We start from the raw sequence: 57,671 nt of genomic DNA on the forward strand, positions 1-57,671 counted from the left end.
TTGCGCCTTGGCGAGCGCCTAGAGATACTAACTCAGCACATTTTTCTGGGTTACGATTCCAAACGGTTACGTCAAATCCCGCTTTTACTAAATTTGTAGCCATGGCTTTCCCCATAATGCCCAAACCTAAAAAACCAACATTAGCCATAAAACTCTCTCTTATTTGCTGTTATTTCCGACAGTGTAACAAATAGAAAAAGTCATCGTCTGCAAATAATGGCGGTAGGTAAACAATGGTACTGTTGCGATTGAAGTGTTCGAATGTGAAGGTTAAGTCTTTGCTACTTGCTTTTGATCAGCCACCAGTTCCATAACCCAGTCAATAAAGCATTCGGAACTGTATTGGTTGGCGTTTTTGGTTCGAGTTAAGAAGAAGGCGTTGTTTTTACATTCAATAGGAGGTGTGAGGGCGATCAAACTACCGTCAGCGATTAAATCCTCCACATGCCAATCCCAAGCAAGGGCAATGCCTAGGCCATTTTGTGCGGCATGAACGACGGCGATTTGGTCTTCCATCTGAATTTCGTTTAATGGCTCTTGATAGTCTATTGCTGAGTGAGCTGCCCAGGTTTTCCAGTTTTCCCAGAAGTCAGGGGCGTCTTTGAGGCCTAGCAGGGGTTGCTGCCAGATACTTTCTAAATTGTGACATTCCGGACGTTTTTCCAGAAAACTGGGACTGCACACTAGTAGCATTCTTTCGTTAAACAGCAAAAAATTGTTTTTATAAGACGTTTTTAGTGAGGAGTAATAAAACGCCACATCGTATTCGTCGCTGTTCACTTCACTCATATTACGCTCATTATTAATGCTTATATTGAGCATGATATCTGGGTATTTATCACGAAAATTATCTAAATGAGGAATGAGCCAGAAGTGGCTAAAGCACGCGCCAATTTCTAAATTAAGGGGCAGAGGAGAGACTTTATCATCCATTTTTTTTGACTCTTCAGCCAAGACAGTCAGAGTTTGTCTAACGGTTTCTAAATAAATTTGTCCTTTTTTTGTCAGTTCTAGGCCTGTTTTCTTGCGAATAAATAACTTGGTGTTCAGAAAGTTTTCTAGTTGTTTTATTTGTTTGCTAACCGCTGTCGGAGAAACGCAAAGCTCATTGGCAGCGCTGGTTAAGGTACCAAGACGAGCCGATGCTTCAAACAAAATAAGGCTGCTTAAAGAGGGAATAGTTCGGTTATTTATTGGCATGCAAACAGCTATCCTAAACTTTTAGTTCAAGTTAGCCTAACAAAATAGCGTTTTACTTACAATTCAAGCTTCCTAATATGGATATAAAACACAAATATAACGAAAGGATATTATGCAAAACATCAAACACATCCACCATGCCATGTTGCCATTACCCGATGGCACTAAGCTTGCGTATCGTGCTTGGTTGCCAAGCGATGCCGATGGCAAGCCTGTTCCAGCTATTTTGGAGTTCTTGCCGTATCGTAAAAATGACGGCACGATTGTTCGAGATGAAATCACCATGGCGCAAACTGCCGAGCAGGGTTATGCCTGCATTCGAGTTGACCTTCGAGGTTGCGGTGAGTCAGAAGGGCACACCACCGACGAATACACAGAGCAAGAGTTACAAGACGGTTTCGATATTATTGCTTGGCTGGCGAAACAGCCTTGGTGTAGTGGCAGCGTAGGCATGGTAGGTATTTCTTGGGGCGGGTTTAATTCACTGCAAGTTGCCGCACTGAACCCCCCTGCATTAAAGGCCATCATCACACAGTGTTCTACCGACGACCGTTATGCCACAGATGTACACTACATGGGCGGCTGTCTGCTGAATGACAACTTGGATTGGGCATCGTTCTTTTGGGCCTATGCACAAGGCCGCGCACCAGACGCAAAATTGGTTGGTGAAGGCTGGAAAGAGCAGTGGTTGGATCGCCTGAACAAAATGCCATTCCTAGCTAAGCCTTGGCTGACTGAGCAAGTCCGCAATGATTATTGGAAGCATGGCTCAATCTGTGAGGATTACAGTGCCATTAAGATTCCTGTCTATGCGATGAGTGGTTGGGCTGATAATTATCGCGATACGGTATTCCGCTTATTAGAAAACCTTGTTGATGTGCCGCGCAAAGGTTTGGTTGGCCCTTGGGCACATAAATACCCAAATATTGCGTACCCGAACCCAAAAATGGATTATGTAAAAGAGTCGGTGCGTTGGTGGGATCGTTGGTTAAAAGGCATCGAAAATGGTATCGATGACGAGCCGGAATTAACCTATTACATGCAAGACAGTGTTCGTCCACAGACGGATTATGATATGCGTTCTGGTCAGTGGATTTCAGAGCCATCTTGGCCATCGCCTCAGACAGAGAAAAAGACCTTCTATCCATCGAATGGTCAGTTGCTGGATACACCTCAACCAACGGCTTTGGCGCAGCAGATTTGCTCGCCACAAACGGTTGGCTTAAACGGTGGTCGTTTATGTGTGGGGATCCGTCTTGCCATGGAGCAACCGGCTGATCAGCGAGCTGATGATGCGGGTTCCATGTGTTTTGATACCTTGCCTTTAAAAGACGATTTGGCGATTGCTGGTCAGGCCATGGCGAATTTGGCGATCCGCAGTGATAAGCCCACAGCAAACCTTGCTGTGCGTATTTCTGATGTTCATCCCGATGGTGCGGTCACACGAATCAGTGTGGGTGTATTAAACCTAACGCATCGCGATAGCCATGAGTTTGTTGAGCCGTTAACGCCGGGCGAACTATACAATGTAAAAGTGCCTGTGACGCACGTAGCCTATAAAGTGCCTGCAGGGCATAAATTGCGCATCTCCGTTTCGACAGCGTGTTGGCCGTTAATTTGGCCATCCCCTGATCATGCCAAAATTACACTTGAGTCTTCTTTAAGCAATATTGAAGTGCCTCATAGAACCCAGTTAGTAACAGAAGTCGAGCCGCCTGCGCTGGACACGCCTGTAGCAGTTGATGGTGAAACACTTCGCCCAACGAAGAGTGAGCGAGTGGTGCATCACGATTACAAAACAGGTCTGGTTACGTTAGAAACCTATGATGACTTCGGCCGCCAATATTACAACTCTTGTGAAAGCATGATTGATATGGCGATGAGTCAGTGGCAGACCATTCATCCAGACGATCCACTTACAGCAGAATCTAAGTTGGTTTTTGACCTGACAATGGGGCGCGAAGGCTGGTGGACTGGTTTAAAAGGCCTATATCACATGCGTTGTGATCATAGGCATTTTTACATCACCAGTACTTGGGAAGCGTTTCATGATGGGGAGCTAATTTTCAGCAAAGAGTTTGAGGAAACCATCAAACGAACAGGTGTTTAACCGATTATTTCTGTGAGGAAGTTACATGTTTAAATCATTACGACCTTTGGTCTTTTTTCCAACCTTTATCATTTTGGTCGGTGCGTTAATATTCAGTTTGGTGGACTTGGCGCTTTTTACTCAATACACCAAAATAGCCAATAACTTCGTGTTGTCACACTTTTCTTGGCTGTTTAGTTTGGGTAGTTTCTATCTGCTGGTGTTGATCGCTATTACTTATTTTTCAAAATTGGGCAATATCAGAATTGGTGGTGAAAATGCCACACCAAAGCTCAAAAAATCTCGTTGGTTTATGATTGTACTCTGTACAACTCTAGCCGTAGGTGTATTGTTTTGGACAACCGCCGAGCCTTTGTATCACTTGTACTCGCCACCAGAAAGCTGGGGCATTGAAGGCAATAGCCCGAACGCTGTGCTATTTGCTTTCTCGGCGATGTTTTTGCACTGGGGGCCAACGCCTTATGCTATTTATGCCGTTCCAGCGTTAATCTTTGCCTTGGTGTTTCATAACCTAAAACTGCCTTATTCCATCAGCAGTTCTCTGCGTCCAGTATTTGGGAAATATGTGACAGGCCGTATGGGCGATGTGATTGATGCGTTGGCATTGTATTCCTTAGTAGTCGGAATGGCGTCATCATTAGGTACAGGTGCACTTACCTTGTTGGGTGGTGCGAGCCAGTTTTTACCTATGGAGAAAAACGCTGTTACGCTAGGCATTATTATCGCCATCATTGTGATTACCTTTGTATTGTCTGCAGCTCGTGGGTTGATCAAAGGTATTGCGCGCCTTTCCATGGTTAACTTCTGGCTGTTGATTGCGTTATTTGTATTTACTTTGATCTTTGGGCCAACACTTTATATGTTGGGCATTGGTGTGGAAGGCTTAGGTGCATTTTTACAGAACTTCTTTCGTCTTAGCTTGTTTACAGGACAAGCGGCTAGTGATCCATGGCCACAATGGTGGAGTGTATTCTATTGGGCTGTTTGGTTTGCTTGGGCGCCAATCACCGCGATGTTCTTAGGTAAAATCGCCCGTGGCTACACAGTGCGTGAGTTTATCCAAGTAAACGTTATTTTTCCTAGTTTGTTTGTGCTGTTATGGATTTCTGTATTCTCGGGTACCGCTATATTTATGGACCAAAAAAGCGGTGGTGAACTATATGAAATCTTGAATAGCGGCGGCATTGAATTACTGCTTTACCATATTTTTGGTGAATTACCGCTGGGTACGTTGACCTCTTTGATCCTTGTCTTCATTGCTTTTATCTCTTATGTAACGGCGGCCGATTCGAGCACCGATGCCATTGGTGATTTGTGTGTGAAAAACTTTAATGCTGAATCTCAAGAAGGCACTGGCATGCCGATCAAAATTCTATGGGGTACCATAATAGGATTAGTGGCTTGGATCATGGTCAGCACCGTAGGCGTGGCTGGCGTGAAATCTCTGTCTAACTTAGGTGGCTTACCTGCCACTCTGATTATTCTGTGTTGTAGTTTTACCTTGGTTAAATGGATCAAGAATCCTGCATTATTAAAAGGTTAACTAGGTCACTTTATCCAGGCCACCAAATGGCTTAGCACATTCGCTAGGCCATTTTTAGTTCACGATCTTACTACCTATTCAATTGCATCATTTTAGATTTTGTGTAGAGTATAGTTTGCGCTTCATAAGCGCCCCTGGATCAGCAGACAGGGCATAACTGAGCTGGCAAATTGACGATTTTCAACATCAAGGAGCCTGCTATGTCTGCGACACAGCCAAATGACATTTCTCTACAAAACTTTAAAAAGCCATTCCACTCTTCATCTAATCGTATTTGGATCAAACAACCTCTTGCGTGCTTTACGGCGAATGAACTTGATGCGCGCGGTGGCATCGTCATCGAAGGTGAGCGGATCAAAGAAGTGCTGCCATTGGGCCAGTTGCCTTCTCTCCCAGTAGACGAGGTCGTTGACGCTAGTGAGCTGGTTGTCTTGCCTGGTTTAATTAATACCCATCATCATTTTTATCAAACCCTGACTCGCGCTTGGGGGCCAGTGGTTAGTGAGCCCTTGTTCCCGTGGCTCAAAACGTTGTATCCAGTTTGGGCGCGACTTACCCCCGAGGCGCTGTCATTGGCAACACAAGTTGCCATGGCCGAATTGCTCTTGTCAGGCTGCACGACAGCCGCCGACCATCATTATCTTTTTCCAACGGGCATGGAAGACGCGATAGATGTGCAAGTCGATGTGGTTAGGCAGCTGGGCATGCGTGCCATGTTAACCCGAGGGTCAATGAGCTTAGGAGAAAACGAAGGCGGCTTACCGCCACAGCACACGGTGCAAAACGGTGATGTCATATTGGCCGACAGCCATCGTTTAATTAAGCAATACCATGAGCGAGGCGAGGGCGCACAGATTCAAATCGCACTGGCACCGTGCTCTCCTTTTTCCGTTACTCGGGAGATAATGGCGGACAGCGCAATATTAGCGCAACAGGAAGACGTGCGTTTACATACCCATTTAGCTGAAACATTAGACGAAGAAGATTTTTGTTTAAAGACCTTTGGTTTACGCACCGTGGATTATTTGGACAGCGTGGGCTGGATGAGCGACAGAACTTGGTTAGCTCACGGCATTCATTTTAACGGGCAAGAGATCAAACGATTAGGAGCTGCGGGCGTGGGGATTTGTCATTGTCCGGTATCGAATATGCGCTTGGCCTCTGGCATTTGCCCGACGTTAGATCTTAGCGCGGCGGGTGCCCATATTGGTCTTGGTGTGGATGGCTCGGCGTCTAATGACGCTTCCAATATGATGTACGAAGCCAGACAAGCGCTGTATCTGCAGCGTCTTAAATACGGTGCTGAAAAAATCACCCCAGAGCGCGTACTCGGCTGGGCGACGAAAGGTTCTGCAGCATTATTAGGGCGTAATGACATTGGCGAAATCACCCCAGGAAAACAGGCAGATCTGGCATTTTATAAACTGGACGAACTAAGGTTCTCAGGGAGTCACGATCCAATCGCCGCGTTATTGCTGTGTGGGGCCGAAAAAGCTGAGCATGTCATGATTGGTGGTCAATGGCGAGTCAAAGAAGGGCAAATCATCGACTTAGACTTACCGACCTTAATAGAAAAACATAAAGCCTGCGCCAAACAGTTGGTTGCGGGTTAGGTGGTAGTATTGTTGATAGGAAATAGGGTTTCCACGACATCAGACTGAAAGCATTGTAATCCAGCTCTATGATAACAATACTGACCAATTTAGGGTTGGTCAGTATTGTTTCTTGTTCTCACGACAGCACCATTTACTCAAACGCAGCTATCTGTCCCAGTGATCAGTTCATCCTATTTCTATTGTTTGGTCGTTCGTTTTTTACGTTCTGACAGCCAGATTCCCGCTAGTACCATAGCCAAGGCGATCGCATGGTAAAAATGGAATGTTTCGTTCAAAAGCAGCACCGCTAAAATGGGGGCGAAAATCGGCACAAAATTGATAAATACCCCAGCTCTAGCTGGTCCTATCAACTCTACTCCACGCATAAAAAACACCTGCGAGATTAACGAAGGAAAGAACGAGATATACAGAACAATCAGCCAGCCTTTTGGAGTGGGCCAGTAGGCCGCTCCTGTGGCGATTTCATAGGCCAAAGCGGGCAGCGCAGTGATGGCACCAATACAGGACAAAACAGTAAAGAACACCATGGCGGAGACGTTGGGTTTACTGCGTAGGGCCAAGGTGTAGATGCCATAACAAACACAGGCGATCAATATAAAGCCGTCCCCCGGATTAATGGACAATTCTAGTAGCGTACTCAGGTGCCCCCGAGTGGCTACTAGAGTCACTCCTAGTAGAGTGAGAATAATGCCAATTGCCTGCAAAAGATGGACCCTTTCACGAAACAGCAACATGGCGCCGAGCAGTACCAGTACAGGGACACTGCCTTGAATGATTCCGATATTAATGGCGGTGGTTTGATAGGCTGCAATATAAAACAGGGAGTTAAAACAGGTGAAACCGAGAGTCGCCATCAGCACCATTTTTAACAAATGTGGGCGCAGCAGGTGCCATTCCTGACGCACTTGGCGACCATAGAAAAATAACATCACACCACTCACAATCAACCAGCGTAGAGACACCACGGATAATGGTGAAACCTGATCAATCGCCAGACGGCCAGCAATAGTATTGCCGCCCCAAAACAGGGTACATAAAATCAGTAAGGCATAGGCATTAGAGTGAATACGATTAGTGAAGAAGCTCAACAAAGCGTTCATTATCAATCCTTAAAGCGGTAGAGCGGATCCCAAATTATTTTGGTTTACAAGCATACTCATGCAGGCCTAGGGAAGAAAGCAGAAATTGGTAGTTAGAAGAGTTAAAAGGCACAACTGACACTGATTAAAGTGCTTGATCGACTAGCACTATAGGATAGCCCTTAGAGCACTTTTCAATGCGTGCATCGACATTATAAGCGCGTCGAATATTTTGGGAGGTTAAGCTTTGCATTGGGGAGCCAGCGCTTAGCAGTTCATTAGGTGCTAACAGGATGATTTGGTCGCAATAGCGTAGGGCAAGATTGATATCGTGACTGATCAGTAGGCCAATACTTTGCTTTTGGGTAACTTCGGATCGAACGGCCTCTAACACTCTAATTTGCCAGTTTAAATCCAAGGCGCTGGTAGGTTCGTCAAGTAAGTAGAGGCTAGGTTCGCGTACCAAGGCTTGTGCCAGTGAGATCATCTGCTTTTGTCCACCAGACAGTTTGTGCATTGGTTTCATCGCCAAAGACGTGATGCCAAGCGTCATAAATGCTTGCTCAACCTTCTCTGTAATCCTCATACTAGACTCGTTAGCAGCTAGGCTTTTTGCTGAGCTCATGACAACTTCGTAGGCCAGTAGACTGCTTGCTTGGGGTAGTGCTTGGGGCACATAGCCCAAATGTTTAAGGCGCTGGTATTGGGTCATGGATGACAGCTCAAAGTCATTGAGCTTTGCCTCGCCCTTGTATGAGTGGATACCAGCTAACGATTTAACTAACGATGACTTCCCTACGCCATTGGGGCCCAGCACGGCAACCAGTGAACCTGCTGCAATAGCAGGTAAACTAATGTCATTAAACAAGACATGCTTACCGTGAGCTAGGTGTAGATTTTGTATACTCAGTGACATCATTGCCCCCCGCGTTTTTGGTGTTGATAGATCAGGGTAACGAATACGGGGATACCGATTATTGATGTCACCATGCCAATCGGCAAGATCAACCCCGGTATGATGGCTTTGCTTGCAATAGAAGAAAGCGATAATAAGACGGCACCGGTTAATGCACTGCCAAGGAGAAACATTCGGTGGCTTTCACCGACTATCATGCGCGCAATATGGGGGGCAACCAAACCAATAAAGCCGATCTCTCCAACAAAGGCTAACGCCGCCGCTGTTAATAAACTGACTCGAAGTAGGGTCATGACCCGCAATCGTTTGACATTGATGCCCATGCTCTGAGCTTGCTCTTCGCCACTACGTAGCAGTGTCATTGACCAGCTGTTGCGCAAACTAAAAATACAACATATAAGCAGTACGAGTGCCACCAATGTGGCTTTGTTTAGGCTGGCTCGAGCTAGGCTGCCCATGGTCCAGAATACAATCTGTTGTAATGCGCCTTCATCGGCGACAAATTGTAAAATACCTACCATTGCGTTGAGACCGAACATCAGGGCAATACCAAACAGCAGTACGCTTTGCACACTGCCACCGAGTTTGCTGGCTACACTCAGGATGAGCAATGACGCGACACTGGCACAAGCAAAAGCAAATAGGGGCATTAGGAATGTCGGGCTTAATCCTAGTCCGCTAAAATCAAATACAATGGCGAGTGATGCGCCAAAGGTTGCAGCAGAGCCAACGCCAAGTGTGAATGGGCTAGCAAGCGGATTATTCAAGGCTGTCTGCATCTCTGCGCCAGCTAGACCTAATGCTGCGCCAACGAGAATCGCCATTACTGCATAGGGTAGACGTACATCCCAGATAATGACTCTTTGAGCAGCGGGTAGCGTGTCTGGCTGCCATAAGCCCTTTATTAGCTCTAGATAGGGCAGGGGGGCTGGTCCCTGAGATAAGTCCAAAATGAGGCTCGTTATACAGATAAATGCGAGTGCCACTAAGGTGATCACTCGCCAACGAATTTGTTGCTGATAGAGGCTTGCTAAGCTTGGGTTGTTGGACATTAATGGTTTCATATTTTTGCGGGACCCAATGTTACCCAGTAAGTGCCGGTTTGGTCGATTGCTTGAAATTCGTTAAAAATTCTAGCTAGCGTAGCGTCAGGGTTCAGATCTGAGAATGTGTCTGGGTATAGCCACTTAGCAATACGTTGAATCGCAGCTACATTGAGAGGGGAGTTGTAAAACCCATGCCAGATAGCGTGTGCATTACCGCTCGTTACTGCATCTAAATGTTGTAGGTTATTGCGAATCAGCGCGGACTTAAGAGAGCGTGTCGCATCGTCCTTCGGTGTGCCTGCACCTAACATTACGTAGGGTAAAGCAGCAGTATTGCCTTCGTTAGGCATGCCTTTTGAGCCAACAGCGGTTGCGATGTAAGCTTCTGGTTGATGTGTTAACAGATGTTCAAGGTTAATAACCCCCGCGGCGCCAGGCACAATGGCATCTGCAATATTATGGCCGCCTGCCGCGATGACAAAGTCCGCTATCATGCCTCGTACCATGGTTTCGCAACAAGCATTAGACACTCCTACGCGACTGTGAATGAACACTTCTTTATTGGATATATTCTTAAGTGAGGAGAGCCCTTTGGTGACCTTGTTGAGTTCGTTGGAGTAAAATTCACTAAAACGCTGGGCTGCGCTTTGTCTTTGAAAAACCTCCCCAAGAAGATCGATGCTTGTCAGAGTATTTGTTAGTGGATGCTGTCTAAAATCCACGAATATTACTTTAACTCCCGCTTTTTCTAATGTGGCGATGACATCAGAATGGCGTGCATTGGGGCCATGACCATCTAGGCTAAATATCGCTAAGTCTGCGCTAAGGGTGATGGCACTTTCAATACTAAAACTTTGCACCGAAGTGCGACCGATAATAGGAATGTCCTGAATGATCGGGAAGCGTGCTTCATATGCCTTATAGGTACCAAAGTCGATGCTTTTTAAGTCGGATAGCATCGCCGCTACATGCTGAAGTGGGTTTTCAGGAAAAATGACAGACAAGGCGTTTAGATAGCGACTATCGCCCAGAATGACGCGCTCAGGCGTTTCTTTTATGACTACCTGGCGACCTGCTAGGTCGGTAACAGTGGTTGGGTAGGCAGCGAAGGTTTGTGACGCAATGAGTACACAGCATAATGAAATTGTACTGCTAAGTAGCGCGTTGAAAGACGAAAAAATTTTCATAACAAGGCCTAAATAAAAATGAAAAAAGCCAAACATTCTGTTGAATGTCTGGCTTAAGGGGATGAATGTTAAAATTTAAGTGCAGCGCTTAAGCGTACGTCACGGCCGGAAGATGGTGCTCCAGATACACTTTCCCAGCCTGAATTAGCTGAGTAGTCAGCTGTACTGGCGTGGTTGATGTACTGTTCATCAAATAGGTTTTTGACCGCAAGCGCTAAGGTGAGGCGATCTGTACCAAGTGGTTGCCAACGAGCATACAGACCGTGAACAGTGTATCCAGGCTTGTCGACTGTCAATTCATCGCTGCCAACAGTGAGTTCTATGTCATTTAGATCACGGACAATCTCTGTCGACCAACCCGCCACGAAGTGGTCGGTGAACTGGTAATCTATATTTAGAATCAGCGTGTCACCAACAGAGTTCGCCGTTGAGCCGTAAACATAGCGAGTTACGGTTTGACCATTAGCTTCGCTTTCCGCTGTATGGAAATGCAAACCCGCATTCACACGATTCAGTTGGTAGTTTACGTCCAAGTAGAAACCATTTGTTTCGATAGTGTGATCAAGGTTTTCGTACACTTTAGACCATGGTAAAGGTGTACCAATGAGGTCTTTTATTTCAGAGTGGTAAACCCCTGCACCGATCATCCAAACATTATGTTGGTAGTTGAGGCCCAGTTCTGTATTGCTGGCATTTTCTGCTTCTAAACTTGAAGTATTACTGGAGCTAGACAATTTGAACGAATCTTTAACTTCAGGGCCACGCAATGCTTGTGCATAGTTTGCCGTTAAGTTTAAGCGATTCGTTAATTGATAAGTCACTCCTATGTTAGGAGAAAAGCCGCCTTCAGAAAACTCTTGCCCATCTACATCTTTAAGTTCGTATAGGTCATATCGCATACCAGTGGAAAGCGTTAAGGAGTCAGTAACTAAGAGATTGTCTTGAAGATAGATAGCTTTAACGCTGCCAGTTTCTTCAAATTTATAAGGGGCTGTGTCTACATCGTTTTGGAAGCTTTTGTCATCACGGTAATTTATGCCATAGATAAGCTCATGATCACCCACAAAACTGGTGTTTTCTAACGTTAAGCCAACCGTTTCTACGTATCCATCGTAGGCTGTGCCACGGTATTCTCGTTCTTGCTCATTTTTTGTTCGGTATACCACGGCACGTGTGTTAATGAGATCACTGTTAAGGTCAAAGTGGTTTAGGTTAAAGGTCGTCGTCTGACGGTTGCCTTCTGTTGGTTCTGGTACGTTTTTAGGACCTACCTTCCATTCTGGTTTGTAAGGCATTTTACCGTTTTCTTCAACCCGTTCATGACTGATGGAGATGTCGGTAGAAGGGGACAGCACTGCTGTAACTTTAGCGAAGCCAAGTTGCTCTTCTGATTCCGTGCCACCTATTTTATCGCCGTTACCGTCTTTTATGTTGCTGCGGTCTGCGTCGGTAAAATGAACCAGTGCACCTAATTTCTTAGACTGTGTTTGTCCGTAGAGAGTCGCGCTGTTACGAATGCTCTCGCCATTACTGCTATAGGTCGATTTGAGCATAACGCCAAGGGTTTCATCCTCTGTAAGAAGATCGCTTGGGTCTTTTGTTTCAAAGCGTACTGAACCGCCTAATGCACCTGGGCCTGCCGTTGCGCCTGCAGCACCAGCTTCCACTTCGACGCGTTTTAACAGTTCGGGCTCAACAGAAATACGCCCCGCATGGTGAAATACTGCACCAGCTTGCTCTGCGCCATCAATTGTTACATTCAAGGAGTCTTCACCTATATTTCGCACATAGAGCTTTTGTCCCATTGCTACAGGGCCGCCGGCTGATACTTCGCTTTCTCCTCGGAACAACTCCTCAAGGTCTGTTGCCTGACGTTGCTCGATTTCTTTATCGGTTACGGCTTGGTCAAGTTCATTGATGGCACGGCCTTCAATTTTAAGCGCTTGTAAAACCGCTCCGTCATTTGCCCACACAGAGTTAGAAAAGATCGCGTGAGTAATGGCAAGGGCCAGTAAGGTTTTCTGTAGCATAGGTGAGGCTAAAGTACGCACAACAACTCCTTTAAATGAGAATGATTTATATTCAGTTGTTGCATTATGTGTATTGCGCAAAAAATGTGAACAAGTTTTACAACTGTTACATTTCAAAAAAGCACTGGTGTATCTATTCAGCCGTTGAGTGTGCGTTATCGTGAGATAAAGGCAGAGATATAAGTAGGGTTAAACCTTGAATAGTGTTCTGATCGTTATAACGATTGAAAGCCTTGATAGTACCGTCTAGCGCTAGAATTTGGCGCTTTGCTAACGCGAGGCCTAATCCATAGCCGCTCTTTTTAGAACTGATAGCACGGCTCTCTCTGGTTCGTTTGTCTTGCTTTTGAATCCTGAAGAAGGGTTTGAAAATGTCTTCGAGGTATTCTTCTGGAACACCTGGCCCCTGATCATCGACATAGATACAGGCTCGGTTATCAAGTGTACTAACGCGAACTTTAACCGCTTGTTTTGTTGACGTATGAGCTAAGGCATTGCGTATCGTATTCTCAAGCGCAGCGGCTAGTGCTTGTTGAGCACTTTGAACGAATATACTTGGCTTCGCTATTTCAAGTTGTAGCGGATGTTCTGGGTGCTCGAAGTGAGCATCTTCGATAATAATTTGGAGTAGGTCGACAATATCTAACGGCTCTAGTGCGAGCTTTGGTGACTCAGTGTTAAACCATGCAAGTGTTAACGCATCATCGATTAGTTCCTGCATGTTAGATGACTCGTAACGCAGACGTGCTAAAGCTTGCTGTTTATCGAGATCTTGTTCAACACAATCAACCGCAATGTTTAGGCGAGTTAGTGGTGTGCGCAATTCGTGAGATAGATCGGCTAATAGCTGCCTCTGGTCGACGATGAGTGTGCTGATTCGTCCGGCCATGGCGTCAAATATTGCAGTAAGGTGTGTTAATTCATCGTTTTGTTTATCTGGTGTATTGCCTGCACGAGCGTTGAAATCGCCTTCACTAAAGGCTTGAGTTGCGTGTTCAAGCCTGCGTAATGGTCGCATGACCTGTCGGTACAGAACAAAAGTGATTAAACACAAAATCAAGCAAGGTAATGCTATTTGAAGTAACAAATCAATGATTAGCAGGTTGCTGCCAGGGCGCATACGCTGAGGTAGTTGAATTAAGAAATGTGTTTTACCATCAGAAAAGAGAATGTCCATGGTCGGGTTTTCTCTGAAGTAGAGATGAATTTTCCAATCAAGGCTCCGGCCTAACGTAAATTCGCTTTTATAACGATCAGAGAAATCGGTATCAGCCAAAGTCTCTAATGCAGGACGAGTGATAGCAATCCAAGTATTTTCCTTTTGTTCGAGATTTTTTATCCAAACGGCAAGAGCGGCGTCCCCTTTGGTGGTCATAATACGTTCAGCTTCTTTGGCATAGCTTCGAAGCTCTGTACGATATGTCTGATCGATATAACTCATGCTGTCTTCAGTGTGACTGGCAACCAGATCTATTAACCAAAAAAGAGCAACGGTTCCTATAGAAATAACGCCAAGAAGCTTCCAAAGTAAGCGCTTTTTCATCGGTAGCTGTAACCTTTTCCATGGATCGTGCGTAAACTCTCGGTTTGCATTCCTGCAGATATAAGCTTTTTTCGAATGCGGCTTAGATGCATATCTAGACTGCGATCATAGCGGCTGAAGGCTTTACCCAGGGCGACAAGAGATAGATATGACTTTGACAGTACTTCACCTTGATTTTCAACGAGCATCCAAAGCATACGGAATTGGATTGGGCTCAGTTCGATCAACTGATCTTGGTAGTGAACGCTTTGTTCAAGGCGGTTGAGTTTAAGTTTTCCATTTTGTAGTTGTAACGGGTTTTCTTGGTTGTTTATTTGATTTGATCGTCTTAAGAGTGCATCAACGCGTAAACTCATCTCTGTAAAATTAAATGGTTTCGGTAGGTAATCATCGGCTCCGATACTGAGTCCTTTTATGCGATCTTCCTCAGCGCCAAGGGCAGTCAGCATCATAACGGGCGTTTGGCGCTCTTGCCTTAGTAGGTTCAATACTTTGAGCCCATCCATACGCGGCAGCATGACATCCAGTAATACAAGATCAAAGGACTTCTTTAAAGCGGTTAGTAGACCTTGTTCGCCGTCATAGCAAAGCTCGGTAATAAAGCCTTTTGCCTGAAGTAACTTTGATATTTGTTGACCAAGAGTTTCATCGTCTTCAACGATCAGAATGCTAAAGGCGTTCATGATAAGAATCCAAGTAATGAGAATTATTATCGTTAATATATCCGTATTGCAACGAAATGTCACCGCTTTCTATATTGGCTTTGAAGTATTAGTGGGTTATAGAAAAGGGTAATGGGTATGGAAACGGCACTAGATAAGCACCATTTTCTGCATTGAGTGAAAAGCTAAAGGGGATTAGTTTTTCTTGAGAGCGGTTGTGTTTAAACTTTGGTCTACACTGTAGATTGTCCAGCGTTCGTTAGCGAATTGCTGTTTTGCAAAAACCTCTGCCACAACACGACGGTTTAGTTGGCGTCCTGTTGCTGTTTCGTTATCTGCTATTGGGCGAGTTGCGCCATAGCCAATGCCTTTTACTCGATCTGCTTTTATTCTAAAGCTGTCTACCAGTACGTCAGCAATTGCGGTGGCACGTCGTTGGGATAAGACTCGGTTAAGTTCTGCAGATCCTTTGCTGTCCGTATGTCCTTCGATTACCACGTTGCTGTTTGGGTTATCCTGCAGAAACTTGGCCAGCTCTTTTAGTTCTGAGTAAAAGCGCGGTTTAATCTCGGCTTTACCGGAATCAAAAAGAACGTTTAGTTCGATAGATAAGAGTTTAGTGCTTTCGTAAGGGCAACCGTAGTTGTCTACAGCTACCCCTTCAGGAGTGTCTGGGCAGAGGTCTCTAGCATCAATAACACCATCCTTGTCGGAATCCGCTAGGCGAGCTTGTATGTTAGAAGCGTACAAGCTTTCTGCAGCGGTAAGTTGATCAAAAGCAAATAATGCTGCGATCAGACTGATGGAGTTCAAAAAAGTCCTCATTATTCTTTAACTGTCCTTAATAGACATCTGTGATTTATTTAGCTTATGGACAAAAGCTTAACATCGCCATTGGTTTTTTGTAGCTTTGTTTAAAAAAGTCACAGGTTTGTAATTTTATGTAATTACCAGCTACCAATGTTTTCCATAGAAGCCCAAGGTTCTTGTATTTCAAGCGAGCCATCTTTTTGTAATAGCTCGATTGAGATGTTGTTCGGGTCTTTAATGAAGGCCATGTGACCGTCGCGAGGTGGACGTAGGATACTAACGCCTAAGGATTGTAGTTTTTCACATACTTGATAAATATTATCGACTTCAAATGCAAGGTGACCGAATTGATCGCCGCCAGTGTATTCGCGGTCACTCCAGTTGTGCGTTAGCTCAACTTCTGGTGCGCCTTCCTCTGTTGCGTAGTAGATAAGTGAAAATTGGCCTTTTTCACTGTCCATACGTCGCGTCTGAATTAGACCTAAACCTTCGGTATAGAATGTATGACTTTCTTCTGGTTTGTCTGTTCTTATCATTGCGTGAAGATATTTTATAGACATGATTAAATTCCTAACGATACTAATAATATGAGAAATATTATTGCAGGATTAAAAGGGTAATTCAAAGTGCTCAGGAGAAGAGCCTTTTTATATGCTTATTCTTCCCAAACCCAACGGATAGGATCGCCAAAGTCATCATAGATTATTTTCTTCTTAGGACGCTTTTTAGCGGCAGGGGTGGTTGGTGATTTGGTGTGCTTTCTTTGTTGAATTGCAGCGACAACGTGATTTAATGGCGTCCGATCTTGTTTAGGCTCGTTAAAGCCTATGTGGCTCGTGTTATACTTGCCATCAACTAAACCGGATTCACCCATATTTACTTGTTGGATCGTTCCGTTTCGCTTGATAAATTGATCTACCAGAGATTCAAGCTCTTCTCGCGTGTCTCTTTTGGTGGTTTTTGGTTTTATCATAGTGTTTTGGTTGGGGGATATCCTATAAGTAAATCTATGGGTTAAAAAATGATCGCAATCATCCATATTAAACGTAAGAGGTAGCTGGTGTCTATTAGCAACTTAATTGTGCATGAGATTCAAAAACATGAAGGCGAGCGTAAGGCGATTCTTATTGCGCGTCCCAATGAAAACCCAGTGGATGGGCAAGCTGAGGCGTTGTCTGCTCAGGTGACGAATCTATTCAATCGTTCTGGAATGAATACAGGTCGCTTTGTAAACCCTCAAGGCAGTGAGGAGGGTGCGCAATTACCAGCTTTATTGTTTAAGCATTTTAAAAACGATACCTTTGTCGACTTTTCGGGATTTACCAAGGATTGCGCTGCCGAATATTTGAAATATTTAGAGCCAGTAGAAGAGGCGGAGGGTGGTTTGTTGTGGTTTAACCATTACGAGCTACATGATACGCACTTTTTGTATATCGTCATGTTAAAACGCAAAAAGGGTATTGGTCTTGGTGCGGATTTGAGCTTGTCGCAAATTGAGCAGATCGAGATGGAAAAGCTTCATATGTCGCTGCGTATTAATTTGACGGCATGGCAAGCGGGCGATGAAGGGCGCTACATTTCTTTCCGTTTTGGTCGGGCGCCTAAATTTGAGAGTGAATATTTTACTCAGTTTATTGGTTGTGATGAACCGAAAGTCGCTGCAAAAGAAACTCGTAAGCTAGTGGATTTGACCTCTGCGTTTTGTCAGTCGGAAGGTTTTCCATCTAAGCAGGCGAACGAATTCAAAAAAGTGGTTTCTGAGCATTGTCAGGCGAAAGCGCAAGATCGCGAGCCGTTGGCGATTAAGGAGATTGCTTCTCAAGTTGAGTCCCGATTTTCTGTTGAGCAAGCGAATAAGTTCTTAGAAATTGCCGATTCTGATAGTTTTAAGATGGAGAAAGAAATCTTCGTCGAAAAAGCAGCTCTGAAAAAACTGACACGCTTGTCTGGTAGCTCTCGTGCTTTGACGATTAGTTTTGATAGTGAGTTGCTGAGTGAGTCTGTGGTGTTTGATGCAGACTCCGGCACGCTGACTATAAAAGAGTTGCCGAAGAGCCTGCTAAAACAATTACAGTCTATGTCTAACTAAATGGTTTAGACAAAATAAGCTGTTTGAGATGAAGGGGTGGAAGGTTTGTTAAATCCCTAGCAAGCCTTCTAGTTCTTTCATCGTATGGAAGCATTCTGTTGCGCCAGCGGCCGTTTGCATGTTCGCATCAAGGGTTTCACTAAAGGCAAGTACTCGCATTCCTGCCGCTCGTCCAGCTGTAATTCCTGCAATAGAATCTTCTATTACCAAACAATCTTCTGGCGCTACATTGAGTGCTTTTGCTGCTTTTAAGTAAAGGTCCGGTGCAGGTTTGCCATTTTCTACGTCCTCGACACAGAAGCGTGTAGAAAAACGTTCTGCTAGTTGAATTTTGTTTAGTTTAAAATCCATTTCTTTACGTCGAGCATTGGTTGCCATGGCGATTGGCATGGTAATTTTGTTGAGTAAGTCTCGCACGCCTTTTATCGGGTCTAGGTCTGCTTCGATGACAGCATGAAAGCGCTGCCTATAATCTTCATCAAAGTTTGCTGGGAGAGGCCTTCCTAATAACTTCTCGGCATTAATTAGGTTTTCTTGGTTAGTGAATCCGGTAAATTTTGCGTGCAATGTCTCGTCATCAAGTTCAAGGCCGCATTCACTTAGCATGGATTTCAGAATAGTGTTGGAAATGGTTTCTGTATCGACAATAACGCCATCGCAATCAAAGATTATCGCTTTGTAAGAGTAAGTCATAAAAGAAGGTGTTTTGTTGTGAATGAGTATTGATGATAGCGAATTTAGAGGAGGTTAAGGAAGGGAGGGGGTTTATTATTTTTCTCCCCTTTAAAAGATCTATTTACGATACACTAACAGCCAATTATTATGGGCTTATTTCCGGTATTAGTTGCTTGCTTGACCAAGTTGCTGAGGGCGAGAGCTGACTTTTTTAATTGCTGTTACAGCATTCTTGAAAAAAGCAACAACAGCTTTAACACGACGAGCACGTCTTTGACGGCGAGCGTGGTCTTCGACAGAGGTATCAGCATAGCCCCATTTTGCTAGTAATGCTTCGTATTGCTCTTGAGAGTCCATGGTATTCTCCTGATTTGTTAATAGAAAATGTTGTTTTATTACAACAATGATAATATTAGTTAAGCTTGATTAAATGAACAAACGATCCTTTTTCACTCGTTAGGTTAGATTTTTTCATCATTTTAATTTGCTAAGGAAATTTCCTTGTACCAATCGTTAGAACAGTTTTCCAAGAGTTGGATTTTTAAGCGTAATGACCCAAAAGTTGAGCCTGAAGATTTGCTGCAAATTTGTTTGTTAAGTGAGCAAAGAGCCGCGCAAATTTGGCGAGATTATATTAGTGATGAACAGATTCATCCCGATCACTTATCTGACAAAGACTGGCCAAAGAAAGACAGTGCAAAAGTGCCTGATGGCAAGCTTTACTGGGAAAAAGCGTGGGATAGTGAAGAGGCATCTTTACCTGATGAGGTTCTTACGCATTTCTCTGCTTGGGGTGAGGATACGACTGTATTTTTTTGCTGCCATAATGAGTTGGTTTTTGAACTGCCTTGGGGTGTTTTTAAACGAACGTGGAAGGCATTTCTTTTTTTAGATAATGGGCCTATTTTAGTGGGCAAAAAGAAAAAACAAGCCGCGCAGTTTCATACTAATGGCTGGGGTAACTTGTTGTTTCGAGGCGTCTAATTAAATTAGGCTCTAGCGTTCTTTGAAATTCTTTTTCTGTAATTTACTTTCATAATGAGAGGTTGTTGCCCCGTTTTCTACTGATCATGCAATGCTCATTGAAGGCTTGGTAATAATTTAATAGATGTTTGCTGTGTTTCTCGTGTCCTAGTGTGTCGAGAAGCATGGCGGTGACTTCTGCGGTCGCAAACTGCATTTGATGGCTAGAGTGTCTAACCAGGAATGAGCGCTGGGCTTCACTGTTAATTTCAAAGTGAGGAATCTCTTTAAGCCATTCACTTTGATGAAACATTTTACTTGCTTGCTTCCATGTCCCATCCAAAATGATAAATGTGTGCTTTTTATTGTTTTGGTGACTGGGAGGGATAAGACTTCTTAGCGGTCTGTTTTGGGCTTGTGCTGTTTCTGTGTTTGGAAACAATACAGTGCAGTTTCCTTGGCAGCTTTTCAGTCGCTTTAGTAGTTGCTCCGATGGTTCTGTTCGACTCCATAAGTAAGCTTGCGTGTCTTCTGGAAACAGGTCTGCTATGAGTCTGCCGCTATTGGTTGGTTTGTGAATTTCGTCACGATGAAAAAGTAGAATGAAATCAATTGGCGATGCCATGCTTTTTCTGAGGTGGCAAAAGCAAGCGAACTCAGCCATTAAACAGTAGGCACATCGGACAGCCTTAGAACCTCTGGCGATGAATGGTCTCATGGAGTCTGTTTTGCATTCTTCACGCAGTATGTCGATAGAATGTTTAGAGGGTGTGTTAGTCATGGTGAAAATGGCTCTCGTTTTGGCTGAGTCATTATCGATTATTTGCCTCTTATGTCCAGTTTGAAAAAACAGTTGTATTCATTATTATGTGGGCTGTGTGGTTTGCTCCTTAAGCTTTTTTATCAAAAACCTTACAGAAAATATGCAAATACAAAGGAATGATCTGAAAGAGCGTTATTGCTTCTGTTCGTTGTCACCAAGTCACGATATGGTGTCAGATATTATTTTTTTACTATGAGTTGTCTATGAGTCGTTATATCTCTCCGGTTTTATACATTCTGCTTATGTTAGTTGGGTGTGTTGCGTTTATATCAATCGCCGGTGTTAGAGTAGGGATTTTTGAGCCAATAACAGGCTTTTCAATGTTGCGCACGAGCGTATTTGCTTCTTTGGTGTTATCCCTGTTAGCTGCGGCTTCGTTGGGTATATGCAGAAAAGAAAAAAATGTTGGTGTTCAGCGTTTCTTTTTTTTAGTTCTCATAGTTTCTTTGTTGTATAGCATCATGTGGATCGTTTTCTATTGTCAGCGCGCTGAACTGCCTGATATCAACGATATAACCACAGATACCCAGACGCCCCCCAGTTTTCTAAATGTTAATTTCATTCGAAAGTCGAAAGAAAATGATTTAAGTTACAACACCGAATGGGCACCCATTCAGCAAAAATATTATCCCAATGTTCAGCCTCTGTTTTCTGGAAAAGATCAAGCCACCGTGTTTGCTGCCGTTACCGATTTAGTAGAAGAGCGTGATTGGGACGTTATTGCTACGTATTCTGGTGCGGGGATTATTGAAGCCACAGCGCGTACGCCGATTTTTGGCTTTCGTGATGATGTTGTAATTCGAATTACTGAGGTAGATAATAAAATTCGAATTGATATGCGTTCATGTTCTAGAGTGGGTACTGGAGATTACGGTGTAAACGCTCAGCGAATTGTGTCTTTTATGAATGATCTATCTGTCTCATTGAATCATTCTCCTATTCCTAATGTTTATTTTGGTCGTTAAATTTCTGCTCGTCATCGATAGAGAGAAAAGCTAGACTCGATTAGTATCTTTCTTAGAGGAAATATAAAGGTGAGTCTTCGTCAGCAGCAAAAAGCCAATACTCGATCTAAAATTAAAACCATCGCTAAACAAGCTTTTTTAACACAAGGTATTGAAGCAACCAGTACTCGCTACCTAAGTGACAAAGCTGGCATTGCAGTTGGAACTTTGTTTGTTCACTTTCCCGATAAGCTTTCTCTAGTAAAAGATATCTTTTTTGATGAAATGGATGTGGCGCTTCGCGCTGCTGTTGCTTCTCAAAAAGCCAGCTCTTCCCCCATTGACTATCTCCTGCAGATGGCCCAAGTCTTATTTGACTTTTACGATGAATACGCAGAATTTACTCGACAAGTATTGTTAGATAGCTTGGCGAAGGGTGGGTTTCATACCAATCAAATGACTGTTATTTCAGAAGGTATTGTAAAGCGCTTCAAGCAGGTTGGTGTAGACGATAAAACAGCCGGTATTTTTGCTGAAAATATGATTGCTAACTATTGGTTTGTTTTGCTAACAGGGGTGCCAAAGGGCGTTTTGGGGGCGGTTGCAATCGACCATTTGAAGCGAATGAATCTGCCGTTTGAAATGTCTTATCGTAATGCGTTAAAAGCCAAGGGTTAATGCTTTTAGCTAAGCTCGTTGGCTTTTCGGTAGGGTCCTTGGTAGTCGAATAATCGTTCAGTGACCTGCCAATGTTGCTTTTGCTTTTTCGCGATGACGAAATCAGGCGCAGGAAGATATGGTAAAAAACGCTCTACTTCTTCCAGTTTATCAAATTCTATAGATTGACTGCCATTGGCGATTCTTCGTGCAAATAGGTCGTTAAATGCTTGTCGGGACTTCTTGAAATTAAAACGGAATGTCTCCGCCAGTGTTAAGCCGTCTTCATCGTGATAGGTGATCTTAATGGTTTTTTCTTTGCTGTTTATTTCCGGCGTAATTGCTGAGCAGCGTAAGACTTTGTTGTTTTTTAGATTGAGTGCGCTTCTTAATAAATCGTCTGGATCAATGAGTTTTTCGGCACAATGTTGGCATTGTCGTGCAGCGATGTCATTTTCTTCATTGCAATGAGGGCAGCGTTTAAAGCGAAAGCGATACGTGCATTGCTCTTCTCCGTGTTCGGTTTCCACTAGACCATGGCAGCGGCGTCCAAAATGCTCAAGGATATTGCCTTCGGCGTCTTTTCTTCCCCAGAATGTATTGGCAAAGTCGCATGCAGGGCAATGAATTTGCACTGCCACTGAATCTTGAGTTGGGCGCTTTTCGCCAATCTCAGGTTGAAATATATTGTAGCCATTATTGGTATAATCCAAGACTAAGCAGTCTTTTTTTCCTGGGCTTAAGCGCAAACCGCGGCCGACAATTTGTTGGAACAAACTGATTGATTGCGTTGGCCGTAATATGGCGATTACGTCCACATGGGGTGCATCAAATCCGGTGGTTAATACGGAAACGTTAACCAAGTATTTGATCTCTTTATTTTTAAATGCAGTGATTAATGAATCGCGTTGTTTGAGCTTGGTTTTACCTGTTATTAGCGCGGTTTTATCCGCCGGTAAGTAACTGGCGATTTCTCTGGCATGATCAATGGTGGCAGCAAAAATCATCACTCCTTGGCGATCTTGGCTAAGTTGTAATATTTGCTCGGTAACGGCTTCAGTGACTCTTGGGTGTTTATGAATCAGCTCGTTTAAAGCGATGTCGTCGGTGTTTTGCTCGCCGTCCAAACTCTCTGTTAATAGGCTGAAATCATAATGAGCAATCGCTGCATCGTAATGTATAGGAGGCGTCAAATAGCCTTTTTTCACCATGTGTTGGAGTGGCAGCTCAAAAATACATTTCTTGAATAATGAGTTGGTGCAGCTTCGTGTGTAGCCATGGTAATGATTCTGGTAGATCCAACCACTGCCTAAACGATAGGGTGTGGCGGTCAAACCGAGGATTTTTACCTTCGGGTTTAGTGCTCGAAAATGTTCGATGGTTTTATTGTATTGGCCACTTTCTTCCATGCCGACGCGATGGCATTCATCAATGATGATTAAGCTTGCGGGTTCGTTAAAATTATCAAGGTTTGCCGATAGCGATTGTATGCTGGCGAAAGTGGTTTTTTCTGTGCTGGTTTTCTGACTTAGCCCAGCAGAGAAAATTCCCGCCGATGCACCGGTTGCCAAGAACTTCGCGTGGTTTTGTTCAACCAGTTCTTTCACGTGTGCCAGGCAAATAACTCGACCTTTGGCTAATCGACTAAGCTCTGCTATTACTAAGCTTTTTCCTGCACCTGTTGGAAGTACAATGACGGCTGGGTCGTCGCTATTACGAAAGTGTCCCAAAGACGCCTCAACGGCTTGAATTTGGTAGTCTCGTAATTGAAAGGTTTGGGTCATTTTGTTTTAAATCTATCAGGTGAAATCTTGGTGTGTTGTGTCTTTGGCTACAGTATCATACCTGTTGTCGTAATTTTGCCTTTTTACAAGTGATCTTTTTTAAGTGACGAATCTATCTATGTCTAACAAAGTTCTGCCTGCTAAACGCCTGTATGTTGAAAATTCTATTCCCGCTTTCAGTAGGGAGGAGCCATTTGCTAATTTATTAATGGATCTACAGACCAAGGGGTGGAGTATACAGGACGACTTTTTTTCAATGGATTTTACTCAGGCGTTAATGGATGAGGCAGAAAGCATACAAAATGCGGTGATGTTGCAGGCGGGTATTGGTCGTAAGCAAGACCACCAAATTGTTTTGGATGCACGACGTGATTACATTCAGTGGATTGACCCAGACAAACCTATTCGCACCGATTTTTTAAAAATGATGGCAGACTTGCGTGTCGCACTCAACCGACGTTTGTTCTTAGGTTTGTTTGATTATGAAGCGCATTTTGCCCGATATGAAAAAGGGGCGTTTTACGAAAAACACATAGATGCCTTTAAAGGCGAGAGTAATCGTATTTTATCGACCGTTTTGTATCTGAACGAGGATTGGCAAGATGGCGATGGTGGTGAATTGATTATTTATGACGAGAATGACTCGTCTGTTGAAGTGGGGCGATTTTTTCCGAAAAAAGGGCGCTTGGCGGTGTTTTTGAGCGAATGCTTTTATCATGAAGTGGTCGTGGCGAAACGGACTCGGCACAGTATTGCTGGCTGGTTCCGTGTTAACAACACCACTGGGTCTACGCTTGATCCGGACCAGTAAATTTACTCCCTTTTAATTGTGTGGTTTTTTAGAGTTTGGCCTCGAAAAATGGTCTATAAATCTTTATAATGCGCGCCTTGTTTAATTGCTCTGGTTTTACGTTCCAGATCGCATAGGAGAATGTTATGCCTAAAGTCGTTGTGTGTGCCCTTTATAAATTTGTCGCTCTACCTCATTTTGAGTCCCTTCGTGAACCACTCCAAAAAACCTTAGAAGACAACGCGATTCGCGGTACTTTGTTGCTAGCAAGTGAAGGTATTAATGGTACGGTGGCGGGTTCTCGTGAAGGTGTCGATGCCATGTTGGCTTGGTTAGATCAGCAGCCAGGTTTGGATAACATTGTCACCAAAGAGTCTTATGACGAAGATATGCCGTTCTACCGTACAAAGGTAAAACTGAAAAAAGAAATCGTTACCATGGGCGTTGAAGGCATCGATCCTAAGCGCGTGGTCGGTACTTATGTAAAGCCGGCTGAATGGAACGCTTTAATTTCTGATCCTGATGTGGTTCTTGTTGATACCCGTAACGATTACGAAGTGCAAATTGGCACGTTCAAAAATGCGGTTAACCCAAAAACAGAGACCTTCCGTGAGTTTCCTTCCTATGTGAAAGAAAACATGGATCCAGCGAAACACAAGAAAGTTGCTATGTTCTGTACGGGTGGTATTCGTTGTGAAAAATCCACTGCTTATATGTTAGAGCAAGGCTTCGAAGAGGTGTATCACCTTGAAGGTGGTATCTTGAAGTACTTGGAAGAAGTGCCGAAAGAAGAAACCTTATGGGAAGGTGAGTGTTTTGTGTTTGATAATCGTGTGTCTGTAAATCACGATCTACAAAAAGGCGAATACGACCAATGCCATGCGTGTCGTATGCCAATTACCGAAGAAGAGAAACAAAGCGAGCATTACATACAAGGTGTGAGCTGCGTGCATTGCGTTGATAAATTCACCGATGAGCAGCGTCAACGTTTTATCGAGCGTGAGCGCCAAGTTCAGTTGGCTCGTTCTCGTGGTGAAGAGCACATCGGTGCGGAAGTGCTGGATGCAGTTGAAAAACATCGTTTGGAAAAAGCGCTAGAAAAAGAGCGTCAGCGCAAGGTTCGTGAATAAGCCTGATAATATTGTTTTGATTGAATATTTTATAAGGCCAGCATTGATGCTGGCCTTTTTTTTTGGTGTTGAAATTAGAAGGTGATAGATCTAGTATTCTTACTCACTCGGGCTGATTACCGTTTTTTAGCCCTGTCATATATTGGATTAATTTTAGAAGGATTCTTTTCATGAAGTATTCGAAGTCCCTATTCGCCATTTCCGGCGCCGCTCTACTGTTGTCAGGCTGTGCTAGTCAAGTCGTCGATAAAACGCCCGTGGTTGATACAAGTGTGCTAAAAACCAGCATACGCACCAGTGGTCCTTTGGCACCTGATGGAACTCAAACAAGGGTTCGTTATACCGCTGGGAATAAAAGTACTGAAGAAGTAAAAACAGAGTACGATTCTTGGGTAACAAGTACCATCGCAGGCGATAATCACACAGCTGAAATTACTCGCTTAGATAAAAACTTAGTTTGGCAGGTCAATTATAGTGCAGAAAACTACGCTGAGTGTCCCTTGTCTGGTTGTAGCTCTTTGAGCCCTCTAGAAAAGCTTAAAAATAAAGGCGAAGACGATGAGGAAGACTACAACCCAGCTGGAGATGACAGTTGTAAGGTCGTTGTGAAGAAATACGACTTTACTGTGACGCCCAAAGCGCGAGGTCGACAGATAAATGGATTTGTCGCTGACCAGTATGTTGCTCGATGGGATTTAGTGAGTGAAGATGATCAAGGTAATCGTGATGAACACGTGGTTACGATGGATTATTGGATGGCTGATGTGTCTACTAATCAGGCTTTGAAAGTAGCGCATGACTTTGATCAGAAATATTACGACAAAGTGATTGCTCCAACCCCTTTGGCCCGTTTGCTTGATCAAAATATGGAAGGCACGATGGCTTTTTTTAGTGCGGGCAAAGAAAATGAAATGAAAAAACTGACATCGGTTGGTGGTGAGCCAATCTCTGTGAAACTTGAGTGGTATGCAGATGTGAATACTTGCCCAGAGACAGAAGCTAAAAAGGATGACCCTAAGTTTGATGCCAAAGACCCTGTTAACTCTTTGAAAGACATGGCAGGTAGTTTCTTTTCTGATCAAGCAGAAAAAGGTGCCAAAAAATGGATGGGAATGGAAGACGGTAAGCCGATCATTTCGTATATCCGAGAAGTGAAAGCCGCTAATATGTCCGGTGAACATACCAGCCGTTTTGAGGTTCCAAAAGACTTCAAATTAACGGATCGTCAATAAATTCGACACCCCACTAGGCTGATTTAGCCAGTGGGGCATTTTGTTCTCTATAGTATTCCTATCAGCTCATTTCTTTTTAAGCTGAAAAAGCTTAAAATTCAGCAAATTATATAACCATATGCGTTGACTGTAGTATGGTTAAACAATCAAACGCTGTGCTACACAGCCTCAATAATCATCAGATTGGATTGCATGAGCTACCAAGTACTCGCACGAAAATGGCGCCCACAGACTTTCCTTGAAATGGCTGGGCAAGACCATGTACTTCAAGCGTTGGTAAATGCCTTACGCCAACAGCGTTTACATCACGCTTATTTGTTTACTGGTACACGCGGTGTCGGTAAAACCACGATCGCGCGCATTTTTGCTAAATGCTTAAACTGTGAAACCAATGGCATTTCCCCTGAGCCTTGTGGAACCTGCGATAGTTGCCGAGAAATCGCCGAAGGTCGTTTTGTTGATCTAATTGAAGTGGATGCGGCATCTCGTACCAAGGTAGAAGATACCCGTGAATTATTAGAAAACGTACAATACGCGCCAACTCGTGGACGCTTTAAAGTCTACCTGATAGACGAAGTGCACATGCTGTCGACTCATTCCTTCAATGCGTTATTAAAAACCCTTGAAGAGCCGCCAGCTCATGTCAAATTTCTGCTAGCAACGACCGATCCACAGAAGCTTCCTGTGACCATTTTGTCTCGTTGTTTGCAGTTCAACCTTAAAAATATGTCGCCACAGCGCGTGGTGGACTATTTGCAAACCGTGCTTAACACCGAGCAAGTTAATTTTGACCAGCCAGCGCTTTGGCAAATTGGACAAGCAGCCAATGGCAGTATGCGTGATGCCTTGAGTTTGACGGATCAAGCGATTGCTTTTGGCAATGGGACGATTTCGGAATCCGGTGTGACCGCGATGCTGGGCTTGGTGAACCAAGCACAAGTATTGGATTTATTAGAAAGCGTAGCGTCTAAGAACGCAGCACAAGTGTTGAATAGAATAGAGCAACTTGCCGATTATCAACCAGATTTTGCGGCGATTTGTGGCAGCTTGCTTGATGTTTTGCATCGAGTGGCGATAGAGCAACAAGTACCCGATGCATTAACAGATCAGTTAGGTGATTTAGTCCGTATTAAAAACATTGCGGCCAGTGTGAGCTCTGAAGAAATACAAATGATGTATCAGAGTCTATTGATTGGCCGTCGTGATTTACATTTAGCGCACTCAGCTCGTGCTGGCTTTGAAATGTTGATGCTAAGGTTAATCGCGTTTCGTCCCGCACCGCCTATGGTAGTGAGCCATAATGCACCACCAGTTATGTCTACGGAACCTATGGATCACGCTGCTGAACCAGAGTATTCGTCACAGCGGATGACGGAAAAAAAAACACCATCGATTGAGCCAGAGGCTGTCGTTACAGAACCATTAGAACAGGTTGTTGAGCAAGAGTCTGTTACGCCAATGACACCAGCAGAGCGCCCGCCTTGGGAAGACGCTCCAAAATCACAAATCCCTGTTGAAGATAATTCAGAAGACCTCGTTGCAACTGACAATAATGCTATTGAAAGCGTAAGTCTTCAAGGTGATGTGGTAGAGGAGCAGGTTGAAGAGCCACAAGTCGATACAATTGATCCCGTTGAGGATGTTGAGCTTAATGAAGTTGAAGCTCTTGGTTCAGCTGAATCCTTAGATTCTGTGCAGCAAGAACCAGAAGCACAATCAGAAAGCAGAGATAAGCCTAATGTTGAACCTAAGTCTTTTGTTATAGATGAAGAAAAGTTTGCAGAACACGCTGAAGACGAAAGTGACGACGAAGATGAGGATGACGAAGAAGCAGAGGAGCGAGCAATCGCTGACGTCGCCGATCCATTTAATCCCGCTGCGGACCTAGTCGATGCCTTGGGCGAGGAACCGGTTGAAGAGACTGTTGTTGAAGAAAGCAAAGAGCCAGATACTCGTTTAGCTAAAGTGCCGGATATTATCGCTCAGCCTGCGCTGGGAATGACGATGCCAAGCTTGAATCATTATAACGAATTAACCATGAAGCTCTGGTGGCTGGTGGCGCCGCGTCTGCCTTTGACAGGCTTGGTGCAAAATATTTTAATGAACTCTAGCTTGGTTGATGCAAGCGATCAAGGCATTCGCTTAGAAGTGCCGTTAGAATACGGGCACATGTTAAATCAGGTTCGTTATGAACAAATACAAGGCGCGCTGAGTGACTTTTTCACCATGCCAGTGCCTCTGATTATCGATACTGTGGAAGATACTTCAGGTGTTACCGCAGAAGAATTTGCCGCCAGCAAGCGGGCAGAAGCCTTGCAGGTGGCAATAGAACATTTAAATTCACATCCGATTGTGCAAGCTTTGTCGGCAACGATGGGCGCACAGTTGGTTTACGATACGGTTAAAGTTAAAGCTTAAATTGGAGAGAAAACGTTATGTTTAAAGGTGGAATGGGCAACATGATGCGCCAAGCGCAGCAGATGCAAGAAAATATGCAGAAGGCGCAAGAAGAAGTCGCTAACATGGAAGTAGAAGGTCAAGCTGGTGCAGGCCTTGTTAAAGTGTTGATGACAGGCCGTCACGATGTTAAGCGCGTTTCTATTGATGATTCCTTGTTTGGTGATGACAAAGAAATGCTAGAAGATCTAATCGCTGCAGCGGTAAACGATGCTGTGCGTAATATCGAAGTGTCTCAAAAAGAAAAAATGGCTGCAGCGACGGCAGGTATGTCTTTACCGCCTGGCTTTAAAATGCCTTTCTAGGAGTAAGCTTTGTTTAGTCCCTTAATTAAAGAGTTGATGGAATCATTACGTTGCTTGCCTGGCGTTGGGCCTAGATCGGCTCAAAAGATGGCGTTATATCTATTAGAACGTGATCATCAAGGGGCGGATAGGCTTGCTAGTGCATTGCGCGAGGCGCTTGATAAAGTCGGGCGTTGTTCAAGCTGCCGTACCTTGACTGAAGAGTCTGAGTGCCAGATTTGTACAGATCCAGAGCGTGATGCAAAGCATTTGTGTATTGTTGAGACGCCTGCAGACGTCGTTGCTATTGAATCTGCAGGCAGCTTCTCTGGACGGTATTTTGTTTTGTTGGGGCATTTGTCACCGATTGATGGAATTGGTCCAGAAGAATTAGGCTTAGATCGTTTAGAAACCTTGGTTCAACATAACCAGGTTGAAGAGGCGATAATCGCCACGAATTCGACGGTTGAAGGTGAGGCAACTTGCCATTATATCGCTGAAAAATTAAAAACATTGAACATCAATGTCAGTCGAATTGCTCATGGTGTCCCCATGGGTGGTGAGCTGGAATACGTTGATGGAAACACTCTGGCTTTAGCGCTAGAGGGACGGAAAAAACTCTAGTATGAATGATCAAGATGATGCTCTGAATATTATTTGGGTTGCGGACAATGAATCACTGGCGAGTTGGTGTGAGTACTGGGCAGAATTACCCGTTATCGCCGTCGATACAGAATTTATTCGTCGCACGACCTATTTTCCAATTACGGGGCTAATCCAAATTAGTGAAGGCGAGAAAGCCGTACTGATTGATCCTTTGAGCATTGATGAATGGGAACCACTTCGTGATTTGATGGTGAACCCTTCTGTGATGAAAGTTTTCCATGCTTGTTCGGAAGACTTGGATGTTTTTGATCGTTTGTTGGGAGTATTGCCCGCGCCGTTTTACGATACTCAAATTGGCGAGGCCTACGCTAGCGCTCAATGGTCATTAAGTTACGTGAAACTTATCCATGAGTACCTGAAAATTGAAGTGGCAAAAGACGAAACCCGTTCTGATTGGGTTCAACGACCTTTGACCGATGCGCAAAAGCGTTACGCAGCATTAGATGTTGTGTATCTAGCCAAAGTGTATCCAATGCAAATTGCCCGATTGGAAGAAAAAAGCATGCTTGAATGGGTCATGGAAGATTGTGAATCATTGAAGTGGCAGTATCAGATGAACTCTGATCCAGAGCAAAATTGGGACGGTGTGAAAACCGCATGGCGCTTGTCACCAGCAGGTTTGACGCTATTACGCTTGTTGTTTATTTGGCGTGATGAGCAAGCTCGTAAAGAAAATGTTCCAAAGGGACAGATACTGAAAGATCGTACATTGTGGTCTTTGGGTAAAACCTTGCCGACACACAATAAAGCCGTTTCTGAAGCAGAAGAACTAACAGGTCGTCAGCATCGTTTGTACGGTGATGTGATCTTACAGAATGTGGCTCTAGTCAATGAGCTGTCAGAAGATGAGTATCAGTTGCCTCTGGAAATTCCTTTGCCTTCACAGGCGGGAGAGCTGACGAAATCAATCAAATCGTTTGTCCGCCAAAAAGCAGAAGCATTAAATATTGCACCAGAAGCCATGATGAAGCGTAAACTGTTGGATCCTCTAGTGCGTCATTTGTTTGATGGTACTGAGATTGATTGGCAGAACCCTGCACTAACTGGCTGGCGTCGCGATATTATTGTTAACCCAGTGCTCGAAAAATTTAAAAAGTCCTAATATGGCGTAATATCGTCAAGAGAAAACTATGAAACAGCATTTAATCGTAGAAGTATTTCGTTCCAGTAAGCATGATGGGATGTACTTGTATGTCGAAAAAAGCAAAGGGCTGAAAGAAATTCCAGAAGAACTCATGTCTCGATTTGGTAAAGGCATCAGTGCGATGACCATGTTGTTAACCAAAGAAAGTAAATTAGCTCGAGCAACACCTGAAAAGGTGATTGAAGGCATTCGAGAAAAAGGCTTTTATTTGCAATTGCCACCAGCGAAAGATGACTGTTTGTTGGACTTGTACAAAACACCAACAGAAGCTGTTTACTAACTATTTGGGTCCAAAGAATGATTGCGAAGCGTTACGAGCCTTTTTGGAAAACCACGGCGCTGGAGAAAATGTCTTCAGTGGAATGGGAGTCGATTTGTGATGGTTGTGGAAAATGTTGCCTACAAAAATTACAAGACGATGAAACTGAAGAGGTTTTTTATACCAACTTATCGTGTCATCAACTGAATATTGGCTCATGCCAGTGTAAAGTGTATGAAACCCGACAGGATAAGGTGTCTACTTGCATTACATTAACACCCGATCAAATCGATGAGTTTCATTGGTTGCCTGATACCTGCAGTTACCGTGTATTGCATGAAACCAAAGAGTTGCCGAACTGGCACCCTTTGATAGTAGGTAGCAATAAAGAGATGATTCGCCAAGGTTTGACTGTGAGTCACTATGCAGTGAGTGAAGCGTCAGTAGACGAAGAAGATTGGGAAACCCATATTATTAAGTGGGTACATGGCATGCCGGAGCCTTATGACATAACCTAATGAGGCGAACGGTCGCTAAATTCAGCAAAGTAAAGTAGTTCAAGGAGTTCGCAAACGTGAAGTGGTTGAAAATAAATACTGTGTTGTTAGCGGCTGTTTTATCTTTTGTTACGCCGTTTAGTCAGGCGGATACCCAGTTCCGCGTTATCGTAGATGCTTCTGGCAGTATGCTGATCAGTGACCCTGATAAGCTAACATCAGAAGCACTGCGTCTTATTTCCAATCTAGCACCAGAAGAAGAGGCCACATTAGGTGTTTGGCTGTTTGGGGAAGAAGCGCGAGTGTTATTGCCTGAATCCACAGTAAACCAAGCCACCAAAGCCAAACTTTCAAGTTACGTGAACAGCTACGTTACCCAAGATGTTAAAACCGACTTGGAATCTATTGTTAAGATGTTATTAGAGACACCAGACAGTGGAACTCTAGAGTCGGGATTTAACCGTCACTGGGTTTTAGTGACCGATGGCATGGTCGACATCAGCCTAGATGAGGCGGTAAACAAAGCTTCTCGCGATCGAATTATTAATAAGCTAACGCCCCAGCTAGAAGACCGTGGTATTCACCTTCATACCATTTCAATGACGGGTTATACGGATAAAGAGTTGCTTGAATCTCTTTCTCTAAGAACTAACGCTTCCCATACGGAAGTAGCCATTCCAGAAGACTTGCTAGACACTTTCGATCGTATTTTCGCGCAAGCCGCCCCTTCGGATGAGCTGCCTTTAGATGGCAATCGTTTTTTAGTCGACGATGCGATCCAAGAACTTACCCTAGTTGTGTTCCACGATGGCGAGATCCAACCGCGCATCATAAAGCCTGATGGCGTATTGCAGCCATTGGAAAACGGTAATGGCACTTCAGTGGCGATATCAGAGCATTACACCTTGCTAACAATTCGAGAACCTCTCTCTGGTGAATGGACAATCAATAATGTCGATCTAGAGCGTAGTAGTGTCAGGGTTATCACAGACCTTGGTTTGTATACCTCCGATATCCCACCGGTTATGTTCCAAGGTGAGTCCATTGATTCTACAGTGGGCTTATTGCAAAAAAACACGCGTATCCAAGATGGAAAATTACTTAACTTACTAAGTGTAGAGCAAAGCCTAGTGCGACTCAGTGGCGAGCAAAAAGAATCGATTTTTTCTCGCCAATTGGTGTTGCAAGAGGGAGCGTTTAGTCAAACGCTGCAGGGAGTTGTCGAGCCAGGTCGTTATGAGCTTATCAGCGTAGCCGATGGTAAAACTTTTTCTCGACAGATGAGTCAATATTTCACCGTACACCCAGCTATTGAGTTTAAAGGGGTGAAGTCTGGTGGTGGCTTCGTATCGCTTTCAGCTTTACCAGTGAATTTGAGACTGGATATTTTACAATCCAATATCAGGCTGGAATTTACCTACAATAATGGCACCAGCAAGGTGGAAGAAATGCCTTTGGTGGGTCAAGGCTATTGGGAAATGATTGTTCCTGTTGCGCCAGATGACAATGTTAAGGTGCGTGCTGAATTACTTGGCGTAGATCATAACGGTGAGAGTTTTGAGTATTGGACACCTGTTTGGCAATTCAGCCGAAAAGGTAATGATGAGCCTGTGGTTGGTTTAGTAGGCGCAAATGACGAGGGAATAGCTCTTCTATCGGCTTCTACAGTTGACAAAAATGTCATGCCGGTTTTCCTTCCTCCAGTTATCTCTGTCGTTGATGATGCAGAAGAGCCCGCGCCACTTGCCTCCGAATCTAATTCATCAGATGACGATGCCAGCGCCAACGTTGCAGCAAAGACAGATAACGGCTTTTCGTCAAAAGAATGGGTGTTATATGCGGCTTTAAACATTGGCGGTATAGTCATTATAGTGGCCGGTATTTTATTGTATCGACGCTTAAAGAAATCTTAACCCTATCAAAGAGATGATGTAAACGATGTGTGAGTTATTGGGCATGAGTGCAAATGTGCCAACGGATATATGTTTTAGTTTTTCTGGTTTACGTGCCCGAGGAGGTCGTACCGGCCCCCATAAAGATGGCTGGGGAATGGCTATGTATCGTGATGGCTATGTTTGGGCAATCCATGATCCAAGGCCTAGTGCTGATTCAGATATGGCAGAAGTCATCAGCAATACATCACTAAAATGCGACATAGTGATTGGCCATATACGCCAAGCGAACGTCGGTGCGGTAAGTCTATTGAACACACACCCGTTTAATCGCTTGTTGTGGGAGAAAACGTGGACTTATGCTCATAATGGTCAATTAGAATCGTCTGAATCTTTGCCAATAGAGCATTATCACCCATTAGGGAGTACGGACTCAGAGCGAGCATTTTGCTGGATCGTTGAACAACTGCAAACACGTTTTGGTGATAAGGAGCCTGCTTTAACAGAAGTGTCTGAAGTTCTTTCAGGGTTGGCTTTGCACCTTAAAACCATGGGCGTGTTTAACATGATGCTCTCGGATGGTGTGCGCTTATATTGCTTCTGTACCACCAAGCTGCATTGGATCACCCGCCGAGCACCGTTTAAAAAAGCCACCTTGTCCGACGAAGACGTCATTATTGATTTTAAAGAAGTCACCACAGATAAAGACGTCGTCACCATGATCGCCACGCAACCACTAACCCACGATGAAACATGGCAACAAATGGAAGAGGGCGAGTTGTGTGTGTTTGAAGGTGGCGAAGTGGTTTGTCAGATCAAAGCGGAAGACTTGTTAGAAAAGGCTTAGTTTTACAGGTCAGGATTTATCCCGACAAAGCCCTTTTTTTGTCCTCTTTCTTCAAAAGAAATATTTACTCTGACTCAGATCGATTACTTTAATATTATAAATATATGAGCAAATTATGGTCTCAATCATTATGGACGGTCAGGATAAGACCAAACAGATAAGTGATTGGAAGATAAGCCAATCAGGTGAGAGTCTGTGGCTTACATGCAGCTTCCCATCTGGAAAAGAGTTTAAACTCCCTCTAAGTAAGTGCAAAATATCTCCTACAGAAGAAATGCAAAATAAGCTGCTTACACGAAAGGATAGCCATAGAGTTGAGCAGGTAGATCAAGCGGTTGTTTATGGAAATAAGTATGTTGTTCTACAGTACTCTGGTAAATCTAAGCGTTATTTAATGAAGTATGACGATGTTCATTTAGTTGAGCCGTCTGATGTAAGTGAGAGTGATGTTTTTCAATATTTTAAAGCCGTTTCACGAGAACGTATTGCTAAGTCAAATGGTGGATCAAATTCAGGTATTGCTGATAATATTTTGCGGCAACTGGAAAAACTCCCACTTTCAACTAAAACTGCATTATATGGATACTGCAAAGGGTATAGTCAGCCTATTCAGAGCCACCAAAACCTCATTTTTCCATTTGGTATAAATGACAGTCAGCTTAAGGCACTAGCATCAGTATTCTCTTCTCAAGTTAGTATTATTGAGGGCCCTCCTGGCACAGGGAAGACTCAAACAATATTAAACATCTTGGCAAACATACTGTTGCAGGGAAAAACGGTTGCAATACTGTCTAATAACAATGCAGCTGTTGAAAATATCTATGAAAAATTAGCCAAAAGCGGACTTGATTTCCTAGTCGCAAAGTTAGGAAGTGTAGATAAAAGGAACGATTTTTTTTCTGATCTCCCAGAACTACCAGCTTTTGATCAAAGTGATGATCTAGATTTATCACTCGTAGAGGAGAAGGTTGAAGAATTAACGCAACTGCTATATGCCCAGAATGAAGCTGCTGGATTGAAATCACAAATTGACGAGCTGAGAATAGAGTATAAGTACCTACTTAAATGTAATTCAGAGTATCAAAGTGATAGTGCAAAACCGTTTAGCAGACTGTTAAAGAAATACCGATTATCTAAATCAAAAACTCTAGATTTAATATCCTATCTGACTCTTCTCAAAGATAGTCCAATCACCCTGAGAAATCGTTTCGAATTATTACTGAACTTTCGGATTTTTCGTACGGGTCCATTTAGCAGTGTTGATAAGTTAAATGCTATGACTTCTGCTTTACAACTGAAATTCTATAGTGATGAGCTAAAAGAAAAAGAAGAAGAGTTAGCTGCTTGTGAGAAGATACTAATAAAGGGCAATTTCGAGTCGCTTTTACAAGATGTTACGACATCATCAATGTCTTATTTTAAGCAACAGATCTCGCAAAGAAAGTGGTCCAAGGAAACTTTTAGCTCAGATAATTATCGCGTTAAAATCGACGATTTTTTACGTCGATACCCTATTATAGGTAGTGGGACGCATTCTATTGTGAATTCGATTAAAGCGGGAACAGTTCTTGACTATGTAATTATCGACGAAGCGTCTCAGCAGGATATTATCCCAGGGATTTTAGCGCTTGGCTGTGCTAAAAATCTGGTTGTTGTTGGAGATAGAAAGCAGCTACCACCAATATTTAATGAAACTGAAATACCTGCACCAGATGAAAGGTACGATTGTGGTAAGTATAGTTTGCTAGATTCTTGTCTTAAAGTGTTTGGTGGTACAGCTCCTGTTACATTATTAAAAGAACATTACAGATGTCACCCCAAAATCATTCAATTTTGTAACCAGCAGTTCTATAACAATCAGCTCATACCTATGACGCAAGATAATGGTGAAGTTGCTCTACAGCTGGTTGTTACGTCCAAAGGAAATCATACTCGGGGTTATAAAAATCTTCGAGAACTGGATTCTTTACTTGAAATACAGAAGCAGGGAAAAAGCAGCCACTGGGATGAGACTTCTAATATAGGTTTTATCGCCCCTTATAATGCACAAGTTGATCTATCTCAATTGCATCTGCCTGCAAATTTTATAAAGGATACAACGCATAGATTTCAGGGCAGGGAGTGCGACAAAATTATATTTTCGACTGTATTAGATGAGAAACCCAGCAATGTAAGAAGTTTGAGTTTCGTGGATAATTCTAATTTAATCAATGTTGCGGTTTCTAGAGCAAAACACCAGTTTACTTTGGTAACAGGAGATCGTGTTTTTAGTGCATTAAATGGCCCTATTGCTGCATTGATTCGCTATATTGAGTATTACGATAATGGCACTTCCAATATTTATAGATCTCCTGTTATTTCAGCATTTGATTTGCTGTATCGTGAGTATGATATTTCCTTAGATAAACTTAGATCTCGATTGAGGCCAAACGACTCAGAATTTCTGTCTGAACAGATCGTCGCTGAATTGTTGCGCAAAATTTTATCCTCAGCACCCTATGATAGTGTGATGTTTCATATGGAGGTGGAGCTGCATAAATTAGTAGCAAGAAATTATGAAGGCCTGACTGAATACGAACGTCGTTTTATGATTAAAAGCCGATGCGACTTTGTTATTTACCACAAAGTTGGTAAGAAACCTTTTGCTGTTATAGAAGTCGATGGTGGAAGTCATGATACGTCAGAACAGCAGAGAAGAGATGTTTTAAAAAACAGCATTTTACAAAAGGCGGAGCTGACATTATTTCGATTGAAAACTGATGAAAGTCGAATTGAAGAAAAGATAGAGCAATTTATTGGCTCGGCATTAGGGCTGACACCGTCTAAAGAACCGGACTAAATTATTGAGCGAGAGTGTAATTCAATAGCATGACTAGTCTCTCTGCGTTCAGAGTGTTTTACTCTTATATCCGTTTCTCATTTTTCTCTCGCTCTCAGAACTGTTATCCTAGCGCCATTATTGGTGTAACAGAGTAGAACGAATGATTAATGATAATGATGTGATCGAAACCTTGGACGAGCTTGAAACGTTTTTACGATCGGTTGAAGTGGGTGGCTTAGGCCTTGATAACGTATCTGGTGTGGCGTTGGCGACAAATAATGCCAATGGTCGCCCATTTGTAGCAGTGCTTGATGATAATCAGCAGTTGGTGTTAGGGCGTTATGTGACCACCGAAGTCTTTGAGAATGGCAAAGACATGGTTCGATACGGTACTAAAAAGCCTCATTAATTGAGCTCTGCCAGCCCTAAGAGAATAGCGCCTTCCTAACCCTTCCCTTGAGATAGATAACGGGAAGGATATAAAAATTCCCCGCTTAGATTTTGATCCAAACGGGGGATTTTTTTAGCGGGTGTGTTTGGTCTTATTGAACCAATTCATTGTCGGTGAATTCACCTTCAAATAAGGCTGTAGACAAGTAACGCTCGCCAGAATCTGGTAATACCACGACGATTTTTTTGTCTTTAAATTCGTCTAGTTTGCTTAAGCGCTCTGCTGCAACAACAGCAGCGCCACAAGAAATACCACACAGAATGCCTTCTTCGCGCATTAGGCGTTTCGCCATGTCGATGGCGTCTTCGTTAGACACTTGTTCAACACGGTCGATGATAGAAAGGTCTAGGTTTTTCGGTACGAAGCCTGCGCCGATACCTTGGATTTTATGTGGTGACGGTGTTGGCTCTTCGCCGTTCATTGTTTGAGTGATAACCGGCGAACTCGTTGGCTCTACCGCAACACTGACAATGGCTTTGCCTTGGGTGTTTTTAATGTAACGGCTAACGCCTGTAATAGTGCCGCCAGTTCCAACACCTGCAACAAAAACATCTATCTCGCCATTGGTGTCTTGCCAAATTTCTGGGCCAGTGGTTTTTTCATGGATCTCAGGGTTGGCTGGATTATCGAATTGTTGAAGCAAAACGAAGTTCTCGTCTTGGGCAATTTCTTCAGCTTTGGCAATGGCGCCTTTCATGCCTTTTGCTGGTTCTGTTAGCACGATAGTTGCACCAAGGGCTTTCATCACTTGGCGGCGCTCTACACTCATGCTGGATGGCATTGTGATGGTAATTGGGTAACCACGAGACGCAGCAACGAAACACAAAGCGATCCCTGTGTTACCGCTAGATGGCTCTACAATGGATTTGCCTTTGGTCAAAATACCTTTCTTTTCTGCATCCCACACCATGTTGGCACCGATGCGGCATTTGACTGAAAAAGCAGGGTTGCGAGCTTCGATCTTAGCCCAAACATTTCCATTACCAATGCGGTTCAAACGTACAAGAGGCGTATTGCCAATGGTAAGAGAATTATCTTCAAATACTTGATGTGACATACCATTTCCTTTTTTTTGGGTGTGGATGAGGCTGCTGATCATGGCAGCAAATTGTTTTCACTATAACCCCTTCATTGGGATTGGTGTTAGAATTTACAACTATATAGATAGAGACCTTTGCACAGTTATTGTGCTTGCCAATATTTTCTCTGCGCCAAGCAATAAGGATACTAGTTTAGCTATTATGCCGACACATGCCGTAATGACGCGCGATCGTCATCTGATAAGTCAAAAACAAACACAGTTGAGCAAGCGTCAAAAGGAAGGTTTACCTTTTGACCGTATGCAAACGGAACTAAATACTCTCATTGAGCAGTCTGAGACCCTTTATCAAGCTCGTTTGTCTCGCTTGCCAAAGATTACTTACGATGAGAGTCTGCCGGTTGCGGCTCGCGCTGACGAGATCATCAAAGCCATACAAGAAAACCAAGTGGTGATTATTGCAGGGGAAACCGGTTCCGGTAAAACCACGCAATTGCCAAAAATGTGTCTGCAAGCTGGCCGTGGCATAGCGGGGCAAATAGGACATACGCAACCGCGACGTATTGCCGCACGTAGCGTTGCTGAGCGTATCAGTGATGAGATGCAGGTAACCTTGGGTGAGCAAGTTGGTTTTCAGGTACGTTTTAGTGACGAAAGCAACGAAGAAACCCTCATTAAGCTGATGACCGACGGTATTTTGTTGGCTGAAATTCAGCAAGATAAACGCCTGTATAAATACGACACCATCATCATAGATGAAGCCCATGAACGTAGCTTAAATATCGACTTTTTGTTGGGTTATTTAAAGCAGGTGTTAGCAGCTCGTCCCGATCTTAAGGTTATTGTAACTTCGGCTACGATCGACGTGGAGCGCTTTTCCCAGCATTTTAATAATGCGCCTATTATTGAGGTGTCTGGTCGTACCTATCCTGTAGAAGTACGTTATCAGCCTTTGCTGAGCAAGTCCGATTCGGAAGAACTAGACGAAGACCAAAGCATGGAGCAAGGCGTTTTAGACGCAGTCGAATTGTTGATCGCGGAAGAGCGTCAATCTGGCTATCGCGGTGCGGGTGACATTCTGGTGTTTTTACCGGGTGAGCGAGAAATTCGAGAAACCGCCGAGATTCTTCGTCGTGCTGAATTGCGTGGCACCGAAGTATTGCCTTTGTATGCACGATTGAGCGCCAGTGAACAGCAGCGCATTTTCAAATCCCATTCTGGTCGCCGTATTGTATTGTCGACCAACGTCGCAGAAACCTCGTTAACGGTTCCGGGTATTCGTTATGTTATTGACCCGGGTTTAGCGCGAATTAGCCGTTACAGTGTGCGCTCCAAAGTTCAGCAACTACCAATAGAAAAAATCAGCCAAGCCAGCGCCAATCAGAGAGCAGGGCGATGTGGTCGTGTGGCAGATGGTATTTGTATTCGTCTGTACGACGAGGACGATTTTAATAATCGTTCTGAGTTTACCGACCCAGAGATTTTCAGAACTAACTTGGCGTCGGTAATTTTGCAGATGGCCAACTTGAAGCTTGGCGCTGTTGAGAAGTTTCCTTTTGTTGAAATGCCTGAAAAACGCATGATCAACGATGGTTATCGTGCTTTGACGGAGCTGGGGGCGCTGAATAAAGAGCGCCTAACGCCGATTGGTCGTCAGTTGGCTAAGTTGCCAATTGACCCGAAATTAGGTCGTATCTTAATTGCGGCTGAACAACATAGCGTACTCAAAGAAGTGGCTATTATTGTTAGTGCGCTATCTGTTCCAGATCCTCGTGAGCGTCCGCAAGACAAGAAAACGCAATCCGACCAAGCTCATGCTGTCGATAAAGACGAAGATTCTGATTTTGCTGTATTTTTGAATTTGTGGGAGCGCTTTGAAGAGCAGCGTCAAGCCTTATCGCAGAATCAATTGCGTCAATATTGCCGTAAGCAGTTTTTGAATTTCATGCGCATGCGCGAGTGGCGTGATATTCATCGCCAAGTAATGATTGCCTGTAAACAGCTTGGTTTTAAAGAAGTACAGCATGAAGAACGTCATTATGAAGCGATTCATCGCTCATTGTTGGCCGGTATGTTTACTCAGGTCGCTAATAAGATGGAAGACAGCAAAGAAATGCTCGGCTGTCGTTCTCGCAAATTGGCGATTTTCCCAGGTTCCATGTTATTCAAAAAACCACCTCAATGGATTATGGCGGCGGAGCTGGTTGAGACCAGTAAACTGTATGCGCGAGTCACCGCCCGTATTGACCCTGCTTGGATTGAAGAATATGCAGCACCGTTTGTAAAACGCCAATACTTTGATCCGCATTTCGAGCGTAACCAAGGCCGTATCATGGCCCATGAGCAAGTCTCGCTTTATGGTCTGATTATTGTTGCGAAGCGTCGTATTGATTACGGTCATGTGAATCCTGAAGAAGCCCGCGAGATCTTTATCCGTTCAGGGCTAGTGGAAGGTGAGTTACGCACCAAACAGGCCTTTTATCGTAAGAACAAAGCCTTGATTGATTCGTTAGAAACCCAAGAGGCCAAGCTGCGTAAGCGTGATATTTTGGTCGACGATGAAACCGTGTTTGCTTTTTATAATGCACGATTGCCTGATCATGTACGTAATTTAAAAAGCCTAGAACATTTTGTGAAAACCTCGCCCGATGTCTTGCTGATGACGCGTGATGATTTGATCAATCAGGATGTGAGTGTGGATGATCATGCTTTTCCAGATTCTTTTGGTCTGAACGGTGTTGCGCTACCTATTGATTACAAGTTCGATCCTGGCCAAGAAGCCGATGGTGCGACATTAAAAGTCCCCGTTGGTTTGTTGCGTCAGTTGAGTTTAGAAGATTTAGGTTGGGCGGTTCCTGGTTTTATCAAAGAACGCTGTGAGGCTTTACTGCGCGCGTTGCCAAAAGCGTTACGTCGTCGTTTTGTGCCGATTCCGCAGTTTGTTGATCGCGTATACCCAAATTTGTCGAAAGACAAAGGGGATTTGCTAGAGCAGCTTAGCTTGCAGATTAAACGTGAAACCTTGATTGATATTCCACTTAATGAATGGAATGCCGACAAGCTGGATTCTCACTTAACTTTGAATCTAGAGGTGGTGGACGAGCGCGGCAAAGTACTTGGTGTGGGTAAAAATCTTGCACAACTCCAGACTCAATTTAGTGATCTTGTGGAAGAAAGCTTTGCCAAATTCGGTACAAAGCAACATGAGCAAGAAGGCTTAACCGCATGGCCAGATCAAGATATTCCAGAACGCCAAGAAATTAAGCAAGCGGGTATCAAGGTTACAGCGTTTCCTGCACTAGTGGCTCAAGGGGAAAGTGTCTCCTTGAAAATGTATGACGATAAAAACACAGCTGTCGAAACGCATCGTAAAGGTGTGATTACTTTGCTCAAACTCACCTTGAGCAAAGACATGCGCTATTTGCAGAAAAACTTACCGCACTTAAGAGAGTCCATGCTGATTTTTTCGCCATTAGGCCAAAAAGAAACACTGCTCGAAGATTTGCTTAATGCCGTTTTGGATAAAGTGTTTTTAGATGGACGAGCTTTGCCACGAACTCGACAAGAATTTGAGTCTTGTATTACAGCCCATAAACCACGTTTAATCAGCGTAGCGAATGACATGGCGGAACAGCTTTATCGTGTGTTGTCGTCTTATCAGGGGGTGGCTAAAAAGATGAAAGGTAATATTCCTCTTCCTTGGACGCGGGTTTATGGCGATATCAAGGTGCAGTTAGCTCAGCTGATTTATCCAGGATTCATTGGTAATACGCCGTTGTTTTGGCTGGGACAGTTGCCGCGTTACTTCAAAGGTATTGAAGTGCGCTTGGAACGCTTTCAAAACCATTTGAACAAAGAAAACGCCTCGGTGTCTGAGTTAGAAGCACTTTGGTTGAAATACACGCAACAGAAAAAAGCCCATGAAGATAAGGCGCTCTATGACCCAGAATTAGTTAAATATCGCTGGATGTTAGAGGAATACCGTATTTCCTTGTTTGCGCAATCTGTTGGTACGCTAGAACCTATCTCTGAAAAGCGCTTAGCAAAGCAATGGGGTGAGGTTAAAAAACTGGTTTAGTTTATTTATTGGCTTCGTTCTCTGACCAGGCTATAGGTTTATAAGGATAAGTGAAAATGTTTAAAGTAATGGGCACTTTACTTTTTGGTTCTATGTTATTGCTTGTGCAATCTTGCGCACATGTGCCAGTAGAAACTAAAGAAGATCCATGGGAAGGTTTTAATCGTTCTATGTTTATCTTTAATGATACGGTTGATGGCGCTGTTTTAAAGCCAGTAGCACAAGGTTATAAGGCAGTTACCCCTACACCCGTTCAGAAAGGGGTGAGTAACTTTTTCTCTAACTTAGGTGAAATAGGGAATATTACCAATAACCTTCTGCAAGGAAAGTGGGATGGGACAGCATCGTCCACTTTTCGTTTTCTGATTAACAGCACCGCTGGCTGGTTTGGTCTGTTTGATATTGCTAGTGAATTGGGACTGAAAAAATACGATGAAGACTTTGGGCAAACGCTAGGTTATTGGGGCGTGTCATCAGGGCCTTATCTTGTCTTGCCATTCTTTGGCCCATCTACTGTCCGTGATGGATCGGCGTTTGCTGTTGAATATACCTATGTCGACGAAACGGGTCTTTTGGATTTGAACAGTGATGAAAAGTTAGGTTTATTAGGCTTGGATGCTGTTGATACTCGTGCACGATACCTGAATGCAGAAGGCATGATCATAGGTGACCGTTATAGCTTTATTCGTGATGTGTATTTGCAAACACGTGCATATGAAGTTCACGATGGGAATGTCCCAAAAAATAAACCAGCGGCTCAAGAAATACGTTCTGAAGACGGAAGTTGGGGTGATGATACTGCAGCAGAAGATGGTTCTAGCTGGGGAGACGACTCTGTAGATGACGGTTCTAGCTGGGGAGACGACTCTGTAGATGACGGTTCAAGCTGGGGGGATGAAGGCTCAAGTTGGGGTGATGATTCTGTCGATGACGACTCAAGCTGGGGGGATGAAGACTCGAGTTGGGGCGATGATTCTGTCGATGACGACTCAAGCTGGGAAGATGATTCTAGTGGGAAGTAGTGCTAATTATTAAATAGGAAGAGTCTTTTTATGACACTTCCATGATTTTGCGCAAATAATGTGCAGATATTTTGATTCTTTGTTGGGGATAAGTGCTATATTTTTAAAACCCCCTTGTTGAGAAAGACAATGAATCACTTACTTTCTAAATACCGTAAGCCTCTTAGCACTTGGGGCTTTTACTTCTTTTCTACATTCGTTTCTATCAATGTTTATAGCTCCCCAACACTCAATATTCTAAATTGGGATGATTACCTTTCGGAAGAAACGATTGCTGGTTGGGAAAGTCTTATGGGCGCAAAGGTTCAGGTCATTACTTATGATGATGAAGATGTCCGAGATTTACTTTTAACCGATACAACACAAAATCTAATCGATCTTGCGATTGTTGACTCGCCATCCGCCACAAAATTAGCAAAATTAGGCTATGTTGTTAATCTGAAAGATGCTGCACATCGTAGTGATATTGAGCCAAATTGGCTCCAGCGTTGTGGTGACAATGGGGTGCCTTATTTATGGGGAACACTGGGCATTGCATATCGAGAGGACAAAATAGATCAGCCCATTAATGCATGGGCTGATCTATTTTCCGGAAGGGAAGACTTAGAAGGTCATATCGGCATGCTGGGTGACTATTACAGTATGACGGCACCTGCCTTGATTCATCTAAACTTATCTCCTAATACCGATAAAGAGGATGATCTTAAAGCCATGTTTGAGCTGTTGAGGAAACAAACTAACAGCGTACTAACATATGTATACGCACCATCCTATTTATTGAATTCAGCAAATAAAGACGAGCTATACGCAGCGGTTGTATACAGTGGTGATCAATTCCTGATGAATGACACTATTGGAAAAGAAGTATGGCGTTATGTGTTGCCAGACGAGCCGTCAATTGTTTGGTTAGACTGTTGGGTGATTCCTTTTAATTCAGAGAAACAGTCGCTGGCTTTGTCCTTTATTGAATATATCGGCCAAGCAAATATTGCTGCGAAAAACTCGGAAGAGGTAGGTGTAGCAACGGTAAATCGTAAGGCTCGTAGTTTTCAGAGCAAGGAGATGACAGAGGATGAACTGATTTACCCTAGAGAAGAGGGCTTTGACAAGTTGGTGTCTGTTGAGATGCTATCAGATGCCAATATAAGGCAGCGCATTCGCATACAAGAAGCTATTAAGGTCATACATGAATCTAAATAAGCGGCTTATCCTTCTACTCCTTCCCGTTATTATTTTGGGGTACGGGGTCGCCACTTATTTTATCTATCAATATCAGAAAAGTAATATTATTGAATTGGAACAAGCTAAGTTGGAGCAGCGAATGTACCAACTGCAAAGCATTTTTAAAGAGGAAGCGTCTTCTGTTGATAGTTTGATGGCGCTTTTTCTGGAAGGAGGGTATCTATCCAACTTTTTACAGTCTACTTCCTCTAGCTATCGAGACATTGCCCTTAGCCAAAGTCTGACGGTATTAACGACTCAATTACAATTGAGCAGAAATCATCGTGTTTCTTTTGCTTTGTTTAGCGGAGAAGGCGAAGAGCTATTTTATTTCGAACGCAGTTCAGACCCTTTTGCAACCATAAGTGATGAGCAGACAGAGATGTCTATTCAGATGATAAAAAACCGAGTCACAATGGATTGGCAGCTTAATTACGATACATTACCCAGTACAGTAATAAGAGGGCGTTTACTGGATAGAGTCGCATTATTGCCATTCAGGGGGCATGATGTTCAGGACAGTATTCAATTGTCCTTTTCGGTTCGTATGGATAGGTTTTCAGATTACTTAGGATCTTTAAAAGAGGCATATGAAGCCAGCATTGAATGGAGTGGCAATCCGCAGTTGTATATAAATGAGCTTGGTTACTCTATCGAACTCTCCCCAAATCAATTTCTGACGATTAAGCCTAATGTAAGTGTGCTGGTGGAGCCATTGTCACAACTGTCCATAAAATTAACGGCCATTGCATTGTTTCTGGCTATTTTTACGTTCGGTCTGCTTGTTTCTTTGATCTCTCGTTTTATTACTGCCCCGATTGGAGAGCTTGATAGAGAGCTTACTGAAGTGATGAACTTTCAAAGGGACAATATTTCACTTTCTTCCAATAGGAGTGAAATAGGGCAGCTAAGTAAAAAATTTCATATTTTGTTTGAACAGTTGCAAAGGAACTTGAAGAAAACACATGAAATGGCGATTACGGATACGTTAACCGGGTTACCCAATCGGTTCCGGTTTTATGAGTATTCTAGACATGTGTTAGCCAAGGCTGAACGAGACAAATCGTTGGTGTCTTTGATTTATATCGATTTGGATAATTTTAAATTTGTAAATGATAAGTTAGGGCATGAAGCAGGCGATGACTTGCTTTGTTTTCTTGCTCAAGACTTGCAGCGATTGATTCAGCCTATTTTGGAACAAAGAGGTGGCTGTATGGTGTCACGCTTATCCGGCGATGAATTTGCGATTGTGTTAACGCATGCCGTCGCTGAAGAGGCGGATGAACTGGCAAAATCTGTAGTGAGTTTGTTTGTGGGTGGTTATAAGTCAGATCAACATTATTTTCCTGTTTCTGCAAGTATGGGCATTGCCTCTTACCCAGAAGATGGCGACACGTTAAAAGAGCTAATAGCAAATGCCGATATGGCTATGTACAACGCCAAGCGGTCAGGGAAAAATCATTACAAGCATTACTCCGTTGATATAGCTGCGGCCGCACGACGCACAAAAACAATCGAAAACTCCTTAAAAATGATTGAGTGTGATAAAGAATTCTCCCTCGTTTATATGCCTTACACCTCTGCCGATGACCGCATAAGAGGGTTTGAAGTACTTATTCGCTGGAACTCTCCAGAGTTGGGTGTTATTCAGCCTGATGAGTTTATTCCGATCGCTGAGCAGACAGGGTCCTATTCCAAGATAGATCATTGGGTATTTGAAACCGCTTTTAAAAGCCTTCCCAAAGTACGAGAAATTTTTGGCGAAGAATGTATTTTGTCGATTAACATATCGGCTGCCGAGTTGGGCCATCATGTTGTATTAGAGCATCTTGTTGAGCTAAAAAAACAATATCAGATAGATGATAAGAGCATTGAGTTAGAGTTAACAGAAACTTTTAGTTATGTACAAACTGGCGCTGTATTTGATGTGTTGAATGGCTTGCAAAATGCTGGTTTTAGTATCGCAATTGACGACTTTGGTGCAGGCTATACACCGCTTTTGCATATGATTGATTACCCAGTAAATAAGGTAAAACTCGATAAAGTGCTGACCGAGCGAGTAACGGATTCGGAATACGCCAAGCTGTTGCCGCCACTGATACAATTGTGTCATTTGCAGGATATCGCTGTAACGGCCGAGGGAATTGAAAACCCCTTTCAGCTTCAATGTTTAAAAGAGGCAGGTTGTGACTTCTTTCAAGGGTATTGGCTATCTAAGCCAATGACCCTTGATGAATTAGAAAATTGGTATCGTATTTATCACACAAGAGAGCTTTAGTAGCCCAGTAAGGCTATTGCAATGCGATCTTATTATCTAAGGTCACTTTTAACAATTTTCCCGAGTCTGTACCGATATACAGCGCACCTTTTGAATCTTGAGCTATTGAGCGAAGGCGCTCGTCCAAATGTTGCAGGTAGCGAGTTTCCGTTGTTTCGCCATTTTTATCGATTTTAATTTTATTCAAATGTCTTAACGCTAAAGCAGTCGATAAAAAGTCACCATTCCAATTTGAAAACAACATGCCCCTATAACGAATCAAACTGCTAGGTGCAATTGAAGGGATAAATACTTTGGCTGGGTTATCTATGCCGACTTTTGTTTGGCCTTCGCCCACATTGATCGGCCCCCAATATTCCTTACCATAAGACACAATCGGCCAGCCATAGTTAGCGCCAGGACGAATGAGGTTGATTTCATCTCCGCCTCTTGGGCCGTGCTCATTAGACCAAAGTGTGTCTGTGTCCGTATCGTAAAACAGCCCTTGAGGGTTACGATGACCATAGCTCCATATCTCATTGCGAATATTGGCATGAGTTACAAATGGATTGTCAGTTGGCACAGTGCCGTCCAAGTTTAGACGAATCACGCTGCCAGCATGGTTGGTTAAGTCTTGTGCATTATCACGAACACCGCGATCACCTACAGAGAAAAAAACGTGTTCTTTGTCATCAAACGCGATACGACCACCATAATGCTTTGTTGTGCTGGTGGCTGAATCTGTGACGAACACATCTTGCCAATCGGTTAATGAGTTGTTGGTTAATTTTGCTCTTGCCAGTGTTGTATTAGCGCCATCTTTTGTAGGCTTGGCATAAGTGAAGTATAGCCATCCTTGAGTCTTGAAGGTTGGCGGAATGGCAACATCCAGTAAACCACCTTGGCCACGGCTATCTACTTCGGGCAAACCTTTCAGTGCTTGGGATTTACCACTGACTAGATTGACTTTATAAGTCTCACCTTTTTTTATGGTGACGATAGCTTCTTGATCACTGAGTATGGCAATGCCCCAAGGTATGCCATCGAATTGAGTGACTTGATCAACGTTTAATGAATCATCAAGGATGGCATCCGAGGCGCTAGTATTTAGCGCCATTAGGCTAGCTAAAAATAGAATCCAAGTTTTCATAAGGCGACCTCTTCTCGCAAATTTCACTGTCTTAGTATATACAAAATAATCAATAGAAGAGGCGGGGGCTTGCTATTTCCTTAACAATTGCGGAATGCTTGCCCAGTTTAAAGAAGTATTTAAATTAGCGCTAATTAAGGCGTTGAATACAGCATTTTGCTGCAATAATGCAAACATTATTGTGGCGTAATATGAAAAGAGGATTAGCCAAAGTAGCGCTCGTTGTCGGCCACATTTCGAGTCACAACCGCATTAGCGGCAATAATCGCGTTATGGCCGATCTTAATACCGGGAAGGATCTTGGCACCGCCCCCAATCCAGACTTTGTTTCCAATCGTAATCGGACGAGCAAAACACTCGCCAGAGGCACGCTGCTCAGCGTCTCTAGGATGATCCACCGTATAAAGGTGGACACCAGGGCCGATTAATACATCGTCACCGATATGGATCTTGGCGCTGTCTAAGAATATGCATTGGAAATTAATAAAAACACGTTCACCCAGATGAATCTGCGAACCATAGTCACATTGAAAGCCCGGCTCAATCACCACGCTGCCAAATTCGGCAAGCAAGCGTGTCACATGACGAAGGTTACCCTTGCTTGGGTGAGCATTGAACTTAGCACACGCAAGGCGAGCGGCTTCGCGTCGTAATCTAAGATCAAGATCGATCCCATTGAATGATTCACCTAGAACCATTTTTTCAAACTCTGTCCGTTCAGTCATATACCGTCTTTTTAAAAAATGTATCTCGAAAGTAAACAAAAAACGCGGCCTAAGCCGCGTTTTTAACGTTCACTATAATGACAAGCTGATTAAAGCATAGACGCCAAAGTGACTTCTAGTTTAGCCTGATCCGCTGCGAAGTTACGAATGCCTTCAGACAGTTTCTCTGTTGCCATTGCGTCTTCGTTCATTGCCCAACGGAATGCTGTTTCTGTGATTGCTGCAGGAGCAGGTTTCACATCCGTAGTTGGCACCAATTTACGCTCAAGTTTGCCTTCGTCTTTTTTCAACTCTTCAAGCAGGTTAGGGCTGATAGTTAAACGGTCACAACCAGCGAGTTGCTCGATTTCGCCGATGTTACGGAAGCTCGCGCCCATCACAACGGTTTTGTAGCCGTGTTGCTTGTAGTAATTGTAGATTTCAGTAACAGAGACTACACCTGGATCTGTTTCTGCAGTGTATTCTTGGCCAGTCGATTTTTTGTACCAATCAAGGATACGACCAACGAATGGAGAGATCAGGTAAACGCCCGCTTCAGCACAGGCTTGCGCTTGAGCGAAAGAGAAAAGCAATGTCAGGTTACAGTTAATGCCTTCTTTTTCTAGCTCTTCTGCGGCTTTAATACCTTCCCAAGTCGACGCGGCTTTGATTAGAACGCGGTCACGAGACACACCAGCTTCTTCATAAAGGGCGATCAATTTACGAGCTTTCGCTAGTGTCGCTTCTTTGTCAAAAGACAAACGCGCATCCACTTCAGTTGAAATACGGCCTGGAACATATTTTAGAATTTCAGTACCAATGATCACTGCAAGCTTGTCACCAGCGTCTAGGATTTGCTGGTCTTTATCGTTGCTTTGCGTTTTTGCCCAAGCAATCGCTTGATCAAGGAAAGGAGCGTACTCTGGAATTTGTGCAGCTTTAAGCATCAAAGATGGGTTAGTTGTCGCATCTTGTGGTAAAAAATCTTTGATTGCCGTGATATCACCGGTGTCGGCCACAATGGTCGTGAACTCTTTTAATTGAGATAACTTATTGCTCATTGCTCTTATCCTTTGCGTTGATGATTTTTGACCAATTCAATGGCCTCTAATAATACATTTACCTTTGCGTCAGCTTTGTGACCATTTTCAGATAGGTAGCGACGGAACTGTTTGCCGCCGGCTTCGCCCTGAAAAATACCCAAAATATGTCGGGTTAGGTGCATCAAGCGTTCGCCTTCTTCTAACTTGCGTTCAACATAAGGAACGAAAGCTTCTAGTGCCTCGTAGCGATCATGAACCAACGGCTGACCGCCAAATAATACTTCGTCGACTTGGCTTAAAATCCAAGGGTTGTGATAAGCCTCGCGGCCAACCATCACACCATCGACATGTGCTAATTGTTCTTGACACTCTTCTAATGTTTTTATGCCACCGTTTAGAATGATTTCAAGGTCAGGGAAGTCTTTCTTCAACTGATGTACATAATGATATTTGAGCGGCGGTACTTCACGATTTTCTTTCGGACTCAAGCCTTCCAAAATCGCATTGCGAGCGTGGACAATAAACGTCTTTACACCCGTTGTTGCCACATCACCGACAAAATCCCGTACTACGCTGTAATCTTCTTGGTCGTCTAAACCAATGCGATGTTTGATCGTCACCGGAATATCGCAGTTATCCTGCATGGCGCGCATGGCATCTTTTACCTTATCTGGGTAAGCCATCAAACACGCACCGATTAAACTGTTTTGTACTCTGTCACTTGGGCAACCCACATTAAGGTTAACCTCATCAAAGCCAGCTTGCTGCGCCATTTTTGCGCATTTACCCAATGCAATCGCGTCAGATCCACCTAATTGCAACGCAATTGGGTGCTCGCAACCATCATGACGTAAGAATCTTTCAGGATGATTACCTTGCAGTAACGCTCCAGTGGTCACCATCTCTGTATAAAGCAGCGTATTCTTGCTAAGTGTTCTAGCGAAAACTCGGTAATCGGACGTAGTCCAGTCCATCATGGGCGCAATGGAAAATCGACGATCAAGCTCAGCGCTTGAATTTACTGGGTTAGACCCATTATCTAGTGACATTCTTCTACTATCGAATTAATTCAAAAAAGCGTCGCGACATAAGAGAGCAACTCCCTGCGACTGATGCACAACATTATGTCATAAAATTACAAGATATCTAAGAGTCTGAGGGAAACATTGAGGTCTATTGGTGATAAATAAAGCGACCCGTTGTCCTTCCATCTAAAAAAGTCGTCGAAATGGTCCAAGCCATCCTCACTTTCCTAATAAAAAAGCAACAGCTTAAAACACCAGACTGGATAAACGACAACATCGACCGCATGAAAGACTGCGCCCAACGCAGCTTTGTATAGGGTTTGGGGTCAGATAAAAAAACAAACTATTTTTCATCTGACCCCAATAGATTCATCCACCTAACACCGACAGGCAACCCAAGTTACGACCAACAACTCAGCGACCAAGTGATAGAACGCCTTAAGGCAGAATTTGCCCAAGGCATGATGGGCAACATGGACGTCGCCACAAGGGCGGATGGGAGCTTGACGGATAAGCGAACGAGTTAATGTCTAACCTTACCTACCGTTTTGGTAGGTCAGGTCGGCACTTTCTAAGCCGCTTGTGTGGCGGTAAATGGGGGTCGGTGAAATGCAGACCCCCTATAAATGCTTCTAAGCCGCGTGTGCAGCAGTCAATTATCAAGGAGGAACGAATCGTTCCTCCTTGAAATCATAGGTGCAGGGCGTGATGGGCGTGGCTGCTAGGGATAGACGGTTTATTGTTTGTTGTTCTGGTTAAAAGTAAAAAAGGCTCTTAGAATCAATAGATAAAATTTTTCGGTTTCGTATTAATGTACTTTGGTTGAATATGTATACGCGTATGCGCACTATTTGAATGTTATGCTTTTGAGGAGAGTAAGTGTCGATTCTAGATGAAGTTCAAACGGAAACATGGCACATTTTGGTTTCCATTTATTCGTACCAAAGGTTGATTGAGGCTCTTTCAAGTAGCCCTACCAGATATGATTTTGCTAATAATCTTGTTGGTATTAATTCATTAGCTGAGATGATAGTCATACGAACGGCGAGGTTGGTTGATACACGAAAAGATGCACGTTCAATATCAATGGTTCTTAAAAGGTGTAGCTTTGGAATCAACAATGAAGCTGTAACAACGGCAGCAGATAATTTTAGAAGCAAGGCTGATCCCGTAGTAAAAATACGTCATGAAAAAATTGCCCATATGAAGCCTGGCACTCTGAGCCACTATCCTGTTAAGCCTTTAGCTTCGGAATTAATCTCTGCCATTGAGGCTCTTTTAGATTTTCTGGATACTGCGAGAGGTAAAGAGGTTTCGTATAATTATAAAGTTGGCTCTAAAGAAGCAATTATCGATTTAAGGGAATCTCTAAAGTGCGGTTACACAGTATATTCCTAATCAATATATGTAATAATGCATGTGTGCTATTTAATTTTTACGGTGGTTGAGTATGAACTCTCTAGTAAAATTTTCTGAGGAAATTAGACTGGTTTTTGAGCAAAATAAAGATCATATAGATCTCCCGTTTTTCTATAGCTTTCCAGTAAACTCATGTGAAAGTTCAGCATGTATTCACGGGGTTTTTTTAAAGGATAAGTTTCCGAATATAAAAATAGAAGTTTTGCATGGATATAACGAAGATAACGATGAAAATCATTATTGGTTAGAGATAGATGGTCTTGTATTTGATATTACTTGTGACCAATTTGACGGTGTTTCTATGCCAATCTATGGCTATTTAACACATCCGATGAGTGATTATTTTAATCATGTTGAACGTTTTACAATAATTGATTTTGTGATTAATTATCTTGATGCTGTTGTAGATGTTGAGGTTTTTAGTAGAAATAAAAGCAATATAAAGAAATGGCTGGGTGTAAATACATAATAAGATGATTAAATAGTGTATAACGGTTATAAGCGTTAATAGGGCAGAGATTTCAATAAATTTTTTTAATTTATTAATATTTGTGTCTTGATAAAGTGATATTTATCAAGATCCTGATTGTTTTTAAATAATTTTCACTATACTAAATGAGTGTTATTTTAATTAAATGTTAGGCGACAGGAGGTAATGTTGAATTCATTTTTCAATTTGGATATAGAGTCGTCTTTTAATGGATTAAAACATCTGGAGTTTTGTGATAATGGCCCATTACACAACCCCATTAAAGATCAAAGCATTAAATTCGATAAGCTAGGCAAACTTATTTTAACTACTATTGCAGAAGGTGATTCATCTACAGACAGAGTTAAGGAAACTGCGATTAAGTCCCCAATATGAGACAATGCCGATCTGACCATTACCTCAAGACCGAATGACATGAATCAGCTTTCCTTCGCCGATACCGAATTTACCAGCAAACGCCGCAAGACTCGCAAAGAGCTCTTCCTTGGTCGGATGAATGAGCTGATTCCATGGCTACAGCTCGAAGCTCAGATTGAGCCGTTTTACCCAAAAGCTGGCAATGGTCGGCGTCCATACCCTCTCGCTACCATGCTACGCATTCACTTTATGCAGAACTGGTACAACATGAGTGATCCAGCGATGGAAGATGCCCTTTACGAGATCACCTCTATGCGGCTGTTTGCTGGCCTATCATTAGAAGGTGCGATCCCAGACCACACGACCATCATGAATTTCCGTCACCTGCTTGAGAAGCATAAGCTGGGTCGTAAACTCTTCAAAGAAGTAAACAAATGGCTGTCTGATTCTGGCACCTACTTTAAAGAAGGGACAATCGTTGATGCGACGATTATTGAGGCAGCAAGTTCCACCAAAAATAAATCTAATGCACGCGATCCCGAAATGCACCAAACGCAAAAGGGAAAACAATGGTTCTTTGGCATGAAAGCTCACATCGGTGTTGATGCAAAGCGTGGGTTAGTTCACAGCTTCACCACGACGCCTGCCAATGATCACGATTTAAACCAGTTGACGGAACTTCTTCATGGCAATGAGTCATTTGTATCGGCGGACTCTGGCTACCGTGGCGTAGAAAAGCGCACAGAAACAAAAGATAAGAATGTCGATTGGTTAGTAGCTGAGATGCCCAGCAAGATACGTGCTTGGAAAAAGCACCCCCGCCTCAACAAGCAGCTGATCCGAACGGAATACTTAAAGGCGAGTATCCGAGCGAAAGTCGAGCACCCGTTTAGAATACTGAAATGCCAGTTTGGGTTCCGCAAAGTCGTCTACAAAGGCCTGTCTAAAAATGACAACAAACTCGCCGTGCTGTTTGCACTTGGAAATTTGTTACGAGTAGATCAGATGATACGTTCTGCACGGGGTTAATCCGTCCAAATAACGGTTGTAAGGTGCTTGAAGTACCTTACAAGTGGGTTAAGTGGTGATTAAATGTCGCTTCTGAGGAAATACTGTCACAAGCTGAAAGTCAGCTAAAAATTGTCTTACTTGTTCGTATGTTCCTTAAACACCGAGTTGGAACTGTTAGGATCAATAATGATAAAGCAGTTCTTCAATCTGATTATGGAATAGAGGTAGAGCTTAGAGGTGTTCAACCTTTTAACCATTCAAGAAATACAAATTATAAGCTAAATACAAGTGAGTTGGTTGAAAATAGTGAAGTAAACGAATTATATTGTAGGTATTTGGATCAAAGTGAAGGTTATATCCAAATTCAATATATTTCAAATATTCAATCTAATTATATTTTTCCTGACTCGGTAGATGAGAAGGTTGAAAGTATAAATAAAGTGTTTATTGAGGATGATGAACATGAAGGGGTTACTGTTGAGCATATTGAAAATAGAGAAGGGTTAAGTCGTTCTGCGTTATCCTTGAATATTGGTGGCATAAAGTTATATGTGGTTAGTGTAAAAGGGAATGATATCAATAGTGGCGTTATTGTTTATAAAACTGTCCAGAATTCTGAGGTTCGAGAAAGAATAAGAAATTGTGTCTCATTTTGTTTAGGTAAAAGAATAAGATATCATGGCTATATTGTTTTAAATAAAGACTATAAGTATGTAGAAGTTTCATATTTATCCAATAGATTTAAAAACTTAGACGACGAATATACTGCATTGATGCCCGCACCATTAGGCATGTTCAATTTCCAATTAAGCAGTAATGAAACTAATAGGCTTGCAAATGCTTTATATGATAATTATGAAAAATATAACCTGAGACATATTCTATGGGGATATTGGTATGCTCTTGAAGCTCCTTTGCATATGGCTGGAGTTCATTTTGGTGCATGCATAGAAGCGTTTCAATCTGCTTATGTTTCGGTACATTCAGAATGCTTTTCCAAAAAATTAATTGATAAATCTAAATGGAAAAGTTTTAGGGAGCAGGTTTTAAAAGTTGTTGATGAATTAAACATATCAGAGCAAGAGCTTAAGGTTTTTGAAAACAAAATAGCTAATCTAAATCAAACACCACAAAGCGTAATAACAGATCGATTTTTTTTAGAGCTAGGAATAAAATTGAGTGATTTAGAAAATTCGGCATGGAAGGAGAGAAATAATGCGGCTCATGGTAAATCATCAGGCGAAGATTTTAAAACACAAATTAGAAATATAAAAATTCTAAAGTGCCTGCTTCATAGAATGTTATTGATAGCAACTAAAGGAAGCGATTCTTATTTTGATTACTATAGTTATGGTTCACCAGTTAGAGCATTGAATGATTCAATCGTGGAGCCAATCACCTGATAATTGGGGTCAGAGTAAAATTAAATTAAATTAACCACCTTTCAAACTCGATCATATCAAGGTTTTGGTGGTTGCTCTGCTATTTATCCGCGGCCCCAACCTCGAACTCGTCGACCTAATTCAAGCCGTCCGCATGTACCAAACCCAAATCGCCCAACTCCGCACACCAGACTGGGTAAACGACAACATCACCCGCGTCTAGATAATTGGGGTCAGAGTAAAATCAAATTTAATTAGAATAACCACCTTTCAAACTCGGTCATATCAAGGTTTTGGTGGTTGCTCTGCTATTTATCCGCGGCCCCAACCTCGAACTCGTCGACTTAATCCAAGCCGTCCGCATGTATCAAACCCAAATCGTCCAACTCCGCACACCAGACTGGGTAAACGACAACATCACCCGCATGAAAGACCTCGCCCAACACAACTTAACGGACTTCTAAACGGCGATCAACTAAAGCCCACGTGGGCTTTAGTTGTTATTAATGTACTAAGAAGATAAATTGTTTTAATAGTTAAATTTATTCAAATATTAAGCTGTGAGGGATTATGGGTATTACAGAGCAAGAACAGACTCTATTTAACGAATGGAGTGTAAACCGAGAAGATTTTGTTGTTGATGGTGTCGTATCAGAAACCGACTATCTCAATTCAAAAGTGAAGTTGTGTTTTGTTTTGAAAGAAGTGAATGACGAAGGCGGCGGTGGCTGGGATCTTCGAGAATTTATTCGTAATGGTGCTCGCTCCCAAACATGGAACAACATCACTCGATGGGTGCAATGCATTCAAAAAAAAGATGAGGATGTTGATTGGAAATTGTTAGGTGAAATAACTGAAGCTGATAGAATAAATTTTTTAAAATCAATTTGCGCTATGAATTTAAAAAAATCGCCCGGTGGTCATACTACTGTTCGTGCCAGTTTCGATACAGTTGTTACTGAAGATAAAATTTTCATTAAAAATCAATATGATATATACAATCCTGGTATAACGGTATGTTGTGGTACTGGTTGGGATTTGCGTAATGTCTTAGATCTATATGATGGGAAAGTCTTTGAAACTTCTAGGGGAATCAAGTGGTTTAAAAACCATCAAAATAACCCTGTGATTATGTTTGCCCATCCAGCAGCTCGAGTGCAAGACTCTTTGCTTGTGTATGGTTTAATTGATGCTATACGTGAGATTACACTTAAGGTTAAAGCATTAGCATGAGAACAGAAGAGATATCAATATGAGAATTTAGGTAGTAGTTTTGAGCCAGATGAGAATAAGCAATGTTTCATCTGGCCTCATTCTTAATGATTT

General features: G+C 43.1%; 52 protein-coding genes (2 of these 52 running past the window's edge). 30 read left to right on the forward strand and 22 right to left on the reverse strand.

The window, feature by feature from the left end; all coding sequences use genetic code 11:
• Positions 1 to 148 carry the 5' portion of an NAD(P)-dependent oxidoreductase gene (locus JSY38_RS17480; protein ID WP_205114432.1) on the reverse strand. Its footprint begins 713 nt before the window's first position, so only the first 148 of its 861 coding nucleotides appear in the window; its start codon is at positions 146 to 148; its stop codon lies off the left edge, out of view.
• Positions 149 to 270: 122 nt separating this feature from the next.
• Positions 271 to 1,200, reverse strand: a complete 930-nt coding sequence (locus tag JSY38_RS17485; RefSeq protein ID WP_114412229.1) for a LysR substrate-binding domain-containing protein — start codon at positions 1,198 to 1,200, stop codon at positions 271 to 273.
• A 112-nt stretch (positions 1,201 to 1,312) separates the two neighbouring features.
• On the opposite strand from JSY38_RS17485, the gene JSY38_RS17490 reads away from it, so the two are divergent.
• The 3 genes from JSY38_RS17490 (at position 1,313) to JSY38_RS17500 (ending at position 6,466) form a co-directional block, all read left to right on the forward strand.
• On the forward strand, positions 1,313 to 3,310 hold the full coding sequence (locus JSY38_RS17490) for a CocE/NonD family hydrolase (protein ID WP_205114434.1): 1,998 nt from the start codon (positions 1,313 to 1,315) through the stop codon (positions 3,308 to 3,310).
• Positions 3,311 to 3,335: 25 nt separating this feature from the next.
• Positions 3,336 to 4,853: a BCCT family transporter gene (locus JSY38_RS17495; protein ID WP_205114436.1), complete on the forward strand. Its 1,518-nt coding sequence runs from the start codon at positions 3,336 to 3,338 to the stop codon at positions 4,851 to 4,853.
• A gap of 200 nt (positions 4,854 to 5,053) precedes the next feature.
• Entirely contained in the window at positions 5,054 to 6,466 is a 1,413-nt protein-coding gene (locus tag JSY38_RS17500; RefSeq protein ID WP_205114438.1) for an 8-oxoguanine deaminase, read from the forward strand.
• Between the two features lie 179 nt (positions 6,467 to 6,645).
• Here the strand turns inward: JSY38_RS17500 and JSY38_RS17505 are convergent, their stop codons facing one another.
• From JSY38_RS17505 to JSY38_RS17550, 10 genes are all read right to left on the reverse strand, one after another.
• The gene (locus JSY38_RS17505; protein ID WP_205114440.1) at positions 6,646 to 7,569 is read right to left on the reverse strand and encodes a DMT family transporter; all 924 of its coding nucleotides are present in this window, start codon (positions 7,567 to 7,569) and stop codon (positions 6,646 to 6,648) included.
• A 124-nt stretch (positions 7,570 to 7,693) separates the two neighbouring features.
• On the reverse strand, positions 7,694 to 8,464 hold the full coding sequence (locus tag JSY38_RS17510) for an ABC transporter ATP-binding protein (protein ID WP_205114442.1): 771 nt from the start codon (positions 8,462 to 8,464) through the stop codon (positions 7,694 to 7,696).
• Entirely contained in the window at positions 8,464 to 9,528 is a 1,065-nt protein-coding gene (locus JSY38_RS17515; protein WP_205114444.1) for a FecCD family ABC transporter permease, read from the reverse strand. The genes JSY38_RS17510 and JSY38_RS17515 overlap by 1 nt, the downstream gene beginning before the upstream one ends.
• A complete protein-coding gene (locus JSY38_RS17520) occupies positions 9,525 to 10,697 on the reverse strand; it encodes a TroA family protein (RefSeq protein ID WP_205114446.1) in 1,173 nt (390 codons plus the stop codon). The genes JSY38_RS17515 and JSY38_RS17520 overlap by 4 nt, the downstream gene beginning before the upstream one ends.
• A gap of 68 nt (positions 10,698 to 10,765) precedes the next feature.
• Positions 10,766 to 12,748: a TonB-dependent receptor domain-containing protein gene (locus JSY38_RS17525; protein WP_205114448.1), complete on the reverse strand. Its 1,983-nt coding sequence runs from the start codon at positions 12,746 to 12,748 to the stop codon at positions 10,766 to 10,768.
• A gap of 112 nt (positions 12,749 to 12,860) precedes the next feature.
• Positions 12,861 to 14,270 (reverse strand): HAMP domain-containing sensor histidine kinase, encoded by a 1,410-nt coding sequence (locus JSY38_RS17530; RefSeq protein ID WP_205114450.1) that lies wholly within the window; start codon positions 14,268 to 14,270, stop codon positions 12,861 to 12,863.
• Positions 14,267 to 14,953 carry a response regulator transcription factor gene (locus JSY38_RS17535; protein ID WP_205114452.1) on the reverse strand — a complete coding sequence of 229 codons (687 nt, stop codon included), beginning with the start codon at positions 14,951 to 14,953 and terminating at the stop codon, positions 14,267 to 14,269. Before JSY38_RS17535 ends, JSY38_RS17530 begins: the two co-directional genes overlap by 4 nt.
• Before the next feature lie 174 nt (positions 14,954 to 15,127).
• Positions 15,128 to 15,745 (reverse strand): OmpA family protein, encoded by a 618-nt coding sequence (locus JSY38_RS17540; RefSeq protein ID WP_338041436.1) that lies wholly within the window; start codon positions 15,743 to 15,745, stop codon positions 15,128 to 15,130.
• A 134-nt stretch (positions 15,746 to 15,879) separates the two neighbouring features.
• Positions 15,880 to 16,302 carry a VOC family protein gene (locus JSY38_RS17545; protein ID WP_114412223.1) on the reverse strand — a complete coding sequence of 141 codons (423 nt, stop codon included), beginning with the start codon at positions 16,300 to 16,302 and terminating at the stop codon, positions 15,880 to 15,882.
• Between the two features lie 95 nt (positions 16,303 to 16,397).
• Positions 16,398 to 16,715: a hypothetical protein gene (locus JSY38_RS17550; RefSeq protein WP_205114456.1), complete on the reverse strand. Its 318-nt coding sequence runs from the start codon at positions 16,713 to 16,715 to the stop codon at positions 16,398 to 16,400.
• 87 nt (positions 16,716 to 16,802) lie between these two features.
• Here JSY38_RS17550 and JSY38_RS17555 point away from each other — a divergent pair, with 87 nt between their 5' ends.
• Positions 16,803 to 17,831, forward strand: coding sequence for a nucleoid-associated protein (locus JSY38_RS17555; protein ID WP_114412221.1), 1,029 nt, complete (start codon positions 16,803 to 16,805; stop codon positions 17,829 to 17,831).
• Positions 17,832 to 17,879: 48 nt separating this feature from the next.
• On the opposite strand, the gene JSY38_RS17560 is transcribed toward JSY38_RS17555, so the two are convergent.
• Positions 17,880 to 18,524 (reverse strand): HAD family hydrolase, encoded by a 645-nt coding sequence (locus JSY38_RS17560; RefSeq protein WP_114412220.1) that lies wholly within the window; start codon positions 18,522 to 18,524, stop codon positions 17,880 to 17,882.
• A 147-nt stretch (positions 18,525 to 18,671) separates the two neighbouring features.
• Positions 18,672 to 18,863: a hypothetical protein gene (locus JSY38_RS17565; protein WP_114412219.1), complete on the reverse strand. Its 192-nt coding sequence runs from the start codon at positions 18,861 to 18,863 to the stop codon at positions 18,672 to 18,674.
• Between the two features lie 144 nt (positions 18,864 to 19,007).
• On the opposite strand from JSY38_RS17565, the gene JSY38_RS17570 reads away from it, so the two are divergent.
• Positions 19,008 to 19,490, forward strand: a complete 483-nt coding sequence (locus tag JSY38_RS17570) for a DUF2947 family protein (protein ID WP_205114458.1) — start codon at positions 19,008 to 19,010, stop codon at positions 19,488 to 19,490.
• Positions 19,491 to 19,539: 49 nt separating this feature from the next.
• Here the strand turns inward: JSY38_RS17570 and JSY38_RS17575 are convergent, their stop codons facing one another.
• Positions 19,540 to 20,250, reverse strand: coding sequence for a tRNA-uridine aminocarboxypropyltransferase (locus tag JSY38_RS17575; protein WP_205114460.1), 711 nt, complete (start codon positions 20,248 to 20,250; stop codon positions 19,540 to 19,542).
• Positions 20,251 to 20,495: 245 nt separating this feature from the next.
• Here JSY38_RS17575 and JSY38_RS17580 point away from each other — a divergent pair, with 245 nt between their 5' ends.
• Both JSY38_RS17580 and JSY38_RS17585 read left to right on the forward strand, forming a co-directional pair.
• Positions 20,496 to 21,257, forward strand: a complete 762-nt coding sequence (locus tag JSY38_RS17580; protein WP_205114462.1) for a DUF1499 domain-containing protein — start codon at positions 20,496 to 20,498, stop codon at positions 21,255 to 21,257.
• Between the two features lie 69 nt (positions 21,258 to 21,326).
• On the forward strand, positions 21,327 to 21,914 hold the full coding sequence (locus JSY38_RS17585; RefSeq protein ID WP_114412215.1) for a TetR/AcrR family transcriptional regulator: 588 nt from the start codon (positions 21,327 to 21,329) through the stop codon (positions 21,912 to 21,914).
• A 5-nt stretch (positions 21,915 to 21,919) separates the two neighbouring features.
• On the opposite strand, the gene radD is transcribed toward JSY38_RS17585, so the two are convergent.
• Positions 21,920 to 23,677 carry a DNA repair helicase RadD gene (gene radD / locus JSY38_RS17590; protein WP_205114464.1) on the reverse strand — a complete coding sequence of 586 codons (1,758 nt, stop codon included), beginning with the start codon at positions 23,675 to 23,677 and terminating at the stop codon, positions 21,920 to 21,922.
• A 118-nt stretch (positions 23,678 to 23,795) separates the two neighbouring features.
• On the opposite strand from radD, the gene JSY38_RS17595 reads away from it, so the two are divergent.
• The 13 genes from JSY38_RS17595 (at position 23,796) to JSY38_RS17655 (ending at position 38,105) form a co-directional block, all read left to right on the forward strand.
• The gene (locus tag JSY38_RS17595) at positions 23,796 to 24,488 is read left to right on the forward strand and encodes a 2OG-Fe(II) oxygenase (RefSeq protein WP_114412213.1); all 693 of its coding nucleotides are present in this window, start codon (positions 23,796 to 23,798) and stop codon (positions 24,486 to 24,488) included.
• A 125-nt stretch (positions 24,489 to 24,613) separates the two neighbouring features.
• On the forward strand, positions 24,614 to 25,597 hold the full coding sequence (gene trhO, locus JSY38_RS17600; protein ID WP_205114466.1) for an oxygen-dependent tRNA uridine(34) hydroxylase TrhO: 984 nt from the start codon (positions 24,614 to 24,616) through the stop codon (positions 25,595 to 25,597).
• 170 nt (positions 25,598 to 25,767) lie between these two features.
• Positions 25,768 to 26,829 (forward strand): putative periplasmic lipoprotein, encoded by a 1,062-nt coding sequence (locus JSY38_RS17605; RefSeq protein ID WP_205114468.1) that lies wholly within the window; start codon positions 25,768 to 25,770, stop codon positions 26,827 to 26,829.
• Between the two features lie 192 nt (positions 26,830 to 27,021).
• The gene (gene dnaX / locus JSY38_RS17610) at positions 27,022 to 29,247 is read left to right on the forward strand and encodes a DNA polymerase III subunit gamma/tau (protein WP_205114470.1); all 2,226 of its coding nucleotides are present in this window, start codon (positions 27,022 to 27,024) and stop codon (positions 29,245 to 29,247) included.
• Positions 29,248 to 29,264: 17 nt separating this feature from the next.
• Complete coding sequence (locus JSY38_RS17615) at positions 29,265 to 29,591, forward strand: YbaB/EbfC family nucleoid-associated protein (RefSeq protein WP_114412209.1); 327 nt, start codon at positions 29,265 to 29,267, stop codon at positions 29,589 to 29,591.
• Positions 29,592 to 29,600: 9 nt separating this feature from the next.
• Positions 29,601 to 30,194 (forward strand): recombination mediator RecR, encoded by a 594-nt coding sequence (gene recR, locus JSY38_RS17620; protein WP_114412208.1) that lies wholly within the window; start codon positions 29,601 to 29,603, stop codon positions 30,192 to 30,194.
• Position 30,195: 1 nt separating this feature from the next.
• A complete protein-coding gene (gene rnd, locus JSY38_RS17625; protein ID WP_114412207.1) occupies positions 30,196 to 31,338 on the forward strand; it encodes a ribonuclease D in 1,143 nt (380 codons plus the stop codon).
• Positions 31,339 to 31,366: 28 nt separating this feature from the next.
• Positions 31,367 to 31,660 carry a YcgL domain-containing protein gene (locus tag JSY38_RS17630; protein ID WP_114412206.1) on the forward strand — a complete coding sequence of 98 codons (294 nt, stop codon included), beginning with the start codon at positions 31,367 to 31,369 and terminating at the stop codon, positions 31,658 to 31,660.
• Positions 31,661 to 31,677: 17 nt separating this feature from the next.
• The gene (locus JSY38_RS17635; protein WP_114412205.1) at positions 31,678 to 32,157 is read left to right on the forward strand and encodes a YcgN family cysteine cluster protein; all 480 of its coding nucleotides are present in this window, start codon (positions 31,678 to 31,680) and stop codon (positions 32,155 to 32,157) included.
• 56 nt (positions 32,158 to 32,213) lie between these two features.
• Positions 32,214 to 34,049: a VWA domain-containing protein gene (locus JSY38_RS17640; RefSeq protein WP_205114472.1), complete on the forward strand. Its 1,836-nt coding sequence runs from the start codon at positions 32,214 to 32,216 to the stop codon at positions 34,047 to 34,049.
• A gap of 25 nt (positions 34,050 to 34,074) precedes the next feature.
• Complete coding sequence (locus JSY38_RS17645; protein ID WP_205114474.1) at positions 34,075 to 34,875, forward strand: class II glutamine amidotransferase; 801 nt, start codon at positions 34,075 to 34,077, stop codon at positions 34,873 to 34,875.
• Between the two features lie 115 nt (positions 34,876 to 34,990).
• Positions 34,991 to 37,714, forward strand: coding sequence for an AAA domain-containing protein (locus JSY38_RS17650; protein WP_205114476.1), 2,724 nt, complete (start codon positions 34,991 to 34,993; stop codon positions 37,712 to 37,714).
• Positions 37,715 to 37,856: 142 nt separating this feature from the next.
• A complete protein-coding gene (locus JSY38_RS17655; RefSeq protein WP_205114478.1) occupies positions 37,857 to 38,105 on the forward strand; it encodes a hypothetical protein in 249 nt (82 codons plus the stop codon).
• Between the two features lie 133 nt (positions 38,106 to 38,238).
• Here JSY38_RS17655 and cysK read toward each other — a convergent pair whose 3' ends face one another.
• Positions 38,239 to 39,204: a cysteine synthase A gene (gene cysK / locus JSY38_RS17660; RefSeq protein ID WP_114412256.1), complete on the reverse strand. Its 966-nt coding sequence runs from the start codon at positions 39,202 to 39,204 to the stop codon at positions 38,239 to 38,241.
• A gap of 184 nt (positions 39,205 to 39,388) precedes the next feature.
• Between cysK and hrpA the strand changes: the two genes are divergently transcribed.
• The 4 genes from hrpA (at position 39,389) to JSY38_RS17680 (ending at position 47,785) form a co-directional block, all read left to right on the forward strand.
• Complete coding sequence (gene hrpA / locus JSY38_RS17665) at positions 39,389 to 43,264, forward strand: ATP-dependent RNA helicase HrpA (RefSeq protein ID WP_205116941.1); 3,876 nt, start codon at positions 39,389 to 39,391, stop codon at positions 43,262 to 43,264.
• Positions 43,265 to 43,320: 56 nt separating this feature from the next.
• The gene (locus JSY38_RS17670) at positions 43,321 to 44,286 is read left to right on the forward strand and encodes an MlaA family lipoprotein (protein ID WP_205114480.1); all 966 of its coding nucleotides are present in this window, start codon (positions 43,321 to 43,323) and stop codon (positions 44,284 to 44,286) included.
• Positions 44,287 to 44,415: 129 nt separating this feature from the next.
• Entirely contained in the window at positions 44,416 to 45,486 is a 1,071-nt protein-coding gene (locus JSY38_RS17675; RefSeq protein WP_205114482.1) for an ABC transporter substrate-binding protein, read from the forward strand.
• Between the two features lie 121 nt (positions 45,487 to 45,607).
• A complete protein-coding gene (locus JSY38_RS17680; RefSeq protein WP_205114484.1) occupies positions 45,608 to 47,785 on the forward strand; it encodes a putative bifunctional diguanylate cyclase/phosphodiesterase in 2,178 nt (725 codons plus the stop codon).
• 13 nt (positions 47,786 to 47,798) lie between these two features.
• Here JSY38_RS17680 and JSY38_RS17685 read toward each other — a convergent pair whose 3' ends face one another.
• From JSY38_RS17685 to dusA, 4 genes are all read right to left on the reverse strand, one after another.
• Positions 47,799 to 48,914 (reverse strand): PQQ-dependent sugar dehydrogenase, encoded by a 1,116-nt coding sequence (locus tag JSY38_RS17685; RefSeq protein WP_205114486.1) that lies wholly within the window; start codon positions 48,912 to 48,914, stop codon positions 47,799 to 47,801.
• A 203-nt stretch (positions 48,915 to 49,117) separates the two neighbouring features.
• Positions 49,118 to 49,639, reverse strand: a complete 522-nt coding sequence (locus JSY38_RS17690) for a sugar O-acetyltransferase (protein WP_205114488.1) — start codon at positions 49,637 to 49,639, stop codon at positions 49,118 to 49,120.
• Between the two features lie 89 nt (positions 49,640 to 49,728).
• Positions 49,729 to 50,679 carry a transaldolase gene (gene tal, locus JSY38_RS17695; protein ID WP_114412194.1) on the reverse strand — a complete coding sequence of 317 codons (951 nt, stop codon included), beginning with the start codon at positions 50,677 to 50,679 and terminating at the stop codon, positions 49,729 to 49,731.
• Positions 50,680 to 50,684: 5 nt separating this feature from the next.
• A complete protein-coding gene (gene dusA, locus JSY38_RS17700; RefSeq protein WP_205114491.1) occupies positions 50,685 to 51,710 on the reverse strand; it encodes a tRNA dihydrouridine(20/20a) synthase DusA in 1,026 nt (341 codons plus the stop codon).
• A gap of 296 nt (positions 51,711 to 52,006) precedes the next feature.
• Here dusA and JSY38_RS17705 point away from each other — a divergent pair, with 296 nt between their 5' ends.
• The 6 genes from JSY38_RS17705 to JSY38_RS17730 all read left to right on the forward strand — a co-directional run bounded on the left by JSY38_RS17705 (position 52,007) and on the right by JSY38_RS17730 (position 57,578).
• On the forward strand, positions 52,007 to 52,213 hold the full coding sequence (locus JSY38_RS17705; RefSeq protein WP_205114492.1) for a hypothetical protein: 207 nt from the start codon (positions 52,007 to 52,009) through the stop codon (positions 52,211 to 52,213).
• Between the two features lie 352 nt (positions 52,214 to 52,565).
• A complete protein-coding gene (locus JSY38_RS17710; RefSeq protein ID WP_205114495.1) occupies positions 52,566 to 53,084 on the forward strand; it encodes a hypothetical protein in 519 nt (172 codons plus the stop codon).
• Between the two features lie 52 nt (positions 53,085 to 53,136).
• A complete protein-coding gene (locus JSY38_RS17715; protein ID WP_205114497.1) occupies positions 53,137 to 53,574 on the forward strand; it encodes a hypothetical protein in 438 nt (145 codons plus the stop codon).
• 435 nt (positions 53,575 to 54,009) lie between these two features.
• Positions 54,010 to 54,981 (forward strand): IS5 family transposase, encoded by a 972-nt coding sequence (locus tag JSY38_RS17720; protein WP_067038543.1) that lies wholly within the window; start codon positions 54,010 to 54,012, stop codon positions 54,979 to 54,981.
• Between the two features lie 128 nt (positions 54,982 to 55,109).
• Entirely contained in the window at positions 55,110 to 56,366 is a 1,257-nt protein-coding gene (locus tag JSY38_RS17725) for a hypothetical protein (RefSeq protein ID WP_205114499.1), read from the forward strand.
• A gap of 549 nt (positions 56,367 to 56,915) precedes the next feature.
• Positions 56,916 to 57,578 (forward strand): hypothetical protein, encoded by a 663-nt coding sequence (locus JSY38_RS17730; RefSeq protein WP_205114501.1) that lies wholly within the window; start codon positions 56,916 to 56,918, stop codon positions 57,576 to 57,578.
• Between the two features lie 91 nt (positions 57,579 to 57,669).
• Here JSY38_RS17730 and JSY38_RS17735 read toward each other — a convergent pair whose 3' ends face one another.
• Positions 57,670 to 57,671: a 2-nt sliver of an endonuclease I family protein gene (locus JSY38_RS17735; RefSeq protein WP_205114503.1), read on the reverse strand. It continues 850 nt past the right edge of the window; a 2-nt sliver of its 852-nt coding sequence is all that appears in the window; its start codon lies beyond the right edge, outside the window; only part of the stop codon is in view: it crosses the right edge, with 2 bases visible at positions 57,670 to 57,671.

The sequence above is a fragment of the Marinomonas foliarum genome (genome assembly GCF_016906065.1).
In the GTDB taxonomy this organism is placed as follows: domain Bacteria; phylum Pseudomonadota; class Gammaproteobacteria; order Pseudomonadales; family Marinomonadaceae; genus Marinomonas; species Marinomonas foliarum.

What these genes read in the sequence shown, in the direction of transcription:
- rnd (WP_114412207.1), top strand. Translation starts at nt 30,196, where the DNA reads ATGAATGATCAAGATGATGCTCTGAATATTATTTGGGTTGCGGACAAT.
- dusA (WP_205114491.1), bottom strand. Translation starts at nt 51,710, where the DNA reads ATGTCACTAGATAATGGGTCTAACCCAGTAAATTCAAGCGCTGAGCTT.
- JSY38_RS17535 (WP_205114452.1), bottom strand. Translation starts at nt 14,953, where the DNA reads ATGAACGCCTTTAGCATTCTGATCGTTGAAGACGATGAAACTCTTGGT.
- JSY38_RS17605 (WP_205114468.1), top strand. Translation starts at nt 25,768, where the DNA reads ATGAAGTATTCGAAGTCCCTATTCGCCATTTCCGGCGCCGCTCTACTG.
- JSY38_RS17500 (WP_205114438.1), top strand. Translation starts at nt 5,054, where the DNA reads ATGTCTGCGACACAGCCAAATGACATTTCTCTACAAAACTTTAAAAAG.
- JSY38_RS17670 (WP_205114480.1), top strand. Translation starts at nt 43,321, where the DNA reads ATGTTTAAAGTAATGGGCACTTTACTTTTTGGTTCTATGTTATTGCTT.
- JSY38_RS17515 (WP_205114444.1), bottom strand. Translation starts at nt 9,528, where the DNA reads ATGAAACCATTAATGTCCAACAACCCAAGCTTAGCAAGCCTCTATCAG.
- JSY38_RS17510 (WP_205114442.1), bottom strand. Translation starts at nt 8,464, where the DNA reads ATGTCACTGAGTATACAAAATCTACACCTAGCTCACGGTAAGCATGTC.
- cysK (WP_114412256.1), bottom strand. Translation starts at nt 39,204, where the DNA reads ATGTCACATCAAGTATTTGAAGATAATTCTCTTACCATTGGCAATACG.
- JSY38_RS17505 (WP_205114440.1), bottom strand. Translation starts at nt 7,569, where the DNA reads ATGAACGCTTTGTTGAGCTTCTTCACTAATCGTATTCACTCTAATGCC.
- JSY38_RS17575 (WP_205114460.1), bottom strand. Translation starts at nt 20,250, where the DNA reads ATGACTAACACACCCTCTAAACATTCTATCGACATACTGCGTGAAGAA.
- JSY38_RS17730 (WP_205114501.1), top strand. Translation starts at nt 56,916, where the DNA reads ATGGGTATTACAGAGCAAGAACAGACTCTATTTAACGAATGGAGTGTA.
- hrpA (WP_205116941.1), top strand. Translation starts at nt 39,389, where the DNA reads ATGCCGACACATGCCGTAATGACGCGCGATCGTCATCTGATAAGTCAA.
- JSY38_RS17635 (WP_114412205.1), top strand. Translation starts at nt 31,678, where the DNA reads ATGATTGCGAAGCGTTACGAGCCTTTTTGGAAAACCACGGCGCTGGAG.
- JSY38_RS17560 (WP_114412220.1), bottom strand. Translation starts at nt 18,524, where the DNA reads ATGACTTACTCTTACAAAGCGATAATCTTTGATTGCGATGGCGTTATT.
- JSY38_RS17595 (WP_114412213.1), top strand. Translation starts at nt 23,796, where the DNA reads ATGTCTAACAAAGTTCTGCCTGCTAAACGCCTGTATGTTGAAAATTCT.
- JSY38_RS17565 (WP_114412219.1), bottom strand. Translation starts at nt 18,863, where the DNA reads ATGGACTCTCAAGAGCAATACGAAGCATTACTAGCAAAATGGGGCTAT.
- JSY38_RS17490 (WP_205114434.1), top strand. Translation starts at nt 1,313, where the DNA reads ATGCAAAACATCAAACACATCCACCATGCCATGTTGCCATTACCCGAT.
- JSY38_RS17485 (WP_114412229.1), bottom strand. Translation starts at nt 1,200, where the DNA reads ATGCCAATAAATAACCGAACTATTCCCTCTTTAAGCAGCCTTATTTTG.
- JSY38_RS17520 (WP_205114446.1), bottom strand. Translation starts at nt 10,697, where the DNA reads ATGAAAATTTTTTCGTCTTTCAACGCGCTACTTAGCAGTACAATTTCA.
- tal (WP_114412194.1), bottom strand. Translation starts at nt 50,679, where the DNA reads ATGAGCAATAAGTTATCTCAATTAAAAGAGTTCACGACCATTGTGGCC.
- JSY38_RS17545 (WP_114412223.1), bottom strand. Translation starts at nt 16,302, where the DNA reads ATGTCTATAAAATATCTTCACGCAATGATAAGAACAGACAAACCAGAA.
- dnaX (WP_205114470.1), top strand. Translation starts at nt 27,022, where the DNA reads ATGAGCTACCAAGTACTCGCACGAAAATGGCGCCCACAGACTTTCCTT.
- JSY38_RS17680 (WP_205114484.1), top strand. Translation starts at nt 45,608, where the DNA reads ATGTACCAACTGCAAAGCATTTTTAAAGAGGAAGCGTCTTCTGTTGAT.
- JSY38_RS17630 (WP_114412206.1), top strand. Translation starts at nt 31,367, where the DNA reads ATGAAACAGCATTTAATCGTAGAAGTATTTCGTTCCAGTAAGCATGAT.
- trhO (WP_205114466.1), top strand. Translation starts at nt 24,614, where the DNA reads ATGCCTAAAGTCGTTGTGTGTGCCCTTTATAAATTTGTCGCTCTACCT.
- JSY38_RS17615 (WP_114412209.1), top strand. Translation starts at nt 29,265, where the DNA reads ATGTTTAAAGGTGGAATGGGCAACATGATGCGCCAAGCGCAGCAGATG.
- JSY38_RS17690 (WP_205114488.1), bottom strand. Translation starts at nt 49,639, where the DNA reads ATGACTGAACGGACAGAGTTTGAAAAAATGGTTCTAGGTGAATCATTC.
- JSY38_RS17720 (WP_067038543.1), top strand. Translation starts at nt 54,010, where the DNA reads ATGAATCAGCTTTCCTTCGCCGATACCGAATTTACCAGCAAACGCCGC.
- JSY38_RS17550 (WP_205114456.1), bottom strand. Translation starts at nt 16,715, where the DNA reads ATGATAAAACCAAAAACCACCAAAAGAGACACGCGAGAAGAGCTTGAA.
- radD (WP_205114464.1), bottom strand. Translation starts at nt 23,677, where the DNA reads ATGACCCAAACCTTTCAATTACGAGACTACCAAATTCAAGCCGTTGAG.
- JSY38_RS17645 (WP_205114474.1), top strand. Translation starts at nt 34,075, where the DNA reads ATGTGTGAGTTATTGGGCATGAGTGCAAATGTGCCAACGGATATATGT.
- JSY38_RS17495 (WP_205114436.1), top strand. Translation starts at nt 3,336, where the DNA reads ATGTTTAAATCATTACGACCTTTGGTCTTTTTTCCAACCTTTATCATT.
- JSY38_RS17650 (WP_205114476.1), top strand. Translation starts at nt 34,991, where the DNA reads ATGGTCTCAATCATTATGGACGGTCAGGATAAGACCAAACAGATAAGT.
- JSY38_RS17530 (WP_205114450.1), bottom strand. Translation starts at nt 14,270, where the DNA reads ATGAAAAAGCGCTTACTTTGGAAGCTTCTTGGCGTTATTTCTATAGGA.
- JSY38_RS17655 (WP_205114478.1), top strand. Translation starts at nt 37,857, where the DNA reads ATGATTAATGATAATGATGTGATCGAAACCTTGGACGAGCTTGAAACG.
- JSY38_RS17675 (WP_205114482.1), top strand. Translation starts at nt 44,416, where the DNA reads ATGAATCACTTACTTTCTAAATACCGTAAGCCTCTTAGCACTTGGGGC.
- JSY38_RS17580 (WP_205114462.1), top strand. Translation starts at nt 20,496, where the DNA reads ATGAGTCGTTATATCTCTCCGGTTTTATACATTCTGCTTATGTTAGTT.
- JSY38_RS17725 (WP_205114499.1), top strand. Translation starts at nt 55,110, where the DNA reads ATGTTCCTTAAACACCGAGTTGGAACTGTTAGGATCAATAATGATAAA.
- JSY38_RS17715 (WP_205114497.1), top strand. Translation starts at nt 53,137, where the DNA reads ATGAACTCTCTAGTAAAATTTTCTGAGGAAATTAGACTGGTTTTTGAG.
- JSY38_RS17685 (WP_205114486.1), bottom strand. Translation starts at nt 48,914, where the DNA reads ATGAAAACTTGGATTCTATTTTTAGCTAGCCTAATGGCGCTAAATACT.